The organism is Streptomyces sp. Q2, assembly GCF_056820935.1.
This window is the reverse complement of record NZ_JBXEJE010000022.1, coordinates 114810-172480: the sequence shown is the minus strand read 5'-3', so window position 1 is coordinate 172480 and position 57671 is coordinate 114810. Positions and strand designations below refer to the sequence as shown.

Sequence of the window (57671 nt, the reverse complement as noted above, 5' to 3'; positions counted from 1 at the left end):
CCTGCTGCGCCAGGTCGGGCAGGTCCCCGAGTCGATCCCGCTCTCCGAGAAGGCCCTCGAAGTGTCCCGCCGGATCGAGGTCGAGCCGGAGGAGCTGATCGACTCCCTGTGCGAGATGGCCGACGCCCGCCGCTACCAGGGCCGCTTCCAGGAAGCGCGGGACCTCGGCGAGGAGGCCACCGAACTGGCCCGGTCCCTGTTCGGCTCCGACGACCCCGCCACCCTGCGGGCCACCCACAGCTGGGGCGTCGACCTGCGGCTGTGCGGACAGTTCAAGGAGGCGCTGCCGCTGGACCAGGAGAACGCGCGCCTGCGCGACCTGCTCTTCGGCCCGGCCAGCTTCTTCACCCTCAACACCCTCAACGGCCTGGCCATCGACATGCGGGAGGGCGGCGACTACCCCGGCGCCCGCGACTTCCAGGAGGACGTCCACCGGCGGGCGCGCACCGCGCTCGGCGAGGAACACCCGCTCACCCTGCGCATCGCCCGCAACCTCGCGGTGTGCCGGCGCCGCGACGGGGCGCTCGCCGAGGCCGCCAAGCTCGCCGAGGAGACCCTGCGGCGCTTCGTCGCCCGCTACGGCCCCGACCACTTCGACTCGCTGTCCACGGCGATCAACCTGGCCGTCGACCAGCGCCTGTCCGGTGACCTCGAAAGCTCCCGCCAACTGGCCGACGTCACCCTGCGCCGCTACGAGCAGCGCCTCGGCGAGAACCACGCGTACACCCTGCTGGCCCGCGCCAACCTGGCCGCCACGCTGCGCACGCTCGGGTCCCTTGACGCCGCGCAGGAGCACGAGGACGCCGCGGCGGACCGACTGGCCGAGACGGTGGGCGAGCGCCACGTCATGACCCTGACCGTCGCCATCGGCCAGGCCAACACGGCGTACGCACGCCTCGACTTCGAGCGGGCGCACGAGATCGACCAGGCCAATCTGCCGCTGCTCGCCGAGGCGGCGGGCGAGGAGCACCCGCTCACCCTCTCCTGCACGGCCAACCTCGCGCTGGATCTGCGAGGGCTGGGCCGCGGACCGGAAGCGGACGAACTCCAGCGCAAGGCCGTGGAGGGCTTCACCCGGATCCTGCGTGCCGACCACCCGTGGCTGCTGGCGGCCCGGCAGCGGCGGCGGATCGAGTGCGACATGGCGCCGATGCCGCTTTAACCTCCGGCGGGTGGGCGGTGTATTTGGGTGGGCGTGGGGTTGTGGCGGCAGTGCGGGTCCGGTGGGGGCTGGTCGCGCAGTTCCTCGCGCCCCTGGGGCATGGAGCCTCCCGGCGATGGGGGGAAGCCCAAGTAACACGCCGGGAGGCGGGAGGGTCGGGGGGGGCGTGGGGTGGTGGCGGCAGGGCGGGTCCGGTGGGGGCTGGTCGCGCAGTTCCTCGCGCCCCTGGGGCATGGAGCCTCCCGGCGATGGGGGGCAGCCCATGTCACACGCCGGGAGGCGGGATTGTCGGGGTGGGCGTGGGGTTGTGGCGGCAGTGCGGGTCCGGTGGGGGCTGGTCGCGCAGTTCCTCGCGCCCCTGGGGCATGGAGCCTCCCGGCGATGGGGGGCAGCCCATGTCACACGCCGGGAGGCGGGATTGTCGGGGTGGGCGTGGGGTTGTGGCGGCAGTGCGGGTCCGGTGGGGGCTGGTCGCGCAGTTCCTCGCGCCCCTGGGGCATGGAGCCTCCCGGCGATGGGGGGTCAGCCCATGTCTGCCGCGGGGACGGGGTCCGAATGGACCGTGTGGGGGCGTTCGGCCAGGCGGCGGACCAAGAGGAGCAGGGGCTGGGTGAGGAGGGTCGTGGCCAGGGCCATGAAGACCAGGACCGTGTAGAGCGGCTCGCTCAGCAGGCCCGCCTGCAGGCCCGCGTTCAGGGCGATCAGCTCGGTGAGGCCGCGGGCGCTCAGCAGGACCCCGACGGTCCGTGCGTCGTCGCGGTCCAGCCCGCCCAGCCGTGCGGCCACCGTCCCGCTGCCGATCTTCGTGGTGATCGCCAGGACGGTCACCACCAGCAGGGCCACCCACCCCGTGGCGTCCATGGCGTTCAGTGCGACGGACTGCCCGGAAACGACGAAGAAGAAGGGCAGGAGCAGCGAACTGACGTCGTGCAACGGCCGCACCAGTTCCGGATCGAGCGTTCCGCCCTTCTCCCGTGGCACCACGACCCCCGCGAGCAGCGCGCCGAAGATGACATGCAGTCCGAGGGAGTGCGTGACCCAGGCCGACCCGAGGGCGAAACCGATCAGCAACGCCAGCCGCAGCGAGGGCTCCATCCGCGTCCGCGGCCCCCACAGCAGCAGTCGCAGCAGCGGCCGGGCCGCCACCAGCATCAGTGCGGTGAAGCCGAACGCGATCAGCGCCCGCCACGGCCACCCGAGCGCGTGTTCGCCACTGTCGCCGTCCATCATCGTCCCGGCCAGCACGGTCCACCCGATCACGTCGAGCAGTCCGGCGGCGGACACGGCCACCACGCCGGGCACCGTGCGGGCCAGGCCGTTCTCCCGCACTATGGCCGTCAGCACCGGCACCGCCGTTATCGACAGGGCGACCCCGGCGAACACCACCATGGCGGGGGAGAGGTCCCGCGGCATGCCCAGGTCCCGCAGCTGCTCCTGGAACAGCAGGGCACAGCCGCTGCCCACGGCCATCGGCACCACGAACGCCGCCACCGCCACCGTGCACGCCGTGCGCGCCCGTGCGCCCAGGACCACCAGATCGAGTTCGTAGCCCACCGCGAACAGGAACACCACCAGGGCGAACTGCGCGAACCCGGTCAGGGCCGGACCGATGCCGTCGGGGAACAGCTGGTCGTACGTGTCCGGTGCGAGGCTTCCGAGCAGTGAGGGGCCGAGCGCTATGCCCGCGGTCAACTGGCCGACGATGTAGGGCTGTTTCAGCTTCCGTGCCAGCCAGCCGGCGGCGTGTGCGGCCACCAGGATCAGGGCCGAGGCCCCCACGAAATGCATGACCATCGTGTCAGGGCTCACGGTGTCTCCCTGGTGTCCAGTTGTCGGGGCCGTTGTCCGGCCGCGGAAGGGTCATCGCACGTGTGCTCGACCCCAACCTCCTTATGATACTGGTAAGTTGACGACGTAACGGAAGTCGTACACAACGCTGCACCGGTGTCACGGGGGGCACATGACGGCGGTCGTCTTCATTCACGGCACAGGGGTGCGCGAACCCGGCTTCTCGAAGCTCGCGGGGCGCGTGGCGGCCGGGCTGACCGCCCTGCGCGGCGGACTTCGCATCGTGCCGTACTACTGGGGAGGCGCGCACGGCGCCACGCTCGCCGCGGACGGGGCGAGTCTTCCGGCGCAGGCGGGGAGCACGGCCCGAGGTCTGGGTCTCGCCGAATCCCCGGTCGCCGCCGACGACGACACCACGGCCGCCTGGGCCGCCCTCTACGCCGACCCGTACGCCGAGCTCGCCCTCGCCGCGGCCGGCGCCGGCATGGCCGTGGAGCGTCCGCCCGGTTCCGTACCGCCGGAACAAGGGCTCCAGGCCCGGCTGGCCGCACTCGCCGCCCAAGGGGACTCGCCCGCCGCCGAGTTGGGCCCCGGACTGGCCCGAGCGGCCACCGACCTCGCCGCCCATCCGCTGCTCGGCCCCGCCGCCGGTGCCCTCGACGCCGACGACCTCGCCCCTCTCGCCGCCCGCAGCCTGACCGCCCGGGTCATCGCCGACGCCCTGGACGCCGACACGCCGCTCGTCCCGGTCGGCGACACCCGGGACGCCGTGGTCGACCGGCTCGCCGAAGCCCTCGGCGCACCGTCCCGGGGCACGGAACGCGGCCTGCGCTCCCTGCTGCTGCGGGCCGCCGGATCCGCCGCGTCCCATGCCGTCGTACGCCGTCGGCGCGCCCTCACCGAGGCCGCGCACCCCGCCGCCGCGGACATCCTGCGCTACCTCAGCCGCGGCGAGGCGGTCCGCGCGGACCTGCGCACACTCGTCGCGGGACTGGAGCCACCCGTGGCGCTGGTCTGCCACAGCCTCGGCGGGATCATCGCCCTGGACACGCTGATCGCCGCCCCGCTGCCCCAGGTGCGCCTCCTGGTGACCGCCGGCTCCCAGGGGCCCTTCCTGTACGAGTCCGGCGCCCTGCCCACGCTCGACCACCCCGCCCCGCTGCCGCCGCACGTCCCGGACTGGCTGAACCTGTACGACCCCCGCGACCTGCTCTCCTACCTCGGCGCCGCACTGTTCCCGGGCCGCGTCACCGACATCGCCGTCGACAGTCGCCAGCCGTTCCCCGCCGCCCACAGCGCCTACTGGACCAACCCCGCCGTGTACCGGCACATCGTGGACCGCCTGCCATGACGGGTCGCGAGCCGGTCATGGATCCCACCCGGGTGCACGCCCTGATCGTCGGCGTCGAGAGGTACGACGCCGGGTCCGGCTGGGACCTGCCCGGGCCCGCCCGGGACGCGGTCGCCTTCCACCGGCTGCTGCGCGACGCCGGGGTGCCGGAGGACCGGCTCCGGCTCCACCTCGCCCCCTTGCCGCCGTACGTCCCCGGCCTCCCGTACCGGCCGGCCGACCACGCGACCCTGCGCCGCGCCCTCGTCCGGGAACTGCCCCTGGCCCAGGGGGACGTCCTGTGGGTGTGGTGGGGCGGGCACGGAGTCCTCGACCGGGCCGGTCACCTGCGGCTGTTCTGCGCGGACGCGACCACCGCCGACAAGCTGGGCATCGACCTGGACTCCGCGCTCGCCCGGTACGCCGGTGACGCCGTGCCCGCCTTCGCCGAGCAGCTGTGGATCGTGGACGCCTGCGAGACCTTCGAGGAGACCCTCGGCTTCCGGGAGGCCCTGCCGCCGGACGCGCTGCCCGTGGGGCGGCGCAACCTCGCCCACCGGCAGACCCTGCTGCGGGCCGCCGGGCGCGGCCGGGCCGCCGCCAATGACCCCGAGCGCGCCACGGGACTCTTCTCCGAGGTCCTGCTGGGTCTGCTGGCCGACCGCGCGGCCGCGCTGCCCGCCCCGCCCGATCCGGAGGAACTGTTTCCGGCCGTACGAACGCGTATCGCGGCCCTCAGGGAAGCGGGCCGTACTCTGCAGTATCCCGAGATTCGGCTGCAGAGCCCCGAACGCACCGAGATCGTTCCCGTGGCAGGCCAGGGCCCCGGCCCGCACCCGGTCTCGCCGCTGCTGCGGGCCGTGGAGGCGCTGCTCGCCTACCCGTTGATGCGGGACCCCACCGAACGGCAGACGGTGGTCGGCGCGTTGAACCCGCGTGTCACGGCGACACTGCCCCGTCACACGAAGGCCCGCACGGATGCCACCGGCATACTCAACGGGCTCGCCCGGCACCACCCGGAAGCCCTGCGGGAGCTGCTCGACGCCGTGCTCTCGCTCGACGACGACCCCGAGCGCGGCGCCGAACTCGACGCGGCACTGCGCGAATTCGGAGCCTCGGTGAGACGTCGAAGCGATCGAAAATGATCGAGTGGCGTGATCGTACGGTTTTCGACCCGGGCATGTATGGCCATGATGGAAAAGGACACGGGTACGGGGCATCGCGTGCCACCGTGCGAGAAGGGGGAGCATCTTGGACCAGCCGCCCGCACTGCACCACCCCGCAGCCACCGCTCGCGCGTCGGCCGCCGCTCGGCAGGCCGACGTCTGGGAGTCGGATCTGGCGGACCTCGCGGCGCTGCCCTTGACCGCCGTGGACGGTCTCGCTCCGCTCCTCCCGAACGCCCGCCTTCTCCAGGAGGTTCTGCGTGCCCGCAGCAGCATGCGGGCCGGAGGGGAGGGGGGAAGCGGGGGCGCCCGGGCCGAATAGGCGGCCCGCCCCGACGGCCGAGCCCTGACGGAGGCCCCGTGCGCCCGTCGGGGTCCCCGCATGTCCGCACCCGCGACCGGAGGTCCCCCGCCCATGAGCAGTGAGCAGCGCCCCGACCCGTTCCGCATGCCCGAGCGGCTGTTCGCGGAACTGGCCGCGGGCGGCGGCTCCGCGGCGGCCGTCACCTTCCTCGAACGAGGCGAACGGGCCCGCCGGTTATTGCTCCTGCGCACCCTGCTGGACCGCCTCGACACCCTCCCCACACCGCTGACCCCGGCCGCCGAGGCCTGGCACGTCCTGAAGAACGCGGCCGCGCGGGCCCCCGAGCCGGTCGACCGACTGCTGCTCGCCCCCGCGACCGGCGGCTGGATCGCCCACGTCCTGCGCCGGGCCCACGGCACCGCGTCGGGACCGCCCCTGTGGGCGGAGGCCGGCCACCTGTGCGCCCTCGCGGTCACGGCTTCCCTGCACGCCGGCACGGAGGCGGACCTCCGGGTGGCTCTGGTCGACGGGGCGCTGACCCTGCCCGGGCTGGGGCTGGCCCGACTCCCCGACGCGGAAGGGGGGTTGGTCATCGGCCACGCCCGCACCAGCGGGGGAGAGCTGACGCTTGCGGGTCCGGGGCGCGACGGGGAGACGACGTCCGTGACGGTCCGGCCGGTGGCGGTGCGGTTGAGGAGCGGGAGAGAGCGGACCGGAGAGGCCGGCGCCTCGGACTCGGTTCCGTCCCGGGGGACACGTGCGGCGGACTCGGCGGCACCGCAGACGCAGCACGCCGGAGCGGCTGACGCCCACCGGGCGGGGTCGGTGCCTCGTGGTGGAGGAGCGCGGGACGACATGAAACCGCAGGACGCCCAGGAAGCCCTCACCGGAGCCGGAACCTCCTCCTGGCTCCCCCTGCGCACCCTCACCCACCCGACGCCCACCGGTACCGTCGCCATCCCCCTCGACGACCTCGACCCCTACCGCGACCTGGACGACCCCCTGCCGCCCGCCCGGCTCGACGCCGCGGAGGCGGAGGCGTGGCAGGGGATGTTCGAGGAGGCCGTCGCCGTGCTCGCGGTGCCGGGCGGGGTCGGGCCCGGGCGGCTCGACCCGGCGTGGATCCGGACGGTCGTGCCCTGGGGTCGTACGAGCGCGCTGCCTCCCGCCCCGCCGACCGTGCAGGTCTCGGCCTCCAGCGGAGACTCCTTCGGCGCGATGGTGATCGCCCGCCCGTCGTCCGCGCTCGCCCTCGCCGAGACGCTCGTCCACGAATTCCAGCACAGCAAGCTGGCCGCCCTCCTCCACCTCTTCCCCCTCCTCGACGACGACCGGGAGGAGCGCTACTACGCCCCTTGGCGCCCCGATCCCCGCCACCTGACCGGCCTGCTCCACGGCGCGTACGCCTTCACCGGTGTCGCGGGCTTCTGGCGGGACCGCATGGCCGCAGCGCGGGACGGCCGGGCGGTCCTGGCCCGCCGGGCGGCCGGCGAGGAGGAGGCCGGGTACCACTTCGCGTTGCGGCGCCTGCAGAGTCGGCTCGTCGTGCGCACCCTGTTGGCCGAGGGGCGTCTCACCGTCCAGGGCCGCGCCCTGGTGTCGGGCCTGGCGCGCACGCTGGACGGCTGGCTGCGCGAGCCCGTCCCCGCCCCCGCCCTCGCCCGGGCCCGTACGGCCGCCTCCCTGCACCGCACCGAGTGGCGGCTGCGCAACGTGGCTCCGCCGGACGACGCGGCGCACCCGACGGACGCCCCCCGCTTCCGCCCCGACCGCACCTCCTGGCCGGACCTGCGCACCCACGCCTTCGCGCTCCGCCCCGCCACCCCGCACACCGCCGACGAGTACCTCGCCGCCGGCGACCCGGGCGCGGCGCTCGTCCGGTACGACGACGAACTGGCCGCCGACCCCGCCGCACCGCACACCCTCGCCGGCTGGATCGTGGCCCGCGCCACCCTCCACCCCGGCCGCACGGCCCGCCGCATGCTGGCCCGCCCCGAGCTGTTCCAGCCCCAGCCCAGCAGCTGACCGGTCCCCCCCCGGTCCGGCGCCCTCCCTCACCCGACCAGCCGCAACCGCTCCCCGCACACGCCGACCCGCACCGACTGCCCCCAGGTGAGTTCCACCGCGTCGGTCTCCATCCCGTCCCCGAAGGCGATGAGCCGCTCCGACTCGACGGTGATGCGCAGACCGGCCGACCCGGTGAGTTCGCCGGCCACCGACGACGTGCCGGTGGCCGGGGACGGCCAGGCCTCACGGACGAACCACAGCAGGCGCGGCTCCGTGGGCGAGGGCAGGGGCCAGTGGCCGCCGCGCTCCTGCCACACCGACCGGATCCACCCGGTCGCGCCGGTGCCCGTGCCCACGAGCACCCCGGAAGAGGCCTGGGCCTCGACGACACCCCCGTCGCCCTCCAGGCCCAGGCGGTATCTGGCCGTCTGATGTCCGACGGCTGCCAGGCAGATCTCGTTGAGCGCGACGACCCGCTGCGTGTCGTCGGCGACGGCCTCCACCATCGTGCGTTCCTCGACGCCGACGGAGCGGGTGAGGACGGCCGGCAGCAGTGCCGCCGCCTCCCGGGGGCGGTGCCGGACCAGTACCCCGGGGTTGCGTCCGGGGTCGGTGTCGATGCCCACCACCGGCTGTCCCGTCAGGTACTTGGCGACGTTCGCCACCAGCCCGTCCTGCCCGACCACGACCACGACGTCCTCGGGGGCGAACAGGAAACGGTCCAGGTCGGCCCGCTCCACCCGCGCCTGACGCCACGTCAGTGGAACCGCCGAGCCGACCTCCGCCAGCGCCCGCCGCGTCCTGCGGTGCCGTTCGGCGAGCTCCGCGATGTCCCGGCCCCGCGAGGACAGGAAGAATGCGGCCTGCCCGTGCGTGCCGTGCCGGGCCACCAACTCCTCGTACTCCGTGGTGCGATGGACGAGGACGACCCGGGGTGCGAGGCTCACGCCTGCTCCTCCCGCGCACCCAGCCTGGCCAGCAGCCCCGTCAGCACGTCCGGCGACACCGTCACGCTGTCGATGCGCGGCAGGTTCTCCGCGATCCGGGTCCCGGTGAGCGCGTGCAGCGTCGCCACGTCCACCTCCGCGTGCACCCGCAGCCAGGCGGCCTGCGCCTGGGCGCGCGCCTCGCCGACCTCGCGCGCCCCTTCCGCCTCCGCACGGGACAGCCGTACGGCACGAGCCGCCTCGGCCTCCGCGAGCCGCACCGTCCGTGCCGCCTCCGCCTGCGCGCGGACCGCGTCCGCCGCCGCGTGCTCCTCGGCCTCGCGCCGGGCGTTGGTGCCGCGCTGGTCGACCAACTGCTCCTCGCGACGCGCCAGTTCGATCTTGCTGGCCAACTCGTTCTCCGCGATGGCCCGTTCCCGTTCCACCGCGAGGGCCCGCCGTCCGTACGTCGCCCGGTCGGCCTCCTGCTGGATCTGCTCGCGGGCCGGGGTGCGCAGCGCGCGCTCCACCTCGGGCTCCGGTCGCAGCGCCACCACGCGGACGGCCACCACCTCGATGCCGGTCGCGGGCAGCCGCGGCTCGGCTTCCAGACCGGCCGTTATCCGCTCGCGGACCGAGGTCACGCCGTCGACCAGCGCGGCCGCCAGCGGCGTACGCGCCAGGACGTCCAGCGCGTGCTGCTGGGCCGTCTCGGTGAGCAGTGTGCCGAGCTGCTCCAGCGGAGCGCCCCGCCACACGCCGGTGTCCGGGTCGATGGAGAAGTCGAGGCGGGCGGCGGCGACGCCCGGGTCGACGATCCGGTAGGTGACCGTCGCCTGCACCGCCACGTCCTGGAAGTCGGAGGTACGGGCGTGAAAGGTCATCGCCAGTTCCCGGTCGTCGACCGGTACCTCGGACAGCGCGGCGGTCAGCGACCTGAACCAGAAGCTCAGCCCGGGCCCGTCGTGCAGCAGGCGGCCTCCGCGGTGGTGCCGGATGTGCGCCGTCGGTGCGCCGCGCAGGTGGCGCAGGCCGAGGCGCCGGGTGATGTCAGCCATGGGACCCCCTCGCTTTTCGTCTGGTCGACGATAACCGGGAGAGGTGATTATCGTCAAGGGGACGAAAACAAGTGGTCGTGGAAACACGTGAGCGACGGGTCAACCCGCCCTCCAATGGTCAGGATGGAGGCATGGGATTCCATGTCGACTCCGAGGCCGGGCGCCTGCGCCGCGTCATCCTGCACCGGCCGGATCTCGAGCTCAAAAGGCTCACCCCCAGCAACAAGGACGCGCTCCTCTTCGACGACGTGCTCTGGGTACGCCGGGCGCGTGCCGAGCACGACGGGTTCGCCGACGTGCTGCGCGACCGCGGTGTCGCCGTGCACCTCTTCGGCGACCTGCTCACCGAGGCCCTGGACGTCCCGGCCGCCCGGATGCTCGTCCTGGACCGGGTCTTCGACGAGAAGGAGTACGGGGTGCTGGCCACCGACCACCTCCGGGCGGCCTTCGAGACCCTGCCCGCCCGGGACCTGGCCGAGGTGCTGGTCGGCGGCATGACCAAGCGGGAGTTCCTGGAGGTGCACGAGGAGCCGACCTCCGTGCGCTTCCATGTCATGGAACTCGACGACTTCCTGCTCGGTCCGCTGCCCAACCACCTCTTCACCCGCGACACCTCCGCCTGGATCTACGACGGCGTCTCCATCAACGCGATGCGCTGGCCCGCCCGGCAGCGCGAGACCGTGCACTTCGAGGCGATCTACCGGCACCACCCGCTGTTCCGTGACGAAACGTTCCGGGTCTGGTCGGAGGGGCAGGTCGACTATCCGTCGACCATCGAGGGCGGGGACGTCCTCGTGATCGGCAACGGCGCCGTGCTCATCGGCATGAGTGAGCGGACCACCCCCCAGGCCGTGGAGATGCTCGCGCACAAGCTGTTCGACGCCGGCTCCGCCGAGTCGATCGTGGCCCTCGACATGCCCAAGGGGCGTGCCTTCATGCACCTCGACACCGTGATGACGATGGTCGACGGCGACACCTTCACCCAGTACGCCGGGCTCGGCATGCTCCGCTCCTACACCATCGAGCCAGGTGTCGGCGACAAGGAACTCAAGGTCACCGACCATCCGCCGGAGCACATGCACCGCGCGATCGCCGCCGCGCTCGGACTGAACGAGATCCGCGTCCTGACCGCCACCCAGGACGTGCACGCGGCCGAGCGTGAGCAGTGGGACGACGGCTGCAACGTCCTGGCCGTCGAACCGGGGGTCGTCGTCGCCTACGAACGCAACGCCACGACCAACACGCATCTGCGCAAGCAGGGCATCGAGGTGATCGAGATCCCGGGGAGTGAACTGGGGCGGGGGCGGGGTGGCCCGCGATGCATGAGCTGCCCGGTCGAACGGGAGAGCGTGTAGGCCGGAGAGGTCGAACGCGGGGGCGTATAGAAATGCCGAAGGTCGTATAGACTTCCATGGTCATTGTTCTCGTATCCCTGGAGCGCCCGCCATGGCGACAGTCCCGACCGCCCTCGGCGGCCGCCACTTCCTCAAGGAACTCGACCTCACCGGGCAGGAGTTCCTCGGCCTGATCGAACTGGCCGCCGAGCTGAAGGCCGCCAAGAAGGCCGGGACCGAGACGCGGTACCTGCGCGGCAAGAACATCGCGCTGATCTTCGAGAAGACCTCGACGCGCACCCGCTGCGCGTTCGAGGTCGCCGCCGCCGACCAGGGCGCCTCGACGACCTACCTCGACCCCTCGGGGTCGCAGATCGGCCACAAGGAGTCCGTGAAGGACACCGCGCGCGTACTGGGCCGGATGTATGACGCGATCGAGTACCGCGGGGACAGCCAGGTCAAGGTCGAGGAGCTCGCCGCGTACGCCGGCGTGCCCGTCTACAACGGCCTGACCGACGAGTGGCACCCCACCCAGATGCTCGCCGACGTGCTGACGATGACCGAGCACAGCGGCAAGCCGCTCCGGGACATCTCCTTCGCCTACCTCGGTGACGCCCGCTTCAACATGGGCAACTCCTACCTGGTCACCGGCGCCCTGCTGGGCATGGACGTGCGGATCGTCGCCCCGAAGTCCTACTGGCCCGCCCAGGACGTCGTCGACCGGGCCCATGAGCTCGCCGAGACCAGCGGGGCCCGCATCACCCTCACCGAGTCCCTGGCGGAGGGCGTCCGCGGCGCCGACTTCGTCGCCACCGACGTCTGGGTCTCCATGGGTGAACCCAAGGAGGTCTGGGACGAGCGGATCGCCGCCCTCGTCCCGTACGCCGTGACCATGGACGTCCTGCGTGCCACCGGCAACCCGGACGTCAAGTTCCTGCACTGCCTGCCGGCCTTCCACGACCTCGGCACCAAGGTCGGCCGCGAGATCTTCGAGGCCCACGGCCTGGAGTCGCTGGAAGTCACGGACGAGGTCTTCGAGTCGGCCCACTCGGTCGTCTTCGACGAGGCGGAGAACCGTATGCACACCATCAAGGCGGTCATGGTGGCCACCCTGGCCTGAACGCCGGTCATGCGGTCACACGGGTCGCGCGATGCCACCGGTCACACCGGTCACACCGGACGACGCTGAGCCGGCACCGTCGGCAGTCGGAACCAGACCGCCTTGCCCGACCCGGCGGGGCGGTGACCGCAGGACGAGCTGAGGGCGCGGATCAGCAGCAGTCCGCGTCCGTGCTCCTGCCAGGGGTCGGGCTCGGTGTCCACCGGGCGCGTGAGGTTGCCGGGCGGTGCCGGGTCCGGGTCGTGCACCTCGACCTGGCAGCCGCCCGGCAGCAGCTCCACCACCAGTTCGATCGGCGCGTCCCCGGCGGTGTGCTCCACGGCGTTCGCCACCAGCTCGGCCGTCAGCAGTTCCGCGGTGTCGCTGTCGGCCCCGTGCTCCAGCTCGGCCAGCGCCGTGCGCACCAGGGCGCGGGCCACAGGCACGGCCGCGGCGGAGTGCGGCAGTGCGATACGCCAGGAGGCGGAGGCTGCGGGGCGTTCGTACAAGGCGGTTCCGTTCATGAGCAGGCTGTCCTGCTTTCAACCTGATGAATGGTACGGCGCGCCCGGCGGAGGCATCCGACGGGCACCGTGCGGGACCTTCGGTCCCGCTGCGGGCGGCTTACCCGGATGAACGGCGGGCCTCGCGCGGCTGCTCCCGTCGTTACGGGGGTGTCGACGAGCCGTGACGGATGTGACGGTGCCGGGTCGGATCCGCGGTGATGTCCCGATCGTCCGGCGTCACCGTCCATCCGTATCGCGCACTCATGACGACAGTCACGGATGAGTGATAACTTCGAAGGACAGAGCTCCATGAGGCAGTGCCCGCCACCGAACGAGGAGGCCGCACCCCGTGAGTCCCTTCACCGGCTCCGCCGCCCGCACCCCCCACTGGGAACACCTGAGCGTCGACCTCACCGACGGCGTCGCCACCGTCACCCTCGCCCGCCCCGACAAGCTCAACGCGCTCACCTTCGGCGCCTACGCCGACCTGCGCGACCTGCTCGCCGAACTGTCCCGGGAACGGTCCGTGCGGGCCCTGGTCCTGGCGGGACAGGGGCGCGGCTTCTGCTCCGGCGGTGACGTCGACGAGATCATCGGCGCCACCCTGGCCATGGACACCGCCCAGCTCCTCGACTTCAACCGGATGACCGGACAGGTGGTGCGGGCCGTACGGGAGTGCCCCTTCCCCGTGATCGCGGCGGTGCACGGGGTGGCGGCGGGCGCGGGCGCGGTGCTGGCCCTCGCGGCGGACTTCCGGGTGGCGGATCCGAGCGCCCGCTTCGCCTTCCTCTTCACCCGCGTCGGCCTGTCCGGCGGCGACATGGGCGCCGCCTACCTGCTGCCCCGGGTCGTCGGCCTCGGCCACGCCACCCGGCTGCTCATGCTCGGCGAGCCGGTCCGCGCCCCCGAGGCCGAGCGGATCGGCCTGATCAGCGAACTGACCGAAGAGGGCCGCGCCGACGAGGCCGCCCAGTCGCTGGCCCACCGCCTGGCCGAGGGCCCGGCGCTGGCGTACGCCCAGACGAAAGCGCTCCTGACGGCAGAGCTGGACATGCCGCTGGCGGCAGCGGTGGAACTGGACGCCGCCACCCAGGCCCTCCTGATGAACGGCGAGGACTACGCCGAGTTCCACGCGGCCTTCAAGGAAAAGCGACCTCCCAAGTGGAGCGGACGGTGAGCGCGCCCACCCCTGGTGCGCGGGGCCGTGCCGATGTGCGGCTCCGCCGCGGGGTGCGCCCAGACCCCACCGACACGCACTCGCGCGCCCAGACCAGCCGCCCACGACGCATCGCAGTCATCGGCGGTGGCCCCGGCGGCCTCTACGCCGCCGCCCTGCTGAAACGTCTCCGCCCCGACCGCGAAGTCACCGTCTGGGAACGCAACGCCCCCGACGACACCTTCGGCTTCGGAGTCGTCCTCTCCGACGAAACCCTCGGCGGTATAGAACACGCCGACCCGACCATCTACGAGGCCCTCCAGCAGGACTTCGTCCGCTGGGACACCATCGACATCGTCCACCGAGGCACCCGCCACACCTCCGGCGGACACGGATTCGCCGCCCTGGGCAGGAAACGCCTCCTGGAGATCCTGCACGACCGCTGCCGCGCCCTCGCAGTGGAGCTCCGCTTCCACTCCGAGGCGCCCGACCCCGCCCGGCTCGCGGAGGCGTACGACCTCGTCATCGCCGCCGACGGTGTGCACAGCACCACCCGTGAGGCGTACGCCCATGTGTTCCGGCCCCATGTGGCCACGCACCACTGCCGTTACATCTGGCTCGCCGCCGACTTCGCCCTGGACGCCTTCCGCTTCGAGATCGCCGAGACCGAGCACGGCGTGATGCAACTGCACGGCTACCCGTACGCGGCCGACGCCTCCACCGTGATCGTCGAGATGCGGGAGGAGGTCTGGCGGGCGGCGGGTTTCGCGGAGCTGGACGAACAGGAGTCCGTCGAGCGCTGCGCCAAGATCTTCGCGGACGCGCTGGGAGGCCGGGCGCTCACGTCCAACAAGTCCGCCTGGACCACCTTCCGCACGGTGGTCAACGAGCGTTGGTCGCACGGCAACGTGGTCCTGCTGGGCGACGCCGCCCACACCGCCCACTTCTCCATCGGCTCCGGCACCAAACTCGCCGTCGAGGACGCCCTCGCCCTTGCCGCCTGCCTGGAGGAACAGGACTGTCTGGAAAAGGCGTTGACGGCGTACGAGGCCGAGCGGCGGCCCGTCGTCGCCTCCACCCAGCGGGCCGCCCGCGCCAGCCTGGAGTGGTTCGAGAACCTGGGACTGTACCTCGACCAGCCGCCCCGCCGGTTCGCCTTCAACCTGCTCACGCGCAGCCGCCGCGTCACCCATGACAACCTGCGGCTGCGCGACGCCCGCTTCACCGAGGCCGTGGAGCGCGAGTTCGGCTGCCCGCCCGGCACACCCCCGATGTTCACGCCGTTCCGGCTGCGCGGCCTGACCCTGCGCAACCGGGTCGTCGTCTCACCCATGGACATGTACTCCGCCACCGACGGTGTCCCCGGCGACTTCCACCTCGTCCACCTCGGCGCACGGGCTCTCGGCGGCGCCGGCCTGGTGATGACGGAGATGGTGTGCGTGTCGTCCGAGGGCCGGATCACCCCCGGCTGCACCGGCCTCTACACCGGCAAGCAGGCCGAGGCCTGGAAGCGGATCACCGGCTTCGTCCACGCACGGGCGCCGGGTACCGCGATCGGCGTGCAGCTGGGCCACAGCGGGCGCAAGGGCTCGACGAAGCTGATGTGGGAGGGCATGGACGAGCCCCTGGAGGACGGCAACTGGCCGCTGGTGGCCGCGTCCCCGATCCCGTACAAGCCCGGCAGCCAGACCCCGCGCGAGCTGTCCCGCGCCCAACTCACCGACATTCGCGAGCAGTTCGCGTCCGCCGCCGGTCGCGCGGCCCGTGCCGGGTTCGACCTTCTCGAACTGCACGGCGCCCACGGCTACCTGCTCTCCGGCTTCCTCTCCCCGCTGACCAACCGCCGCACCGACGCCTACGGCGGCTCGTTCGCGAGGCGGCTGCGCTTCCCGCTGGAGGTCTTCGACGCCGTACGCGGGGTGTGGCCGGAGGAGAAGCCCCTGACCGTCCGCATCTCCGCCACCGACTGGGCCGAGGGCGGGAACACGGCCGAGGACGCCGTCGAGATCGCCCGCGCCTTCGCCGCGCGCGGCGCCGACGCGATCGACGTGTCGACCGGGCAGGTCGTCGCCGACGAACGGCCGGAGTTCGGGCGGTCGTACCAGACACCGTTCGCCGACCGGATCCGTCACGAGGCGGGAATCCCGGTGATCACGGTCGGCGCGATCTCCTCCTGGGACGACGTCAACTCCCTGCTCCTCGCCGGGCGTACGGACCTGTGCGCGCTGGCCCGCCCCCATCTCTACGACCCGCACTGGACCCTGCACGCGGCGGCCGAACAGGGCTACGACGGGCCGGGCGTCGAGTGGCCCGCGCCGTACCGGGCAGGCAGCCGACGCCCGCAGACGGGACGCACGGACGCCCCCAAGCCCCGCCTGACCCTGGGGACTTGAGGGCGCCTTACCTGATTTCCTTCTTCGGACTGTCGGAGTGCTTACGCCGGCCCCACCATGCCGGCGGTCGGCGTGGCCCCGTCCGCCGGGCCGATCAGGATGAAGGCGCCGAAATGCGCCGGGAGACCGCGACGTCGTCCAGAGCCGGCGGCTCGGCCGTGCGCCAGGTGATCCGGCCCAGGCCGTACGCCGTCAACCGGGCCACCCCCGCCCGGTCCTCGGCGATCGCCTTGACGGTCCGGGTCGTGTGCCTGACCCAGGACGCGGTCGCCGGCCCTCAGCGAGCCCGACGCCAACTGGCCCGCTCAGTACCTGACTTCGCCGTCGCGGATCACGTACTGGAGCGGGAAGCGGGCCGGGGCGCCGGCGGTCTCGGTGCCGACGGGCACGTTCTCCGGGAACTCCAGCAGGGCCGGACCCCGGTACCAGTCCATGTGCGCCGAGTGCTCCACGACGTTGTCGCGCGGGTCAGACGCCCGCGAAGGCGGCCCCCGCGTCCCGCAGCCGCTCGTGCAGTCCGCGGAACACGGCGGCCGAACGCACGCCCGGCCAGTCCGACGGGAGCAGACCCGCGGGCAGCCCCGGATCGGCGTAGGGCAGGTGGCGCCAGGTGTCCAGGGCGAGGAGGTAGTCGCGGTAGGCCTGCTCGGCCGGGGTGTCCGTGCGCCGTTCCCAGTCGTGCAGCACGCGCGCGTGGCGGTCGAGGAACGCCTCGTGCTCCTTGGCGATCGCCGCCAGGTCCCACCAGCGGGCGACCGCCTCCACCGTCGGTGCGAAGCCGAGGTGCTCGCCCCGGAAGAAGTCGACGTAGGGGTCGAGCCGCAGCCGCTGCAGCGTGTGCCGGCTCTCCTCGTACAGCCGCGCCGGAGCGATCCACACACCGGGCGCGGCGGTTCCGAAGCCGAGCCCGGCCAGCCGGGAGCGCAGCACGTGCCGCTTCTGCCGCTCGGACTCCGGCACGGAGAACACCGCGAGCACCCAGCCCTCGTCGTCCGGCGGTGTCGTCGCGTAGATGCGCCGGTCGCCGTCGTCGAGCAACTGGCGGGCGTCAGAAGACAGTTCGTACCCCGCCGCGCCCTGTGCCGTACGGGCCGGCAGGAGCAGCCCGCGGCGTTTGAGCCGGGACACGGACGAGCGTACGGACGGGGCGTCGACGCCGACCGCGGCCAGCAGCCGGATCAGCTCGGCGACGGGCAGCGGGCCGGGCGTGAAGCGTCCGTACGCGCCGTAGAGCGTGACGATGAGAGACCGTGGTGCATGCTGGTCGGACACGTTGATCATCTTAGGTCGTCGACATCACTGCTGGTCACCATCGGTGTCACCTCCCTTGACGGCCGCGGCGCGCAGTCTGAAGCGTTGCAGCTTGCCGGTCGCGGTGCGCGGCAGGGCGTCCAGCAGGACGATCTCGCGCGGGCATTTGTAGGGTGCCAGTTCGGACAGGACGAAGGCGCGCAGGGCCCCGGTGTCCCGTAGGGCGCCCTCCTTCAGGACGGCGAAGGCCACCACGACCTGCCCGCGCGCCTCGTCGGGCCGCCCCACCACCGCCGCCTCCAGCACGTCCGGGTGGCGCAGCAGCGCGTCCTCGACCTCCGGCCCGGCGATGTTGTACCCGGCCGAGATGATCATGTCGTCCGCGCGGGCGACGTACCGGAAGTAGCCGTCGGGTTCGCGGACGTAGGTGTCGCCGGTGACGTTCCAGCCGTCGCGCACGTACTCCCGCTGCCGTGGATCGGCGAGATACCGGCAGCCGACCGGCCCGCGCACGGCCAGCAGACCGGGCTCGCCGTCGGGCACCGGCGCGCCGTCCTCGTCCTGCACACGTGCGTGCCACCCCGGTACCGGCAGCCCCGTCGTCCCCGGCCTGATGTGCTCGTCGGCCGCCGAGATGAAGATGTGCAGCAGCTCGGTGGCGCCGATGCCGTTGATGACGCGCAGCCCGGTCCGCTCGTGCCAGGCCCGCCAGGTGGCGGCCGGCAGGTTCTCACCGGCGGAGACACAGCGGCGCAGCGAGGACACGTCGTGCGCGTCGAGTTCGTCGAGCATCGCGCGGTAGGCGGTCGGCGCGGTGAACAGGACCGACACCCGGTGCTGGGCGATCGCGGGCAACAGCTGCCTGGGGCCGGCCTGTTCGAGCAGCAGGGCGCTGGCACCGGCGCGCATCGGGAAGACCACCAGCCCGCCGAGACCGAAGGTGAAGCCCAGTGGGGGACTGCCGGTGAAGACGTCGTCGGGGCGTGGCCTGAGCACATGGCGGGCGAAGGTGTCGGCGATCGCCAGCACGTCCCGGTGGAAGTGCATGCAGCCCTTCGGGCGGCCGGTGGTCCCGGACGTGAACGCGATCAGCGCCACGTCGTCGGACGCGGTGTCCACGGCGGTGTACGGCTCCTCGGGCGTCGCGCGGTTCAGCAGGTCACCGGGGGCGTCGCCGCCGTACGTCGTGATCCTGAGCCCCGCTATCTCGGCCTTGGCGAGGTCGTCGACGGCCCGGATGTCGCACAGGGCGTGCTCCACGCGGGCGATCTCGCACATCGTGGCCAGTTCGTGCGGGCGCTGCTGGGCCAGCACGGTGACGGCGATCGCGCCCGCCTTCAGCACCGCCAGCCAGCAGGCCGCCAGCCAGGGGGTGGTGGGGCCGCGCAGCAGGACCCGGTTGCCGGGCACGACGCCGAGGTCACGGGTGAGGGCGTGCGCGATGCGGTCGACGCGGGTGCGGAGATCGCCGTACGTCCATGTCCCGCCCGTCGGCGTGTGAAAAACCGGTCGGTCCGCGGCCGGCCCGGCGAGCAGTTCGGCGGCGCAGTTCAGCCGATCGGGGTAACGCAGCTCCGGCAGGTCGAAGCGGAGCTCGGGCCACTGGTCGGGTGGCGGCAGATGGTCGCGGGCGAAGGTGTCGACGTGGGCCGAGGGGTTCATGGCGGTTCGCCCCCTTGCCTTGTGGGCGTAGGTGGTGGGCGTCGGGTCGGCATCCCCGGGTGGGTTCGCGCATCGAGCGTATCGTGTTGGTGACGGCAGTCAACGGTGCGCGATACCGTCGGGGGAGTGGCCGCAGGGCTGCGGGGAGAGAGGACCGGCAATGCCCGCATTCTCGCTCGAACCATCACGGATCGCCTGGGCAGCGGAACTGCGGGCCCTGGCCGCGGACCGGCTGCGCCCCCTCGCGGAGAAGGGCGAACCGGGCCACGTCAACCGCCCGCTCGTCGCGGAACTAGGCCGGCTGGGCCTGCTGTCCCGCCTGTTCACCTCCGGTGCCCTCGACCTCTGCCTGATGCGGGAGTCCCTCGCCTACGCCTGCACCGAGGCCGAGACCGCCCTCGCCCTCCAGGGCCTGGGCGCCCACCCGGTCCACGCCCACGGCACCCCCGCCCAGCGGGAACGCTGGCTGCCCCGGGTGGCCGAGGGCACCGCGGTGCCGGCCTTCGCCCTGAGCGAGCCGGGAGCGGGTTCGGACGCGGCGGCACTGACACTGCGGGCGGAACGGGAGGCCTCGGGAGGGGCGGGGGCGTCGGGTGCGGAGTCGGGCGCCCCCCTCGCCGCAGCGTCCGACGGCCCCGACCGCTGGCGGCTCACGGGGGAGAAGTGCTGGATCTCCAACGCCCCCGAGGCCGACTTCTACACCGTCTTCGCGCGCACCACCCCCGGCACCGGCGCCCGGGGCGTCACCGCCTTCCTCGTGCCCGCCGACCGCCCCGGCCTGACCGGCGCGGCCCTCGACATGCTCTCGCCGCACCCCATCGGCAGCCTCCGCTTCGACGCCGTGCCGGTGACCGCCGACGACGTGCTGGGCGAGATCGACCGCGGCTTCCGGGTCGCCATGGACACCCTCAACCTCTTCCGACCCAGCGTCGGCGCCTTCGCGGTCGGCATGGCCCGTGCGGCGCTCGACGCGACCCTCGCCCACACCGCCCGACGGGACGCGTTCGGCGGCAAGCTGAGGGACCTGCAGACGGTCGCCCACCAGGTCGCCGAGATGGCCCTGCGCACCGAGGCGGCCCGCCTCATGGTGTACGCGGCGGCGACGGCGTACGACGAAGGCGCCCCGGACGTGCCGGGGCGCGCGGCGATGGCGAAGCTGCTCGCCACCGAGACCGCGCAGTACGTCGTCGACGCGGCCGTCCAGCTCCACGGCGCCCGCGCCCTGCGCCGCGGCCACCTCCTGGAACACCTCTACCGCGAGGTACGCGCCCCGCGCATCTACGAGGGCGCGAGCGAGGTCCAACGCGGCATCATCGCCAAGGAGTTGTACGCGAACCTGGATGCCACGGATGCCACGGATGCCACGGATGCCACGGACGCCGTGCAGGCCGTGGGTCGCGGGAATGCGCTGGAGGCCGACGCATGACCGCCGAGCGGGTGAACCCGCCCGGACTCTCCCCGCCCACCGGCTTCTCCCACGCCGTCGTCGCCACCGGCACCCGGATCGTCTTCCTCGCCGGCCAGACCGCTCTGGACGCCGACGGCAAGGTCGTCGGCGACACCCTCCCCGAGCAGTTCGAGCGGGCCCTCACCAACCTCCTGGCGGCCCTGACCGCCACTGGCGGTACCCCCGCCGACCTCGCCCGCGTCACCGTCTACGCCACGAACATCGCCGCGTACCGCACCTATGCCCCCGAACTCGGCCGTATCTGGGGGGAGTTGGCGGGCCGCGACTACCCGGCCATGGCGGTCGTGGAGGTCGTACGCCTGTGGGACGACCAGGCGATGGTGGAGCTCGACGGCTTCGCGGTGCTGCCCTAGGAGTTCTCCCCGCGTCGCGGAAACGTGATCAGACGGCGATCGTCAGCCGCCCCGCGGCCACCCGGTGGGGGGCGACGACCCGGCCGTCCGGCAGCAGCTCGCCGGTGTCGTCGAACACGATCGCGCCGGTGCACAGCAGGGTCCAGCCCTGCTCGGGGTGGGCGGCGAGGACGTGCGGGGCGTGGTTGTCGGTTGCGGGGCACGAGGGCTGGTGGGAACACATGGCGCACCTCCACGGGCGTAGGACCTTCGGATCGGGTCCCTATGACAGACCATCCTCCGGCGCCGAACTCATCGGAACGGTTAGCCGCGAAGCGTGACAACACGCGGACATCACGCGGACAACACCCGGACCGTTCCACGACCGACGGTGCGGACTCGCCACCGAAGGGGTGACGATCACCGCCGAGGACGCTCGCGCCCGGTACCAGTGGAGCCCTCACTTCAGGAGGTCTCCCCAGGTCCTTTCGTCCCGCCCTCGCCGCGACGGTGACCGCCGCCGCCGCGCTGCTCCCCCTGGCCGCCCCGCCACCTCCGCCGCCCCCGCCACCTCCGCCGCCCCCGCCACCGCCGAGCCGTACGAGACGGTGACGGTCGACCCGACGGGCCGTATCGCGCCCGACGGCACGGTCACCCTCTCCGGCACCTACCGCTGCACGGGCGCCACGGGCCCGGTATTCGTCAGTTCGTCCGTCGGCCAGCGCTCCCTGTCCGTCCGCCACGGCATCGGCGGCACCCGCGCGGTGTGCGACGGGCTGGTGCACCCCTGGGCGAACGTCGGCAGTCCGTCGCCGCGTTCCCTCCAGGCCGCGCCGCGTATGTCGAGGCCACCCTCATGGAGCTGCGTCCGCAGGGCGGCCCGCCGCTGCCCCGCTTCCACGCGGACCAGCGGCAGGACATCACCCTGATCGCGGGCTGATCGCGGCGTCAGTTCATCAGTCCCGCGGCGACCGTGGCACCCAGTTCCCAGCAGGCCTCGACGTCCGCCTTGCCGGGCTCGCCCGTCACGGTCACGGCCTCGGCGGCCCGTCGCCAGCCGAGGCCCGTCGTGATCGCCTCGATGCCGCGGACCGCTCCGGTCACGTCGTTGCCGCCGTGTACGTAGTAGCCGTAGGGGCGGCCCTGCGTCGCGTCGAGGCAGGGGTAGTAGACCTGGTCGAAGAAGTGCTTGAGGGCGCCGGACATGTAGCCGAGGTTCGCGGGCGTACCCAGCACGAACCCGTCGGCGGCGAGCACGTCCGACGCCGTGGCGGCCAGCGCGGCCCGGCGCACGACGCGCACCCCCTCGATCTCCGGGTCCGTCGCACCGGCGACGACGGCCTCGAACAGCGCCTGGCAGTTCGGCGAGGGCGTGTGATGCACGATCAGCAAGGTAGTCACGCCCGCAGCCTGCCGTGCGGGCGTCACGAGCCGCAAATGAGGGCGGCTCAGTCGGCCCCCTCCGCTGTGCAGAATCAACAGGGAATTCACCAATCCAATTCCGGGATTCAATGGGATGCAAAAGGTTCCGTCGTTAAATCGGTCTTGGACCGGCCCTTAAAGCAATAGGGAGAGGTACGGTGGCCGCTCAGACCTGCGCGCGAGTCTCGCGCGTCCGGTACTCGCTCGGGCTGACGCCGTGTTCCCGCTTGAACGCGGCGCTCAGGGCGAAGGCGTTGGCGAAGCCGACGCGGTCGGCCACCGTGGCGAGTGTGGCGTCGGCGTCACGCAGCAGTTCGGCGGCCAGGGCGAGGCGCCGTTCCCGTAGGTAGGTCATCGGCGGCTGCCCGACCAGGGCGGTGAAGCGCCGGGCCAGGTTCGCTCGGGACACGCCCGTCCTCCAGGGCGCCGCAGCGGCGCGTGAGACCCGCGCACAGGAACCGCTCCGCGCCCGCGAGCGCCGGCATCGCGCCTTCCTCCTCACCCTTGGCGTGATCGTCGTCGCCTGGCTCGTCGGTCAGTGGGCCTACGACCTTCACCAGGAGAAGGAACGAAAGGCCGCCGCGGCCAGGAAACACGTACACGGTGAAATGGTCTGGGACGCCGGCTCGCTCGAGTACGGCCATGTCGAGAAAGACGTCGACTACCCCATGACCCCGCCCGTCGGCGGCAACCACGACAAGGCGTGGATGACCTGTGACGGCACCGTCTACACGAAGACGATCCGCGACGAGAACGCCGTGCACTCCCTGGAGCACGGCGCCGTCTGGATCACGTACAACGGCACGGCGACCGCCACGGACATCAGGAAACTCGCCGGAAGGGTGTCCCGCGCTCCCTACACCCTGATGAGCCCGGTCACCCGCCGGTCCGGGAAGATCACGCTGTCCGCATGGGGGCATCAGCTCACTGTCGGCACGGCCTCCGACCCGCGCGTCGAGCAGTTCCTCACCGCCCACGTCCAGGGCCCGCAGACCCCCGAACCGGGCGCCCCCTGCACCGGCGGCCTCACGGGCTCCTGACGAGGCCCCCGCCTTCCGTTTCTCCTCCGCCGACACCCCGCCGGCACGATCTGCCCGTGATCCGAAAAGGGATCCGCATTTGACAAACCGGCCCCATTTGTGAGCACAGGCGGACCCTTTTTCCTTTTCCGGTGTAACCATGCCGAGCGGAAAGTCAACACCGAAAACAATCACACGCGAGAATGACCGCCGAGGGTCGTTACCCGTGTCTGCCGGGTGTTAGGGTCCGTCCTTGTATTGCGGCCAGACGGCCCTGCGATCTCTCCATCAGGGCGTTCCCGAGTCGAATTTGACATTCCAGGCCTCTTTCCTGTCCGGGTAAAGCTCCTTTCCGTTCCCCTCGTCTTCCTTTGGAGTGCTCTCTTGTCTGCCGACAGCACAACCACGACTACCGGGCAGCCGGGTGCCGAGGCGTCCGGGGTCTCCCCGGGCGGGCGGCACCTCGGCCTGGCACTCTTCGTCATCGCCGCGGCCCAGCTGATGGTGATCCTCGACGCCACGATCACCAACATCGCCCTGCCCGCCATCCAGACCGACCTCGGCGTCTCCGACGCCAACCTGGCCTGGATCGTCAACTCCTACGCGCTGGCCTTCGGCGGACTGATGCCGCTCGGCGGCAAGGCAGGCGACCTCTTCGGGCGGCGGCGCGTCTTCCAGGCAGGCATCACCGTCTTCACCCTCGCCTCGCTCCTGGGCGGACTCGCCCCGAACGAGGGCCTGCTCATCGGCGCCCGCATCCTGCAGGGCGTCGGCGCCGCCCTCGCCGCGCCCAACGCGCTGGCCCTGATCACCACCACCTTCCCGGCCGGCAAGTCCCGCAACACGGCGATGGGCGTCTACGCGGCCATGGGCGGCGTCGGCGCCACGGTCGGCCTCCTCCTCGGCGGCACCTTGACCGACGCGCTCGACTGGCGCTGGGTGTTCTTCATCAACATCCCCATAGGCCTGGCCGTCCTCGCCGGCACCCGCACACTCGTCGAAGCCGAACGCCACCCCGGCCGCCTGGACATCCCCGGCGCCGTCACCGGCACCGGCGGACTCATCGCCCTCGTCTACGGCATCACGCGCGGCGGCGAGCACGGCTGGACGGGCGGCCTGACCCTGGCCTCCTTCGCCACGGCCGCCGTACTCCTGGCGGTGTTCCTGCTCGTCCAGGCGCGCGCCGCCGACCCGATGATGCCCCTGCGCCTGTTCAAGGACCGCAACCGCTCCGGCAGTTACGGCACGATGCTGTTCGTCGGGTCGGGCATGTTCGCCATGTTCTACTTCCTGACGCTCTACATGCAGCTGATCCTCGGCTACAGCGCGGTCAGGACCGGCTTCGCCTTCCTGCCCTTCAGCGTGGGCATGGCTGCCGCTGCGGGTATCAGATCACGCACCTGGCACCCAGGCTGATCGCCGGCCCGGGCCTGCTGGTCGCGGCCGTCGGCATGGTCTGGTTCGCCACCCTGGAGACCGGCTCCTCGTACGCCGGGCACCTGATGCCGGCGATGTTCGTCACCGCACTCGGGCTCGGCATGGGCTTCGTCCCGATGACGCTGGGCGCGGTCAGCGGCGTCGACCACCAGGACACGGGCATGGCCTCCGCCCTGCTGAACACCGCCCAGCAGATCGGCGGCGCGCTCGGACTCGCGGTCCTGTCGACGATCTCCACCTCGGCCGCGAACGACAGGCTGCCCGAGGCGGCCTCGTCCTTCTACCGGGGCCTGGCCACCCAGGACTTCCCCCTGCTCGCGAGGGCGGGCGAGGCACTGACGCACGGCTACACGATGGCCTTCGTGGCCGCGGCCGCCATGTTCCTGGGCGGCGTGGCGGTCATGTTCCTGGCGGTCAACGCCGGCAAGCAGCGGCACACCGAGGGCGCACCGCCCGTCCACATGGGCTGACCACGCGGAGCGCGCTACCCGGCCACGACGACGTACGGCGAGGTGTCACACGCGGCGCCTCGCCGTACGGGAGCGGACATCCCGATGACCACCCCACACCGCGGGCAGCCGGTGCACCGGCCTTCCGAACCCCCGCCGGCACCCGAGCCGATCCAGGCCCTCGACGATGCCTTCACCCTGCTGGGCAGGGCCCGGGCCGGTCCGGTCATCGCGGCGCTCGCCAGGGGCCCGGCCGACTTCGGCCACGTGCGCGGGCGAGTCCCCGGCGTCAGCGACGGCACGCTCGCCGACCGCCTCCAGGAGTTGGCCGACGTGGACCTGATCACCCTGACCGTCGTGCCGGGCCCTTTGCCCCGCACCCGCTACGCCCTCACCGCCCACGGCAACGCCTTCCTCATTCCGCCGGCCGCCCTGACCGTGTGGGCGCAGGACCGCCTGCCGCCGAGCGGCGTGCCGACCTGGGGCAGGCCACCCGCGCCCGCTCACTGAACCCACCGGAACCGTGCCGGCCGCCTGCCTGCCCGGATGCTCTCCTACCTGGGCGACAGACCGGGCCATGCCGCCGACCGCCGGGAGGTGCTGGAGGCGCTTTTGGCATGCGACGACGGGTCGACCGGCGCCTACCTCCGCCAGGCCGTCCACCAGCTGAACGTGGCACTGCCGCCGCGAGCGCAGGCTGCTCGCACAGCTCCAGCGGTGACCGGCTCAGATGTTCCGGAACGTCTCGATCTGCGCCCCGACCGAGTTGAGCCGCTCGGCCAGGTCCTCGTACCCACGGTTGATGACGTACACGTTCCGCAGTACGGACGTGCCCTCCGCCGCCATCATCGCCAGCAGGACGACCACGGCGGGTCGCAGGGCGGGCGGGCACATCATCTCGGCGGCGCGCCAGCGCGTCGGGCCCTCGACCAGTACCCGGTGGGGGTCCAGCAACTGCAGCCGTCCGCCGAGGCGGTTGAGGTCCGTCAGGTAGATCGCCCGGTTGTCGTAAACCCAGTCGTGGATCAGCGTCTTGCCCTGCGCGGCGGCCGCGATGGCCGCGAAGAAGGGGACGTTGTCGATGTTCAGGCCGGGGAACGGCATCGGGTGGATCTTGTCGATCGGTGCCTCCAGCTTGGAGGGCCGGACGGTGAGGTCCACCAGGCGGGTGCGGCCGTTGTCGGCCGGGTACTCCGGGGTGCGGTCGTGGTCGAGGCCCATCTCCTCCAGCACCGCGAGTTCGATCTCCAGGAACTCGATGGGGACGCGGCGCACCGTCAGTTCCGACTGGGTGACGACCGCGGCGGCCAGCAGGCTCATCGCCTCGACCGGGTCCTCGGAGGGCGAGTAGTCGACGTCCACGTCGATGTTCGGCACGCCGTGCACGGTGAGCGTGGTGGTGCCGATGCCCTCCACCCGTACGCCCAGGGCCTCCAGGAAGAAGCACAGGTCCTGGACCATGTAGTTCGAGGAGGCGTTGCGGATGACGGTGACACCGTCGTGCCGGGCGGCGGCGAGCAGCGCGTTCTCGGTGACCGTGTCTCCGCGCTCGGTCAGCACGATCGGCCGGTCGGGCCGTAGGGACCGGTCGACCGTCGCGTGGTACTGGCCCTCGGTCGCCGCGATGTCCAGCCCGAACCGGCGCAGCGCGATCATGTGCGGCTCGATGGTCCGTGTGCCGAGGTCGCAGCCGCCGGCGTACGGCAGCATGAAGCGGTCCATGCGGTGCAGCAGCGGGCCGAGGAACATGATGATGGACCGCGTCCGTACGGCCGCCGCCGCGTCGATCGCCGCCATGTTCAGCTCGGCCGGCGGCACCAGTTCCAGGTCGACGCCGTCGTTGATCCAGCGGGTGCGTACGCCGATGGAGTTGAGGACCTCCAGGAGGCGGTACACCTCCTCGATGCGGGCGACCCGGCGCAGCACCGTGCGCCCCTGGTTGAGCAGCGAGGCGCACAGCAGTGCCACACAGGCGTTCTTGCTCGTCTTCACGTCGATGGCGCCGGACAGCTGACGACCGCCGACCACGCGCAGGTGCATCGGGCCCGCGTAGCCCAGAGAGACGATTTCGCTGTCCAGCGCTTCACCGATGCGAGCGATCATCTCAAGGCTGATGTTCTGGTTTCCGCGCTCGATGCGGTTGACGGCACTCTGACTGGTGCCGAGTGCCTCGGCGAGCTGTGACTGTGTCCAGCCCCGGTGCTGACGGGCGTCACGGATGAGCTTGCCGATGCGTACGAGGTAGTCGTCTGCCATGAGGTCGAGGCTATCTCAGATATGAGATGGCACCTCTTGAGGGGGGCTGTTCGGGTGAGCGGCGGGAGGGGCCTGAGGAATCGTCAACGGCGCTTGGTGGTACGGGTGCGACGCCATCCGAAAGGTCCGGGCAAATCCACCGATGTCGTACGGCGTCCTGTGCTGCTGCTCGTGTGCCTCGGTCCGTGGCTGCCGCCGCCGGTGGTGATGGACCAGGAACGCCGGTTGATGTTCAGGCGCACGCCGGGCAGGATCCGGAAGCTCTTGCGGAACGTAAGGGGCATGTGGGCCTCCCTTCAGGGTCGGTCAGTCGCTCCCAACTCCTGTCGGATACCCCCACTTGGCGAACTGATGGCAGTACTCCACGGCCTCGTCGAAGGTGACCGACGTCACCGCTCCGGTGCCGTACGGCGGTACGACGGGGGCGATGTCGTACCGGTGCCGTGTGACCCGCCTCTCCTCGTCCCGCAGTTCGAGAACACCCGGCTCCGGGCAGCTCCACGTCAGGAGCGTGACGTACTCCCCGCCGAGGTTGGCCAGACTGCTCCATCCCCGCCCGTCGGCGCGGAGCTCCAGGGCGGACGACTCCATCGCGCCATGGTCGAAGGGGCCGCTGTCCCAGTGGCCGATCAGCGACTCGTCCAGGCCCGCCCGCGCATTCCGGGCGTCCCGCTCGGCGATCCAGAGCAGAAAGGCGGTGTCGGCCCCGCCGACGTCGACGACACGCGTGCCGTGCAGGAGAACGCCCAGGCCGTGCTCCTCGTCCCAGGGGCAGGTGAACTCGATGCCCACGTACGGGATGCCGTCCCGGGAGGCCGGGTGGACGTAGAGCGTGCTGAGGCGCAGGAGGTCGGTCAGGCCACAGGCGGTGGCCAGGTCGTCCGGCTTCAGGGTGTGCACGGCGTGGGCGTTCAGGGCGGGCCGCGCCCCGGCGAGCAGGACGGGCAGCCGCTCGGCCGTCCATGCGGCCTTCGCGATCTCGGTGTCGTCCAGCGGGTGGCCCTCGCGGCCCTCGGGGGCGTAGTACAGGGGTACGGGAGTCCCTGTCGCGGCCGCCCAGGTGTCCGGCGGCAGTGGCACCCGTGTCATCCAGGCGAAGTCGTCCCAGGAGAAATCGGCTCGGTCCATGGTCGCAGGAGGACATCACAGGGAGGCCGGGCATGACCAACCGGGCCCCATGTACTAGAGTTATCTCGACATCGAGATATCTGCCGAGGCGCGCCGCGGTCGCACGTCGTCATCAGTCCGACAGTAAGGCGAGCCTAACTTAGCCTTACCTTAGCGGATCGGCCAAGAGGGCGTGGCGGCAGGATGCGGTGGTAAGCGCACAAAAATGAAGGAGACTGTCGTGTCGGCGAACAGCTTCGACGCCCGCAGCACGCTGCAGGTGGGCGACGAGTCGTACGAGATCTTCCGGCTGGACAAGGTGGAGGGCTCGGCCCGACTGCCGTACAGCCTCAAGGTCCTGCTCGAGAACCTGCTCCGCACGGAGGACGGCGCGAACATCACCGCCGACCACATCCGCGCCATCGGCGGCTGGGACTCGCAGGGCCGGCCCTCTCAGGAGATCCAGTTCACGCCGGCCCGCGTGATCATGCAGGACTTCACCGGTGTGCCGTGTGTCGTGGACCTCGCCACCATGCGTGAGGCCGTCAAGGAGCTCGGCGGCGACGCGGCGAAGGTCAACCCGCTCTCCCCGGCCGAGCTGGTCATCGACCACTCCGTCATCGCCGACAAGTTCGGCACCAACGAGGCCTTCGCGCAGAACGTCGAGCTGGAGTACGGCCGCAACCGCGAGCGCTACCAGTTCCTGCGCTGGGGCCAGACCGCGTTCGACGACTTCAAGGTCGTACCCCCCGGCACCGGCATCGTCCACCAGGTGAACATCGAGCACCTGGCCCGCACCGTCATGGTCCGTAACGGCCAGGCGTACCCCGACACCCTGGTCGGCACCGACTCGCACACCACCATGGTCAACGGCCTCGGTGTGCTGGGCTGGGGCGTCGGCGGCATCGAGGCCGAGGCCGCGATGCTCGGCCAGCCGGTCTCCATGCTCATCCCGCGCGTCGTCGGCTTCAAGCTGACCGGTGAACTCACCCCCGGCACCACCGCCACCGACCTGGTGCTCACGATCACCGAGATGCTCCGCAAGCACGGCGTGGTCGGCAAGTTCGTCGAGTTCTACGGCGAGGGCGTGTCCGCCACCTCCCTCGCCAACCGCGCCACCATCGGCAACATGTCGCCGGAGTTCGGCTCCACCGCCGCGATCTTCCCGATCGACGACGAGACCATCAAGTACCTGAAGCTGACCGGCCGCTCCGAGCAGCAGCTGGCGCTCGTCGAGGCCTACGCCAAGGCGCAGGGCCTGTGGCTGGACCCGAAGGCGGAGCCGGACTTCTCCGAGAAGCTGGAGCTGGACCTGTCGACGGTCGTCCCGTCGATCGCCGGCCCGAAGCGCCCGCAGGACCGCATCGTCCTCGCGAACGCCGCCGAGCAGTTCAAGACGGACGTCCGCAACTACGTCGACGACGTGGACGAGGCGGGCAAGGAGTCCTTCCCGGCCTCCGACGCCCCGGCCGTCCACCCGAACGGCGCCCCGTCCAACCCGGTCACCGTGACCGCCCCCGACGGCTCGACGTACGAGATCGACCACGGTGCGGTGACGGTCGCGGCCATCACCTCCTGCACCAACACCTCGAACCCGTACGTCATGGTCGCCGCCGCGCTCGTCGCGAAGAAGGCCGTGGAGAAGGGCCTGACCCGCAAGCCGTGGGTCAAGACCACCCTCGCCCCGGGCTCGAAGGTCGTCACCGACTACTTCGACAAGGCAGGGCTCACCCCCTACCTCGACAAGGTCGGCTTCAACCTCGTCGGCTACGGCTGCACCACCTGCATCGGCAACTCCGGCCCGCTGCCGGACGAGGTCTCCAAGGCCGTCAACGACCACGACCTCGCGGTCACCTCGGTCCTCTCCGGCAACCGGAACTTCGAGGGCCGGATCAACCCCGACGTCAAGATGAACTACCTGGCGTCCCCGCCGCTGGTCGTCGCGTACGCCCTCGCCGGCTCCATGAAGGTGGACATCACCAAGGACGCCCTGGGCATCGACCAGGACGGCAACCCGGTCTACCTGAAGGACATCTGGCCCTCCGAGGCCGAGGTCAACGACGTCGTGGCGAACGCCATCGGCGAGGACATGTTCAACAAGTCCTACCAGGACGTCTTCGCGGGCGACGCCCAGTGGCAGGCGCTGCCGATCCCGACCGGCAACACCTTCGAGTGGGACCCGCAGTCCACGTACGTCCGCAAGCCCCCCTACTTCGAGGGCATGACGATGGAGACCACCCCGGTCTCCGACATCACGGGCGCCCGCGTCCTCGCCAAGCTGGGCGACTCGGTCACCACCGACCACATCTCCCCGGCCGGCGCCATCAAGGCCGACACCCCGGCGGGCCAGTACCTCACCGAGCACGGTGTGGAGCGTCGTGACTTCAACAGCTACGGCTCGCGCCGCGGCAACCACGAGGTCATGATCCGCGGCACATTCGCCAACATCCGCCTGCGCAACCAGATCGCGCCGGGCACCGAGGGCGGCTACACCCGCGACTTCACGCAGGACGGCGGACCGGTGTCGTTCATCTACGACGCCTCCCGCAACTACATCGAGCAGGGCATCCCGCTGGCCATCCTGGCCGGCAAGGAGTACGGCTCCGGCTCGTCCCGCGACTGGGCCGCCAAGGGCACCGCGCTCCTCGGCGTCAAGGCCGTCATCGCCGAGTCGTACGAGCGCATCCACCGCTCGAACCTCATCGGCATGGGCGTCCTCCCGCTCCAGTTCCCGGAGGGTGCCTCGGCCGCCTCCCTCGGCCTGACCGGCGAGGAGACCTTCTCCTTCACCGGCGTCGAGGAGCTCAACAACGGCACCACGCCGCGCACGGTCAAGGTCACCACCGACACCGGCGTCGAGTTCGACGCGGTCGTCCGCATCGACACCCCCGGCGAGGCGGACTACTACCGCAACGGCGGCATCATGCAGTACGTGCTGCGCAGCCTGATCCGCAAGTAAGCGGTCCGGTACGGCAGTCGGGCCGCACTCCCTGTCCGGGAGTGCGGCCCTTCGCGCTTCAGAGCCAGCCTCGCTGCGCCGCCCGCACCCCCAGCTGGAACCTGCTCGCCGCCCCCAGCCGCTCCTGCAGCTCACTCACCCGCCGCCGCAGGGTCCGCAGGCTCACCCCCAGATGGCGGGCCACCGCCTCGTCCTTCATCCCGGCCGCCAGCAGCCTGATCAACGCTCTTTCGCCCTCGGAGAGTTCGTCGTCGCCGGCTGGCTGGCCAAGCGGTGTCGCCTGCTGCCAGGCCATCTCGAATAGCTTCTGCAGGGCTTCGGTCACCGCCGAGTGCCACACCACGACGGCGCAGTAGCCGCCCGCCGCGGAGGAGGTCAGAGGGAGCATCGCCCGACACCCGTCGACCACCAGCAGCTTGACCGGCACGGACGGCAACACCCGGGCCTGCTCGCCGAGTTCGACCATGTTCCAGGTGCGGGACAGGACCTTCGGGTCTTCGAGGGCGGGCGCCGCGTAGATCCCGCGAGAGACGATCCCGCGGCGGAGCAGATCGGCCTGGAGACCCAGCTGCCGGACGGGCGGTGCGAGATACGGAGGCGTGTCGAAGAGGCACACCTCGTGCTCGGCGCGCGCGTACATCTCCTCCAGGCGGGCGGCGATGGCACCCTCGCCGGAAGCGACCTCGATCAGCCGGGACGGCTCCTCACGCAGCAGCCCGGCCTCGTACGCGGTAGCCATCTCCTCGGCGGTGGCGGCGAGCAGTTCGGACACCGTCTCGCGCCGTCTGATCAGTCCGCGGACCGCCACTCTCGGGTCGATCGCGCGTAATCCCCCCATGGAATCCGGCGGCTGGAGCAACCCGATCGCGAGCAGACGGTCGCAGGATTCGCGCACCCGGGCCGGGGAGGCGCCGGTCAGGAGCGCCCAGCCGGCCGTGCCCGCATCGGGCTGGTGCAGGATCGCCTGGTGGACCAATTCGTCGAAGGCGGAGACCCCCACCGCGGCCCAGGGGCTCGTGGCAGGGGTCTGGTCTGCCGTGTCGTATGCCGTGTTCGCCATGGCCCGGCACGGTAGGCGATCTTTGTTAAGGCCGTTTGTCCCGGCCTGGGACGCCGTTCAATTCAGGCCGTCTCCTTCAGGCCCTCCACGTCGGTCCGTCTACTTCAGGCCGAACGCCCGCAGCACGGTCTGGTCGACCGCGTTGCCGCTCCGGTCGGCGGCCCGCACGCGCAGCGACACGGACGTGGCGCCCTTCGGGTGCTTGAGTTCCAGCTCGCCGCGTTTCACCTTCACCTCCTTCCAGGACGTGCCGTCGTCGTAGGAGACCCAGGCCCTCAGGTCACCGGCCGTAACGCCGCCCGACTGGTTCCGGACGGAGAGTCCGAGCTTCGACGTGTGCCGCGCTTCGGCACGGCCCAGGAGGTCGAGCCCGTCCACGTCATAGTCGACCGAGAGCAGCGGCAGCGCCGTCTGCCGGTCCGTGTGAGCCGAGGCGAAGGACCACTCGGTGTGGGTGCCGGTGGAGTACGCGGCCCAGTCGGCCCTGCGCCGGGCGTCGAGAACGAGGCGGTACGAGGCCTTCGCCGCCGGGGCGTCGAAGGTGCCGAGCCCGCCGAGCGCGGTGTCGCCGACCAGCTGCCCGTCCGCGTACAGCGTGCCCTTCGCGGTGTCCTGGACGTTGTCCACCGACCCGAAGTGACCCGGCGTGGAGTCGCTCAACTCCGGTATCGCGAAGGTGAGTTCGTCACCGGTGCGCTGGGAGAGGCCGTACTGCCCGCTGGTCGCCGGGCGGACGACCGGGCGCAGCCAGTCCTCGGTGGGCAGCTCGCCCGCCTTGTCGAAGGTCCGCAGGGAATTCCACTGAGGCTTGGGCGCGTTCACGTCGGGATAGACGGCGTGCCAGATCCGGCTGTCGGAGACGTTGTAGTACTCGGTGCGTTCCGTGCCGAGCTGCACGTTGTTGGTGGTCGCGATGTCGATGGACGACCAGGGACGGTACCGGTACACGGCGTCCTTGCCGACCTGGCCGGCCCGGCCCGCGTGGTAGCGAACCGTCTGCTGCACCGTGTTGGAGCTGTTCAGGTGGTACGTCTGGTTGGCCGAGACGGCGTCCGTCTGCGGGAACATCACGCTGTACACGTACGGACTGACCGCAGTGCCCTTCAGCTTCAGCTTGACCTTCTTCCCGCTCTTGAGCAGGGCCCCCAGCTTCGCGCCGGACTCGCCGGTGGCGGTCATCAGCGGGATGGTCGCGCTCTTCACCCAGGAGATCCAGTATCCGGGCGTGTCGTGATAGGCGAGGACGTAACCGGCCCCGGCCGCCGTCGCGTTGGCGAGCGCCTCGTCCGCCGTCGCACCGGCGGCCACCCGGACGACCGCCACTTTGCCCTTGACGTCGAGCCCGTCGAAGTCGGCCACGGTGCCGCTGCCCGCGTCCACCGCCCGGACCGTGCGGTCACCGCTGATCTTCACCGGGAACCCGCTGGATGTCTGCGCGTAGTCGAGGGGCAGCGCGTACTTCTCGGGGCTGGTGACGCTCGCCGTCAGCTCCTTGGCGTACAGACGGAACTTCGAGGAGAACTCGAAGGTACCCTCGGTGACCTTCTCGGTGGGCGCCACGTAGACGTGGTCGGTCCACCAGCCCTGGCTGTAGGTCAGGCCCCAGGAGCTGCCCGGGCCCTCCCGGTGCCAGCTGGTGCTGAAGCCCTGGAACTCGGAGTCCTCCTTGGTCTTGGGCTTGATCTCGACCGCCTTGCGGGCGTCGAGGACGACTTCGGTGTTCCTGTCGACCTTGACCTCCGGATCGCCGACGACCGAGGTGCTGACCTCCAGTCCGGCCGCGTCCCGCTGCGAGATCCAGGACGCCATGTTGTACCTGCCGGCCGGCACCTTGAAGGTGTAGCCGCTGCCGAGGAACCCGTGCGTGTCGGGGTACGCGCCGTTCAGTTCCTGGAGCATGAATATCGACGCCCCGGTGGACGGCTTGCCGTCCCGGCCCACCAGCGACACCTTCAGGTCGTAGGTCTTCGCCAGCTTCTCGAAGCCGAGGGCGGTGGTGACCTGGAAGGCGTCGGCGCTCGCGGTGATATGGCCGGTGTACCGGCCCGTCGCCTCCTCGGCCGGGTCGACGGTGACGCCGACGGTGGCGGTGCCCTTCGCCGGGACGGTCACGGTGTCCGCGTTCAGGGCGGCGTCGGGGAGCGACGAGGAGATCTTCAACTCGACCGCTTTGTCGGTGGTGTTGGTGTAGGTGATGTCCTTGCTGTCGGTCTCGGTGTCGCTTTCCTCGAACGTGCCGAAGCTCAGCGTCGGCGTAGCGAAGACGCCCTGATTGACGGCCCGTACGGCGTCGACCCGGCCGTCGCCCTGCTCGAACACGGAGTTGACGGTGTTCGTCTTCGCGGTGGTCGCCAGCGCCTGCTTGATCTGCTGTCCCGTCCAGTCCGGATGGGCCTGCGCGACCAGCGCTGCGGCACCCGCGACATGCGGAGTGGCCATCGACGTACCGCTCGACGTCGTGTAGTAGTCGTCGACCGGTGTGCCCATGGTGGTGCCGGCCGCGCGGGCCGCGGTGATGGCCGCGCCGGGTGCGGTGATCTCCGGCTTGACCGCGTAGTCGCCGATGCGCGGGCCCCGGCTCGAGAACGATGCCAGCTTGTCGGACTTGTCCACGGCGCCCACCGTCAGCGCCGAGTCGGCGATGCCCGGGGTGCCGACGGTCTGCTCGGACGGGCCGGAGTTGCCCGCCGCGATCACGAAGAGGGTGCCGGTGGACGCGGACAGCTCGTCGACCGTCTCACTCAGCACGTCCGAGGGGCCCGACGCGTCACCGCCCAACGACATCGACACGATCTTCGCGCCGGAATGCGCCGCCCACTCCATGCCCGCGATGATCCAGGAGTCCTGGCCCTTGCCCGCGTTGTTCAGCACCTTGCCGACCAGCAGTTCCGCGCCCGGCGCCACGCCCTTGCGTCTGCCGTCGGAGGCCGCGCCCGAGCCGACGATCGTGGATGCCACATGGGTGCCGTGGCCGTGGCCGTCCTGCACCGCCTGGTCCGGGACGAAGCTTCGCGTCTCCCCGATCTTCCCCGCGAGATCCGGGTGGCCGGCGTCCACGCCCGTGTCCAGGACGGCGACCTTGACGCCCTTGCCGTCGTACCCCGCCTGCCACACCTCGGGCGCGCCGATCTGCGGCACGCTCACGTCGAGGGACGCCGTGACCTTGCCGTCGAGCCAGATCTTGTCGATGCCCTCGCCGAGCTGCCGCGCGGCCTTGGTGGTGGGTTCGGTGCCGAGCGCCGGGGCGATGTCCGCCCAGAAGGCGGTCGACTTCCGCGCGCTGAGCGCGGCGCCGTCGATCGTGGGCAGCGTGAGCGTCCGGCGCGCGCCGTCGGGGATCGCGCTGCCCTTCGTGTACGTCGCGATCACCGGGGTGGCACCGGTCTTCGCGTCCGCGTACCCCTGCTTCACCAGCTGGGTGACGTTGAACAGGGCCGGGTCGAGGCGGCCCGCCTCCAGCAGCGGGATCGCGTCCGCCGGCAGGACACTGACCTCGCCGTCCTTCTCGCTCGACACGAAGGTGGCGGCATCACGGCCCTTGCCGCGCTGGACGTCGACGGCGTACTTGCCGTCCGGACCGACGCTGAGCGACACGGTGTCGCCGGTGATGAGAGTGACGGTCTGCGTGCGCGTGGCACCGGCCGTGGCGCCGCTCTGCACGGGCGCGGCGTCCGGCGCGGTGACCGGTGATCCGGAACCGGCCGCCACGGGCGTGATCGCGCCCGTGAGCAGTCCGGCCGCTCCTGCCACGCCCCAGAGGGCCTGGAGTCTTCGCATGGGTGGCGTCCTCCCCTGAACGCTGACGACGCTTCCGGTCTGGTGAGCGGAAGCCAGTGATCAGAGTGAGCGCTGCGTGGAGAGCGGCTCAAGGGAATCCTGTGGCCAGGGAGTGCCAATGCCCCCTTCGGCCACGGGAATTGGCGGTTCCGTAGGTGTCTTGTGCTGTGGTGTCGGTGGCTGCCGAGCAGCAGGTGACGGTCGTCGCGGTCGACCCCGCGCTGCACCAGCCGCTGGGGTGCCCAGCACTGGCGGAAACCACTGACCACGAAAACCCGCAGGACGACCCGGCACGATGCGGCGAGCATCGCGACTATGCGGCGAGCATCGCTGTTCGGCCGCTCCGTCACCGGCCGCTCCGTCATCCCCGGCCCGTCACCGGTCGGCCCGTCACCGGGCGACGTGCGCTCCGGCACCCGAGCCGGCTGGGGGTACCTCCCAGACCCTTGAGGCACTGGGGGAGGACGACACCGCCGCACGACGACCAGAGTGATCGTCGTTGGCATCGGACCGTCCAGGCCCGACCGGACACCCATGGGCGCGACGAAACCCGCCGCCACGTTCGCACGGCTGCGGCTCAGTCGGAGCACAGGGTTCCCTCAGCCTGCGGGGACAGGATCGAGACATGTCTGGCACTCCCCTGACCCGCAACGGCCGCGTCCATGTCCTGACCGCCGATGACGAGCCCGAACTCGCCGAGCCGCATGTCGTCTTCCTCACCGTGTGCGGAACGGGCCACGCCATCAGGCCGCGGGGGAACGAGAGATGAGCGCGCGCCTGCGTGGGCGGTCCCTGCGCACCCGATTCCTCGCCTTCGTCGGCGTCGTACTCTCCGGGGTCTGCCTGACCATGGCGCTCACCACGGTCCTGGCCCAACGCGCCTACCTGCTCGGCTGGCTCGACCAGCGGGTCGCCAACGCCGCGGAGCGCAATCAGGGCGCTGACCGGACCGGGCCGGGCGGCGACACGGACCTCGGGTTCCTCGCCGAACAGGGCCAGGCGGTCGGTACGCTCGCCGCCCGGCTCGACGACGGTGACGTCATCGCCGCCGAGGTCGTGACCCGGGACGGTGGGTCGCAGGCGCTCACCGCGCGCCAGCGCGCCCCCCTCGCGGGCATCGAGGTCGACGGCTCTCTGCACAACCGGACGATTCCGGGCCTGGGCACCTACCGGGTCTCCGCCCTCGACGCCGACGGCAGCCTCGTTCTCACCGGCCTGCCGATGGGCGAGGTGCGGGACATGCTCCGCAACCTGACCGCGGTCGAGGCCGGGGTGGGCGTCGCCGGACTCGTCGTGGCGGGCGGTTTCTGCGCCGTCGTCGTCTGGCGCCAGCTGCGCCCCCTCGGCCGGGTGGCGGCCACAACCGCCGAGGTCTCGCGATCCCCGCTGGGCCACGGCGAGGCCACCGCCCTCACCCGCGTGCCCGAACGCGACACCGCACCCGGCAGTGGGACCGGCCAGGTCGGCGCCGCGCTCAACCGCATGATTGACCACGTCGAGTCCTGGAGCGCCGAGCGCCTCAGCAGCGAGGAACGGATGCGCCGCAGCGAGGAACGCATGCGCCGCAGCGAGGAACGGATGCGCCGGTTCCTCGCCGACGCCAGCCACGAACTACGGACGCCGCTCGCGTCCATCGCCGGATACGCGGAGCTGATGAACCGCGGTACCGACCCGATCGAGCCGGCGCTGGCCTGGCGCCGGGTCTTGGCGGATTCGGTGAGGATGACGGGCCTGGTGGAAGATCTGCTCCTGTTGGTCCGACTCGACGAGGGCCGGCCCCTGCAGTCCGCCGAGGTCGACCTCGCGGCGCTGGTCGCCGAGGCGGTGTGGGACGCGCAGGCCGCGGACGGCGGTGGCCACGACTGGCGGCTGGAACTGTCCCTAGACACCTCAGCGTTGGTCCTCGGCGACGAGACGCGGCTGAGTCAGGTGGTGGCCAAGCTGTTGGCCAACGCGCGTACGCACACGCCTGTGGGCACGAGGGTGGTGGCCTCCGTCGAGGTCACGGACGCCCGGTGCGTCATCCGCGTCCGCGACGACGGCCCCGGAATCCCGCACACCCTCCTGCCCACCGTCTTCGAGCGCTTCACCCGCGCCGACAGCTCCCGCTCCCGCACGGACGGCAGGGCGGGCGGCTCCGGCCTCGGCCTGGCCGTCGCGGCGGCGATCACGGCGGCTCACGGGGGCCGTATCGACGTGGACAGCGTCCCGGGACGCACGGAGTTCACGGTCGAACTGCCGGCCGTGGTCGAGACGCCGGGGGTGCGGGCGGCTCGCGCTAGGCCGGCGTCGGTGTAGGCGAAGCGATCGGGCCGGCCGCTTCCGGGAAGATCGGCCCGGAACTCCGCTCGCCACACCACCACAGAATCACGATCACCATGAACGGCCCTTGTGCCAGGCGTTTACAAGTGGGCCACTCGGCGCTAGCTTCCCCCACAGGTGGGGTGGGAGCGCTCCCATGTGGTGGACCGGAACCCGCTCCGTGGTCGCCCCCCCACCCCCCCGCTTCCGCACCAAGCATCCGCACACACGCATCCACACGGCCCGGACCTCAAGGAACGGACTGATATGTCATGATCCTGACAAGAATGACGGTGGAATTCGCCGACTCCCCCCGCCGATTAACGCTCCCCACCCGCGCCAGAGCCCTCTTCCTCGTCCTCGTCGCCCTGTTCGCGACGATCCCGGCGCTCAGCCTGGTCGTCACGGCCGGCGGCGAGGCGGAGGCCCACGGCACTCCGATGAAGCCCGGCAGCCGTACCTTCCTGTGCTGGCAGGACGGCCTCACGGACACCGGCGAGATCAAGCCGGTCAACCCGGCCTGCAAGAACGCCCAACAGGTCAGCGGCACCACGCCGTTCTACAACTGGTTCTCGGTGCTGCGTTCGGACGGTGCCGGCCGCACCCGCGGCTTCGTGCCGGACGGCGAGCTGTGCAGCGGCGGCAACACCAACTTCACGGGCTTCAACGCGGCCCGCGACGACTGGCCGCTCACCCACCTCACCTCGGGTGCGACCGTCGACTTCTCGTACAACGCGTGGGCCGCGCACCCGGGTTGGTTCTACGTCTACGTCACCAAGGACGGCTTCGACCCGAAGCGGACCCTCACCTGGAACGACATGGAGGCCCAGCCCTTCCTCTCCGTCGACCACCCGCCGCTCAACGGCAGCCCGGGCAACGTCGAGGCCAACTACTCCTGGAACGGCAAGCTCCCCGACGGCAAGTCGGGACGGCACATCATCTACATGGTCTGGCAGCGCTCGGACAGCGCCGAGACCTTCTACTCCTGCTCCGACGTCGTCTTCGACGGCGGCAACGGCGAGGTCACCGGCATCCACGAGCCGGGCAACCCGACCGAACCGGTCCCGGGCACCTGCACGGCCACCCGCAAAACCACGGGCAGTTGGAACGGCGGCTACCAGTCCGAGGTGACCGTCACCAACTCCGGCGACGTCCCCATGCTGGGCTGGATGGTCGACTGGACGCTGCCGAGCGGCCAGAAGGTCGAGAGCCTGTGGAGCGGAAACGCGACGTACAACGGCCAGGCGGTGATGGTCCACAACGCCAACTGGAACGGCTCGCTGGATCCGGGGAAGAGTACGACGTTCGGCTACGTCGTCTCCGGTTCCGGCGGTGACCCGGCGACGACACTTCCCTGCCGAGTGGGCTGAACTGCGGCCCGGTCCGCGCTCACCTGAATCGCTGTACTGAACCTTCTGAACCGCTGAAACCCTCGCCCGGAGCGGGCCCGGTGGCGCTGTGCCGCCGGGCCCGTGAGTCGCCCGGGCGGGGGCACCCGCGCCGACTGCGGCACCGGCACGGTCGGACTCACCCTCCGTGCCGGCCTGCTCCGCAGTTCCGTACGGGCACTGAACAGCCCGCCTGATGCCGGCGCCCGGCGCCCAGCACAGACGCACGGGACGCCGTCGCCCCATCTCGCCCCGTCGCCCGGAAGTCCGCTGCGGTTCCTGCCGTCGTAGACCCGGCGCGACAGGACCGTCGCGGGCGTGAATCGCGGCCGAACCAGGCGGACCTGCACGTGTTCACTCCGGCCCGTGACCGAACGTGCCTGCCAGCCAGACGAGTTGGCGCCTCACATGCACGGCGTCGCCGCCTTCGTGGCCGTTGTAGGGATAGGCGTGGATCTCCTTGCCGGGCGTCGTGCCGGTCGCCTCCCCGTAGCGGTTGAAGGCGGCGTACGCCCCGCTCGCCGGGCACACCGTGTCGCGCAGGCCCACCCCGAAGTGCGCCGGGGCGTGCGCGCGCCGCGCGAAGGAGATGCCCTCCAGGTAGGCCAGGGTGCGGTACGCGGCCTGTTCGGCGCCCCGGTGCACGGACAGGTACGCGGTGATCTCGCCGTAGGGGGCCGCGTCGGTGAGGTCGAGGGCGCGCCGGATGCCGCACAGGAAGGGGGCGGTGACCAGGGCCGCCGCCAGATCCGGCACCAGCCCCGCGACGGCCAGGGCGAGGCCGCCGCCCTGGCTGTTGCCGACGGCCGCGACGCGCCCCCCGTCGACCCCGGGCAGCTCCCGCACCGCGGCGACCGCGCGCACCGCGTCCGTGAGCAGACGGCGGTAGTAGTGGTCCCGCGGGGTGAGCAGGCCGCGTACCACGGGCCCGGGGCCGCCGGGCGCGCCCGCGTGCGGGTCGAGGGTGTCGCCGCCGCAGCCGTACTGGTCGCCCTGCCCCCGGTTGTCCATGAGCAGGTGCGCGTATCCGGCGTTCACCCAGGTCAGCCGCTCGTGCGGGAGGCCGCGCCCACGGCCGTACCCGGCGTACTCGACGACCGCCGGCAGTAGCTCGCGCACCCCGGCGGGCCGGCTGTACCAGGCGCGGACCGGGTCACCGGCGAAGCCGCGGAAGGTCACGTCCCAGGTCTGCGTCAGCCGCAGGCCGTTGTCCACCGGCCGGGCCGACACCACCGGGTCCGTCTGCCCGGCCTCCTTGAGGGTGCCGAGCCAGAACTCGTCGAAGTCGGCGGGCTCTTCGGGATCCGGTCGGTACTGCTCGAGTTCTCTCAAGGGCAGGTCGAACGCCGTCACGACGGCACCTCACAGACGTCAACAACGCGGCTCGGTCCGATCGTTGCGGTCGGACGGCAGAAAGTTCCGACGCGACCGCCTCGATCCCTTCATCTCTTCCACCGTCACCGCGAGGTGAATCCAGGGCGGCATGGTCGCCTCCTGTCTCAACATCCCCGTGTGCAGCCCCCATTGACAGCGCTTTCTGCTGCCCCTAAGTTGCCGCGAAGTTACCGGTAAGAGCTCGAAAGTTTCGGTTCCCCGTCCCATGCCCCGGGAGGCCCGAGCATGAGCACGTCCACCACGTCGGCCCCACCGCCGGGCACCCAGGACCCGCCTCCGGCCAGGGCCGCACCCCGTCGTCGTCCGCGGAAACCCGCGCGCCCCGGATGGCGGCGGTCCCTGCGCCGGGACTGGCAGCTGTACTCGCTGGCCGTCCTGCCGCTGCTGTTCTTCCTGGTCTTCCGCTATCTGCCGATGATCGGCAACGTCATCGCCTTCCGGCGCTTCGAGCCGGGCGGTTCCCTCTTCGGCGAGCAGTGGGTGGGGCTGCGCTATGTGCGGATGTTCCTCACCGACCCCACCTTCTGGCAGGTGTTCCGCAACACCCTCTGGCTCGGCGGGCTCACGCTGGTCTTCTGCTTCCCGATCCCGATCGTGCTCGCCCTGCTGCTCAACGAGGTGCGCAGACGGTCGCTGAAACGGTTCGTGCAGTCGGTGTCCTACCTTCCGCACTTCCTGTCGATCGTGATCGTCGCGGGCATCACGATGCAGATGCTCGCCACGGACGGCCCGGTCAACCACGCCCTCGGCTGGTTCGGCCATGATCCGATCCGGTTCATCCAGGAACCGGACTGGTTCCGCACGATCTACGTCGGCTCGGAGATCTGGCAGACCGCGGGCTGGGGCACGATCCTCTACCTCGCCGCGCTCACCACGATTGACGAGGAACTGTACGAGGCCGCCCGCATCGACGGCGCCAACCGCTGGCAGCAGATCTGGCACGTCACCCTGCCCGGCATCCGGCCCACGATGATCACGCTGCTGATCCTCAACATCGGCACGTTCATGGCGGTCGGCTTCGAGAAGGTCCTGCTGCTCTACAACCCGCTGACGTATCCGAAGGCCGACGTGATCTCCACGTACCTCTACCGGACCGGTGTCGAGTCCAACAGCTTCAGCTACGCCGCCGCCATCGGCCTGTTCGAGGCGATCATCGGCCTGGTGCTGATCACCTCCGCCAACCAGCTCTCGCGCCGCACGGTGGGGACGAGCCTGTGGTGAGCGTCCACCGACCCACGCGTGGCTACCGCGTCTTCCAGGGCGTCAACGGAGTGATCCTCACCCTGGTCGTGGTCGTGACCCTGTACCCGTTCGTCAACATCGTCGCGCGGTCCTTCAGCGGGGAACGCCAGATCCGGGCCGGTGAGGTGACGTTGTGGCCCAAGGGCTTCAACCTCACCACCTACAAGATCGTGTTCCAGGACTCGATGTTCTGGCGGAACTACGGCAACACCGTGCTCTACACGGTCGTGTCCACCGTCGTCGCCATGGTCCTGACGACCTGTTACGCCTACGTCCTGTCCAAGAAGCACCTGCGCGGGCGGGGCCTGCTCGTCGGCATCGCCGTCTTCACCATGTTCTTCACCGGCGGACTGATCCCCAACTACGTGCTGATCAGCAGCCTCGGCATGAAGAACACCATCTGGGCGCTGGCGCTCCCGAACGCGATCAGCGTCTTCAACCTCCTGGTGATGAAGGCCTTCTTCGAGAGTCTGCCGACCGACCTGGAGGAGGCCGCGCAGATCGACGGGCTGAGCACGTACGGCATCCTGCTCCGCATCGTGCTGCCGCTGTCCAAGGCGGTCGTCGCGACGATGATCCTCTTCTACTCGGTGGCCTTCTGGAACTCCTGGTTCGCGGCGTTCCTGTACATGGACAGCACCGAGCTGATGCCGGCCACCGTCTACCTGCGCAACCTCATCTCGGGCGCCACCGGCGGCGGCAACGCGGGCGCCGCCACCGAGCAGCTCAGCCAGGTCGGGGCGAACATCCAGTCGGTCACCATCGTGCTCACCGCGCTGCCGATCCTGTGCGTGTACCCGTTCGTCCAGCGCTACTTCGTCTCTGGCGTGATGCTCGGCGCGGTCAAGGGCTGACGGCGGCACCTGACGTCCCTGGCACCTGACGTCCCCTCAATTCGCCTACGGAACAAGGGAGTATCCGTGAAGAACGCAGGACGGAAGAACGCAGGAGAGCTGTCCCGGCGTCAGATCCTCGCCGCCGCAGGCTTCACAGGCCTCGCCATCCTCACCGGCTGCGGCGGCGGTGACGACGGAGGGGACTCGAAGGACCTCTCCAAGAAGCAGAACGGCGCGATGAAGGAGTACCGCGCCGGACAGCAGTTCAAGGCAGCCAAGCCGCTGTCCTTCTCGGTCCTGCACAACAACAACCCGGTCTACCCGATGAAGGACAGCTGGCTGTTCTGGAAGGAGGTCACCAAGCGCACCGGCATCACCCTGAAGCCCGTCGACGTCCCCCTGGCCGACTACGAGAAGAAGCGCAGCGTCCTCATCGGCGCGGGCGACGCCCCGTTCCTCATTCCCAAGACGTACCACCCGGCGGAGGTCGCCTTCGTGTCCTCCGGCGCGGTCCTGCCGGTCAGCGACTACGTGCACCTGATGCCCAACTTCCAGGCCAAGGTGAAGAAGTGGGGCCTGGAGCCCGAGCTCGACTCCATCCGCCAGTCCGACGGAAAGTACTACCTGCTGCCCGGCCTGCACGAGAAGGCCAAGTCCGGCTACTCGCTGTCCTTCCGCACGGACGTCCTCGACCGGCTCGGCCTGAGCGTGCCCACCACCTGGGACGAGGTGTACGACGTCTTCAAGGCGCTCAAGGCGGAGTACCCCGACCGCTACCCCTTCACGGACCGCTGGAGCACCAACACCCCCTACCCTGTCGCGGCCCTGCTCAGCTACCTCGGCCAGGCGTACGGCGTCCGGGCCGGCTGGACGTACGACAACATCAGCTTCGACGCCGAGGCGAAGGAGTTCGTCTTCACCGGCGCGCAGGACGGCTACCGCCGAATGATCGAGTTCCTGAGAAAACTGGTCGCCGAGAAACTGATGGACCCGGAGAGCTTCACGCAGACCGACGACGCCGCCGTGCAGAAACTCCTCGGCGAGAAGTCGTTCGCGATCAGCGCCAACCCGCAGGAGCTGGTGCAGAACTACCGCTACAACCTGGAGAAGCAGGTCACAGGCGCGAAGATCGAGATGGTGCCGGTGCCGCTCGGCCCGGCGGGGCCGGTACTGATCGGCGGAAGCCGCCTCGAGAACGGCGTCATGATCTCCAGCGAGGCGCTCAAGAGCGACAGCTTCGTCGCGATGATGCAGTTCGTGGACTGGCTGTGGTACTCGGACGAGGGCCAGAAGTTCTGCAAGTGGGGTGTCCAGGGCGTCACGTACACCGGGTCCGGCGGCAGTCCGAAGCTGAAGTCGGGCATCAGCCTCATGGGCTCCGACCCGGACGCCCCGAAGGACCTCCAGAAGGACTACGGCTTCTTCAACGGTGTCTTCACCTACGGCGGCAGCTGGGCCCTGGTCTCCTCCTCGTTCAGCCCCGACGAGAAGAAGTTCCAGGACGCCATGTCCCAGCGCACGGAACTGCCCATCGCCCCGGCCCACCCGCTGCAGTCCGTCGAGCAGGAGCAGGCGACGCTCTGGGACACCCCGCTGCGCGACCACGTCACGCAGAACACGCTCAAGTTCGCCCTCGGCAAGCGCCCGCTGTCCGAATGGGACGACTACGTCACCGAGTTGAAAGCCAAGAACATGGACCAGCTGGTCGACGTGCACAACAAGGCGTACGACCGCTTCAAGAAGGAGAACGGGTGATCCGTGAGCCCGCCGAGCCGACCGGCCCGGCTCTCCGACGCCCGGCGGTTCCGCGTCGGCACCGGCCGTCTCGACCGCTGGTCGAGGTGACCCCCGTCGAGGATGAGGCACCGCCGTGGCCAGGCGAGCGGCGGCCGCTCAAAAGGGAGCCGCAGTGAGCACGAGCACGTCCGTCACCTTCGGGGAGGGCTCACTCTCCCGCGCCGCCGCCCTGATCCACACCCTCGTCACCGTCGAGGCTCTGCTGCTCCTCGCCGCGGCGCCCGGCTGGGCCGGACTGCTGCTGGTGGGCCCCGACGCCGCCAACCTCCCGCTGGCCGCCGTATGCCTCCTGCCGCTGGGACCGGCCCTGTCCGCCGCCGTGTACGCCCTCCACCACCGCGACCGTGGCCTCACCGACCTCCATCCGGCCCGCACCTACTGGCGGGGCTGGCGGCTCAACGCCCTTCCGGCCCTGAAGCTGTGGACGCCGCTGCTCGTCTGGCTGACCATCGTCGCCTTCACCCTCACCCACTTCTCCGCCACCGGCCTGCCCGGCTGGTGGGCGGTCCTGCTCGCCGTCGTCGGCGCCGGTTCCCTCCTGTGGGGCGCGCACGCACTGGTGCTCACCTCCCTCTTCACCTTCCGGGCCCGCGACACGGCCCGGCTCGCCGCGTACTTCCTGTTCCGGCACGGCCGGGCCACCCTCGGCGCCGCCTCGCTGCTCGTCCTGGCCGCCGGACTGACCGCCCTGCTGACCGAGGCCCTGCCCGCCCTGCTCGCCGCCCCGCTGCTGCTGTCCCTGCTGTACAGCGGCCGCCCGGTGATCGCCGAGACCCAGGAGGACTTCACCGCATGACCGCGCCCGGCACTCCCAAGATCCCGTACGGCGGCGACTACAACCCCGAGCAGTGGCCGGGGCCGGTCTGGGACGAGGACCACCGGCTCTTCACCCGGGCCCGCATCGACACGCTCACCGTCGGCGTCTTCTCCTGGTCGCTCACCCAACCCGCCGAGGACACCTGTGACTTCACGGTTCTCGACCGCATCCTCGACCGGGCCGCCGCCGAGGGCCGCCAGGTCTGTCTCGCCACCGGCACCGCGGCCCTCCCGCCCTGGCTCGCGAAGAAGTACCCCGAGGTCAACCGCACGGACTTCGAGGGCCGCCGGCACCGCTACGGCCAGCGCCACAACTTCTGCCCCAGCTCACCGGCGTACCGCCGGCTGTCCACGGCGATGGCGGCCCGGCTCGCCGAACGGTACGCCGGGCACCCCGCGTTGCTCGCCTGGCACGTCAACAACGAGTACGGCGGCGTCTGTTACTGCGAGCTGTGCGCCGAGGCCTTCCGGGACCGGCTCCGCGAGAAGTACGCCACCCTGGACGCCCTCAACGATGCCTGGTGCACCACCTTCTGGTCCCACCGCTACACCGACTGGGCCGAGATCGAACCGCCGAACGCCCTCACCGAGCACTGGCGCGGCCCCGACCACACCGCGTTCCAGGGCACCACCCTCGACTACTTCCGCTTCACCACCGACGCCCTCCTCGGCTGCTTCCGCGCCGAGAAGGAGGCGATCCGGCAGTACGACCCGGACACGCCCGTCACCACCAACTTCATGGGCATGTTCCGCCCCCTTGACTACCACCGCTGGGCGCCCCACCTCGACTTCGCCTCCTGGGACAGCTACCCGCCCCTCGACGCCCCGCCCACCTGGCCCGCCCTCGCCCACGACCTGATGCGCGGCCTCAAGGACGGCGCCCCCTTCTGGCTGATGGAACAGACCCCGTCCACCACCGCCTGCCGCGACGTCAACCCCTTGCGGCGGCCCGGCGAACTCCGCCTCGCCACCTTCCAGGCCGTCGCCCACGGAGCCGACGCGGCCCTGTACTTCCAGATGCGCGCCGCGCGCGGCGCCTGCGAGAAGTACCACGGCGCGGTGATCGGCCACGCGGGCCGCGACGACACCCGGGTCTTCGGCGAAGTGACCGAATTGGGGCGGGAGTTGGAGCTGCTCGGGGAGGAGAGCCTGGGCGCTCGCACCCCCGCCCGCACGGCCCTGCTCTTCGACTGGGACAGCTGGTGGGCCCTGGAGATCTCCGACGGCCCGTCCCGTCTGGTCCGCTACCAGGACACGGTCCACGCCTACTACCGGGCCGCCCGCGAGGCCGGCGCCGACGTGGACGTGGTCCCGCAGACCGCCGACCTCACCCCGTACGACGTGGTCCTCGCCCCGGTCCTGCACATGATCAAGGGCGACCTGGCGGACCGTCTGGAAGGGGTCGCGGCCCGCGGCGGCACGGTCCTGTCCACGTTTCTCTCCGGCCGCGTCGACGAACACGACCGCGCCTTCCTCACCGACGTCCCCGGCCCGCTCGCCCCCCTCATGGGCATCCGCGTCGACGAATGGGACTCCCGCGCACCCGACTTCGTACAGCCGGTGGAACTGGGGGAGTCGACGAGCCAGGCGCGCCTCGTCTTCGAGATCGTCCTGCCGCGCGGTGCCGAGCCGGTCGCCACCTACGGTGCCGACTTCTACGCGGGCACCCCGGCCGTGACCCGGAACCGGTTCGGCGAGAACGGGGGCGAGGCCTGGTACGTCGCCACCGCCCTCGACCAGCCGGGCGTCAACGAGGTCGTACGCCGTGTCCTCACCCGCCACGACCTGATCGGCCCGTACGCCGACCACGCGGGAGTGGAGACCGCGACCCGCGTCGCCCCGGACGGAACCCGTCTCGTCTTCCTCCTCAACCACGCCCCCGAACCGGCCGACCTGACCGCCCACGCCACGGCCACCGACCTGCTGACCGGCAAGCGGGTCGAGCAGGGCGACCCGCTGACCCTCGACCCGCTCGGCACAGCGATCCTGCGGCTTCAGTAGATGCGACGCCCATGGGCGTCCGGCACACCCGACTTCCGGAAGAAGTAGCTGTTGACCTGATCGCGCCACTCGCGGGCACTGCGGAGCTGTTCCTCGTACCGGTCCGTGACCCGCGCATGGCGTGCCGGGTCGACGAGGTCCGCGAGTGAGGCCCACACCTCACGGGCCTGCTCGACCTCCGTCACGCCCTCGAAGTGGGTGTCGTAGATGTGCTGGATCACCGTCTTCCCGCTGTGCAGTACGTGGCCGTACGACACGTGGTGGAAGAACAGCAGCAGCTCATCGGGGCAGGTCTTCGGCGACTCGTACACCTCGGACCAGGGCTTGGAATACTGCGCGACGTACCCCGTGCCGGTCGCCGCGCTCCGGTCGACGCCGATGCCGTCCCGGTCGGCGAAGTGGTAGGTGCCCCAGGGGCTGTACTCGTAGCCGTCCACGCTCGGACCGTAGTGGTGTCCCGGCTGCACCATGAAGCCGACGCCGAGCGGGGCGGTGTACTTCTCGTACGTCCGCCAGGAGCCGTCGAGCACGGCGTGCAGCCCGGCCCGCAGCCGTACGCGGTCCGAGGTCTCCTCCGGTCCGAAGGCGAGCCGGATCCACTCGTCGAGGACGCTTTCCGGGTCCGCGTCCGGCTGCCAGGCCAGCCGGCCGAAGGTGTACAGGTTGGCCTGTGCCAGCGGATGCCCCGTCCAGAACGGGTCGTCGCCGACGTTGGACACCGCCACCAGCCCGCCGCGCGCCGACTCCCCGACACAGGCGCCCGCTTCACCCTCCGGCCGGAACCGCAGCACCTCGCTCCACATCGGTCCGAGCCAGCACACATGCCGCTGCTGACCCGTGTACTCCTGCGTGGCCTGAACCTCCACCGCGAGCCTGGTCCCCGGCATCGCGCCGATCAGCGGTGAGACCGGCTCCCGCGCCTGGAAGTCCAGCGGCCCGTGCTTCACCTGGAGCACCGCGTTCGCGGCGAACTCCCCGTCCAGCGGGGCGAAGTGGTCGCAGGCGGCACGCGCCCGGTCCGTCGTCCGGTCCCGCCAGTCCTGGCGGTGGTCGTAGACGAACGCCCGCCAGTGCACGGTGCCGCCGTGCGGGGCGAGTGCGGCGGCCAGCATGTTGGCGCCGTCCGCGTGACTGCGGCCGTAGGCGAAGGGCCCCGGCTGACCCTCCGAGTCGGCCTTCACCACGAAGCCGCCGAAGTCCTCGATCGCCTCGTACACCCGCGCCGTCGCCTCGGCCCACCAGGCGCGCACCGAGGCGTCCAGCGGATCGGCCGTGGGCAGTTCGCCGAGCACCATCGGCGCGGCGAAGGTGACCGACAGATGGGTACGGATGCCGTACGGCCGCAACGCGCCCGCGATCTCGGCGACCTCGCCGATCCGGTCGGTCAGCAGATGCGCCTCGGTCTCGTGCACGTTGACGTTGTTCACCGCCACGGCGTTGATCCCGCACGCGGCCAGCAGCCTGCCGTACGCCCGCACCCGCTCCGTCTCGCCCCGCGCCCGCCCGTCCGCCCAGAACAGCGACCCGCCGGCGTAACCGCGCTCCACCTGGCCCATGACCGGGTGCACGGCCACGTTGTCCCAGTGGTCCACCATCCGCAGTGCCACCGCCGGCCGATGTGTCTCCCGCGCCCGCTCGCCGCCAAAGGCGTTCTCTCCGAGCCGTACGACGTGGAAGAGGCCGTAGAGCAACCCGGCCTGTCCCGACGCGGTGACGGTCGTCCGGCCGCCTTCGCGCTCGTACGTGAATGCCTCGGAGCGGTCGGAGTCCTCGGGGCCGGTCAGCTCCAGCACCAGGTCGTCCCCGGTGCCACCCGGCCCGACGTCGCGTACGACACGGCCGCCGAACCGCGCACAGGCCTCGGCCACTTCCCCGTGCACCGTCTCCACGAGGGGGCCGGAACCGCGGATCAGCGTGCGCCGGGTGCCGAGCGCCCGGAAGGCGCCGGGCGGCAGCCAGGCGGGGTCGACGTCAGGCAACGGCCGCGCCCGTTCCGCGGGCCGCGCCGATCAGGTCGGTGCGGCCCGACTCGTCGTAGACCGAGATGTCGACGAAGGCGCCGTCCGGAATGTCGAAGTCCTTCACCGTGAGGTCCACGACCTCGGACGTGCCCGGCGCGGAGAAGGTGCCGAGATCGTGGTAGCTGCCGCCGGACGAGTAGCCGACGGCGACGAAGAAGCCGTCCCCGTCGTTGCGGGTGTCGTAGACCCAGAGCTTCTCGTCGTGGGGATGGAACTCCACCTTGCCGACGAACCAGCCGTCGTCGTTCAGTTCCATCTTGACGGCCAGGCCGCCGGCGTCGTTCGCGAAGTAGGTGCCGTCGAACGGGTCCGTGAGATTGCCGCCGCTGCACGGGCAGTTGTCGGTGTCGTAGTAGTACTTGGCGAGACCGGGATTGGGGCTGTAGGCCTGGGCCGGTGCGGCCGTCGCGCACAGCGCCCCCACCACCAGACCGGTCCCCGCGAGCAGTCCCAAGAGCCGTCTCCTGATGCTCATCCGCGCTTCCTCCCTGTCCGGACGCCGTACCGCGCGGTCCTCACCGGCGGCCCGGCCATTCTGGTGCACGGGACGCTCTGGAGGTACCTGTCGGCTGCTGGGATGTGGTGGTTTCCGGCCAGCAACTCCGCCTGGAACAGAGCGGGTTGAGTGTGGGGGCAGCCGATCGTGCCGAAACGTCCCCGGGTCTGGGGTGCCGTCGGGGTAGGCCGGGTCGACGAGCCGTTCGTCACGTCGTGGTCCCGGTCGCCGTCCGCCGGTCGGCGCAGCGCAGTGCATGCTTTCCGGTGAATCCCGCGCCTGCCCCTCTTCGCGGCGGGCGAGTCGCCCGGTCCGGGTTCGACCAGCGAGAGCCCGCGCCGGGGGACAGGGCCGTCGCTCACCGGACCGCGTGGTGAGCGTCTCCGAGTCCTTGCCGTCGACGGAGCCCTGGAGCCTCCGGTCCCTCGGGTCGCGCTCGGCGGAGTCGTTCGCGGAAGTGAGCGCGGAGGTCACCACCTCCCCGGCTTGTCCAGGTCGGCCTCGGCCCACCCGGTCGGCGGGAAAGTCGGCCCCTGGGCGCCGGGCTCGCCGTCCGCGAGGCTCGCCCGAACCCTGTGCTGCTGCATACACCGGCGCGCTCCCAGCGCCCCGGACAACGGTGTCAGCCTCACCGCGCCAACACCGGTCAGAGCTCGCGGGAACAGTGGTGTCAAGGGTGTCGACGGTGTCATTCGATCCCTATGCCAGGGATTTTTCCGACAAGGGGCCCACAGGCCGCTCATATTTCCGGGAGGTCTCAACTCGGGAAAGACCCGCAGCCAACCTTGCATTCGATCTTGCTCCAGTGACCTGAAGTGGACTATACCTGTCGACGATTCACACGATCCGCACGTCACGATCCGCACGTCACGATCCGCACTTCATGATCCGCACGAACCTGCTTGACCTGACCGCGGTGCCCGGGAGGATCCGGTACACCGCCTGAGTCCTGGAGAAGGCGAGGACTTGAGCATGGGATCCACTTCCGCCGAGAACAACGGCAACGGTGGCGTCGGCCGCCGCGATCTGATCAAGCGGTCTGCGGCGCTGGGCCTGATCTCCGTCCCCACGATGAGCTTCCTGTCCGCGTGCGCCAGCAGCGGCGGCGACGACAGCGGAGACAAGGCCAAGGCCGGCAAGAAGACCGCGAAGAACCCGCTGGGTGTGAACGAGACCGCGGGGTTGGAATTCGTCCTGTTCGACGGTGGATTCGGCAAGGAGTACGCCGAGGACGCCGTGAAGATCTACGAGAAGAACTTCCCTGGTGCCAAGGTCAAGTTCTCCGCCACCCAGAAGATCCAGTCCACCCTCCAGCCCCGCTTCAACCAGGGCACCCCGCCGGACCTCATCGACAACTCCGGCGCCGAGCAGATGGACATGGGCGTCCTGGCCGGCAAGAACCAGCTCGCCGACCTCACCGCGCTCCTCGACGCGCCGTCCTACGACGACCCGGACAAGAAGGTCCGCGACACGCTGCGCCCCGGCATCGTGGAGATGGGCCAGCTGGACGGCGACCCGGTCTGGATCATGTACTACGCGTACACGGTGTACGGCGTGTGGTACTCGCAGAAGGCCCTGGACTCCCTCGACGCCACCTATCCCGAGACCTGGGACGAGATGCTCGCGGTCTGCGAGAAGGCCAAGAAGCAGGGCATCGCGGGCTGGACGTACGCGGGCAAATACCCGTACTACCTCCCCTTCTCGCTGTACCCGATGATCGGCAAGGTCGGCGGTGTCGAGGTGCTCGACGCGATCGACAACCTGGAGCCGAACGCCTGGAAGCACCCCGCGGTCAAGGCGTGTTTCGAGGCCTACTACGAGCTCTACAAGAAGGGCTACATCCTCAAGGGCACTCCCGGTCTGGACCACATCCAGTCGCAGACCGCGTGGGCCAAGGGCAAGGCGCTGTTCATCCCGAACGGATCCTGGGTGGAGAACGAGTCGGCCAACGTCATCCCGGCCGACTTCAATCTCGCCGTATCGGCGCCCACCGGCATCGACTCCTCCGACAAGATGCCCTTCGGCACCATCTGGGCCTCCGGCGGTGAACCCTTCATCGTCCCGGCCAAGGCGAAGAACGGCACGGGCGGCATGGAGCAGCTGCGCATCATGCTCAGCGAGGCGTCCTCGAAGAACTTCACCAGCAAGGTCAAGTCGCTGACCGCGTACAACGGCGGCACCGACGGCATCACCCTCACCCCCGGTCTCAAGTCCGGTGTCGCGGCGCTGGAGAAGGCCGGCGACAACGTGGTGAACCCGCGTCTGCAGGACTGGTACGTGCAGTTGCAGAAGGAGAAGATCGGGGTGTCCGGACTCGGCGAGATGATGGCCGGCCGGCTCACTCCGGCCGAGGCGATCAAGAAGATCCAGGCCTACGCGGACGAGACGGCCAAGGACAGTTCGATCAAGCACTACAAGCACCAGTAAACGGACCGGAGAAGCGATGCAGCACGGCAAGTACCGGTTCATCGTGGGGTTTTTGGCAGTGCCCCTCGGTCTGTACGCGCTATTCGTGATCTGGCCGTTCATCCAGTCCATCTACTACTCGTTCACGGACTGGACCGGCCTGAGCCCCGAATTCAAGATGGTCGGCCTGGACAATTACCGGAGGATGCTGGACGACGAGATCTTCTGGAAGTCCTTGCAGCACAGCTTGTTGTTCGCGGTCGTGCTGCCGCTGGTGACGATCAGTCTGGCGTTGTTCTTCGCCTTCATGATCAATGTCGGCGGACGGAGGAGGAAGGGCGGCCCGGTGATTTCCGGAGTCCGGGGCTCTTCCTTCTACAAGATCGTCTACTTCTTCCCGCAGGTGCTCTCGATCGCCATCGTGGCCCTGCTGTTCGCCTTCGCGTACAACCCGGACAGCGGCGCCATCAACTCGCTGCTGCGCGGGATCGGGCTCGACAGCGTCCAGCCCCTGTGGCTGGGCGACCCGAGCCTGGCCCTGTGGTGCGTGATGGCGGTGCTCGTGTGGTCCACGGTCGGCTTCTTCGTGGTCCTCTTCTCCGCCGGCATGGCCTCCATCCCGGCGGACCTGTACGAGGCGGCGCTGCTCGACGGGGCGGGCCGCGCCACCACGTTCTTCCGGATCACCCTGCCCCTGCTGTGGGATACCGTGCAGTCCGGCTGGGTCTACATGGGCATCCTCGCCCTGGGCGCCGAGTCGTTCGCGGTCGTGCAGATCATGACGACCGGGCCGGGCGGTCCCGACTACTCGACCACCGTGATGGTCCTGTACGTGTACCAGAAGGCGTTCCGCGACGGGCAGGCCGCCTATGCCACCACCATCGGCGTCGCCCTTCTCGTCGTCACGCTGGCCTTCGCCGCCCTCGTGATGCGGCTGGGCCGGCGCGAGCGGCTGGAGTACTGAGCTGATGAAGACGACCGAGACCCCCGCCCCCGTACCGGCAGAGCCCGCCATGCCCGTCACCAAGGCCGATGTCCCGGCCGGCCCGCCCCGCAAGGAGAAGAAGCAGGGCACCGCCCTCAACGTCTTCTCGCACGGGATCCTGGTCATCTGGGCGATCATGGTCGTACTGCCGCTGCTGTGGGCGGTGATGACGTCCTTCAAGGACGACAGCGCCATCTTCGGCTCGCCCTGGTCGCTGCCGGACCGGCTGCACTTCGACAACTGGTCGCGGGCCTGGACCGAGGCCAACATGAGCGACTACTTCCTCAACACCATTCTGGTGGTGGGGGGTTCGCTCATCGGGACCCTGGTGCTCGGCTCGATGGCGGCCTATGTGCTGGCCCGCTTCGACTTCCCGGGCAACCGGTTCATCTACTTCCTGTTCATCGGCGGCATGAGTTTCCCGATCATGCTGGCGCTGGTCCCGCTGTTCTACGTCGTGAACAACATGGGCCTGCTCAACACGATCCACGGGCTGATCCTGGTCTACATCGCCTACTCGCTCCCGTTCACGGTGTTCTTCCTCACCGCGTTCTTCCGCACCCTGCCGACCTCGGTGGCGGAGGCGGCCTTCGTGGACGGGGCCTCGCACTCCCGGACGTTCTTCCAGATCATGCTGCCGATGGCCAAGCCGGGTCTGATCAGCGTGGGGATCTTCAACTTCCTCGGGCAGTGGAACCAGTACATGCTGCCCACGGTGCTGAACACCGACCCGGACAAGCGCGTCCTCACCCAGGGCCTGGTGCAGCTGGCGGTCAGCCAGGGGTACAAGGGCGACTGGTCGGGACTGTTCGCGGGCCTGGTGATGGCGATGCTGCCGGTGCTCGCGGCGTACATCATCTTCCAGCGTCAGGTGGTGCAGGGACTGACCGCGGGGGCGCTGAAGTAGCGGCCCCCTCACCCGTACGGCGACCGCTTCCGGATCTTCCGGAAGCGGCGGTCGTGTTTGTGTACATGAACGCGGATGCGGTTCAACCTCTTGACGGGAGGCAACCCGAACAGCTCAGCTTAGAGTTCACTAGTTGGACATAGACGGGGCCTCATAGAAGCGGTCCCGCGCGCAGGAGGTCGTCGTGGAGACTCCAGGGTCGCAGTCGTCACTGCACCGAGCCAACCTGGAGCGGGTCGTACGGGCCGTACGGTTGGCCGGGTCGCTCACGCAAGCCGAGATCGCGCGGACCACGGGCCTGTCCGCGGCGACGGTCTCCAACATCGTGCGCGAGCTCAAGGACGGCGGAACGGTCGAGGTCACGCCCACGTCGGCCGGTGGCCGCCGGGCCCGCAGCGTCTCCCTGAGCGGGGACGCCGGAATCGTCATCGGTGTCGACTTCGGGCACACACATCTGCGCGTCGCGGTCGGAAACCTCGCCCACCAGGTGCTGGCCGAGGAGTCCGAGCCGCTCGACGTGGACGCCTCCTCGACGCAGGGCTTCGACCGGGCGGAACACCTGGTCAATCGCCTGATTGCGGCAACGGGTGTCGACCGGACGAAAATCGCCGGTGTGGGCCTCGGCGTACCAGGCCCCATCGACCTGGAGTCCGGCACGCTCGGCTCCTCCGCCATCCTGCCGGGCTGGATCGGTACCAAGCCCGCCGAGGAGCTGCGCGGGCGCCTTGGCGTGCCCGTACACGTGGACAACGACGCCAACCTCGGTGCCCTGGGCGAGCTGGTGTGGGGCAGCGGGCGGGGGGTGCGCGACCTGGCGTACATCAAGGTCGCCAGCGGTGTCGGAGCCGGCCTGGTGATCAACGGGACGATCTACCGCGGTCCTGGTGGCACTGCGGGAGAAATCGGACATATTACACTTGACGAGTCCGGCCCCGTCTGCCGCTGTGGAAACCGGGGCTGCCTGGAGACCTTCGCGGCCGCGCGCTATGTGCTGCCGCTGCTCCAGTCCAGCCACGGGACCGACCTGACGATGGAAGGCGTCGTACGGCTGGCGCGGGACGGAGATCCAGGCTGCCGTCGGGTGATCGCCGACGTCGGCCGACACATCGGCAGTGGAGTCGCCAATCTCTGCAATCTGTTGAACCCGAGCCGGGTGGTCCTGGGCGGTGATCTCGCCGAGGCCGGTGAGCTGGTGCTCGGGCCCATCAGGGAGTCCGTCGGCCGCTATGCGATCCCCAGCGCGGCGCGCCAACTGTCCGTGCTTCCAGGGGCACTTGGAGGCCGTGCCGAGGTGCTCGGAGCACTCGCCCTCGCACTGAGCGAGATGGGTGATTCGACCCTTTTGGACAGCACGCTGCACGCAGCGACGCCTGCCTTCACTTAGAGAACACAGGACGCCGTTGCCATCTCGTTAAGTATTTACTTCTTGACGTCGCACGCGTGGCCGAGTTGACTTCCAGCCACCTCGGCCGCAACGACGCGGCCTCGTCAGGGAGGTTACAAAGTGAACACGCGAATGCGTCGTACCGCCGTTGCCGTAGCGATCGGGGCGCTCGCCGTCTCGGTGGCGGCTTGTGGCAAGGCCGGCGACGACGACTCGGACAGCGGCAGCAGCGGCTCGGGCGGCAAGTCGATCGGCCTGCTTCTTCCCGACAACGTCACCGCTCGTTACGAGAAGTTCGACAAGCCGTACTTCGAGGACAAGGTCGCCGAGCTCTGCTCCGACTGCAAGGTCGAGTACGCGAACGCCGCGGCCGACTCGGCCAAGCAGGCGCAGCAGGTCAGCAGCATGATCACCAAGGGTGTCAAGGTCATCGTGATCAGCGCCCAGGACTCCGCCGCGATCAAGTCCTCGATCCAGAGCGCGGTCAACAAGGGCGTCAAGGTCATCGCGTACGACCGTCTGGCCCAGGGCCCGGTCTCCGCGTACGTCTCCTTCGACAACGTCAAGGTCGGCGAGCTCCAGGGGCAGGCCCTGGTCGACGCCCTCGGCTCCAAGGCCACCCCCAAGTCCAAGGTCGTCATGATCAACGGTGACGACGCCGACCCGAACGCCGGGCAGTTCAAGGAAGGCGCCCACAAGGCCCTCGACGGCAAGGTGGACATCGCCTACGAGCAGTCGGGTCTGTGGAAGGACACGGTCGCCGCCCAGAAGATGTCGGCCGCCATCACGCAGCTCGGCGCCAAGAACATCGCGGGCGTCTACTCCGCCAACGACGGCATGGCCGGTGGTATCGCGACCGCCCTCAAGGGCGCCGGCATCAGCGGCATCCCCCTGACCGGTCAGGACGCGGAGCTCGCCGGTATCCAGCGCATCGTCGCCGGCACCCAGTCCAGCACCGTCTACAAGGCCTTCAAGCCGGAGGCCGACGCGGCCGCCCAGCTCGCGGTCAACCTGCTCAACGGCAAGAGCATCAGCGACCTGGCGACCGAGACGCTGACCAGCGGCTCCGGCGACAAGGTGCCCTCGCAGCTGCTGACCCCGGTCTCGGTCACCGTCGACAACATCAAGGACACGGTGGTCAAGGACAAGCTCTACACCGTCGCCGACATCTGCACCGCGGACTACGCCGCCAAGTGCAAGGAAGCCGGTCTCGAGTAACAGCCGCCCAGCGGCATGCAGAGCCTGTCCGGCGCTCGCCCCACCTTCAC

General features: G+C 70.5%; 45 protein-coding genes and 5 pseudogenes (1 of these 50 only partly in view). 31 read left to right on the top strand and 19 right to left on the bottom strand.

Annotation, left to right across the window (positions count from 1 at the left end):
* Window positions 1-1162 carry part of the coding region annotated (gene fxsT, locus ACWBNA_RS25295; RefSeq protein ID WP_482706795.1) for an FxSxx-COOH system tetratricopeptide repeat protein on the top strand (this coding region is incomplete at its 5' end). 2239 nt of the annotated region lie to the left of the window's left edge, so 1162 of the 3401 annotated nt are shown.
* A 522-nt stretch (window positions 1163-1684) separates the two neighbouring features.
* Here the strand turns inward: fxsT and ACWBNA_RS25290 are convergent.
* The gene (locus ACWBNA_RS25290; protein WP_482706794.1) at window positions 1685-2971 is read right to left on the bottom strand and encodes a cation:proton antiporter; all 1287 of its coding nucleotides are present in this window, start codon (window positions 2969-2971) and stop codon (window positions 1685-1687) included.
* Between the two features lie 151 nt (window positions 2972-3122).
* On the opposite strand from ACWBNA_RS25290, the gene ACWBNA_RS25285 reads away from it, so the two are divergent.
* From ACWBNA_RS25285 to ACWBNA_RS25270, 4 genes are all read left to right on the top strand, one after another.
* Window positions 3123-4301 (top strand): hypothetical protein, encoded by a 1179-nt coding sequence (locus ACWBNA_RS25285; RefSeq protein ID WP_482706793.1) that lies wholly within the window; start codon window positions 3123-3125, stop codon window positions 4299-4301.
* Window positions 4298-5425 carry an effector-associated domain 2-containing protein gene (locus ACWBNA_RS25280; protein WP_482706792.1) on the top strand — a complete coding sequence of 376 codons (1128 nt, stop codon included), beginning with the start codon at window positions 4298-4300 and terminating at the stop codon, window positions 5423-5425. The genes ACWBNA_RS25285 and ACWBNA_RS25280 overlap by 4 nt, the downstream gene beginning before the upstream one ends.
* Window positions 5426-5531: 106 nt before the next feature.
* Window positions 5532-5768: a hypothetical protein gene (locus tag ACWBNA_RS25275; RefSeq protein ID WP_482706791.1), complete on the top strand. Its 237-nt coding sequence runs from the start codon at window positions 5532-5534 to the stop codon at window positions 5766-5768.
* Between the two features lie 93 nt (window positions 5769-5861).
* A complete protein-coding gene (locus ACWBNA_RS25270; RefSeq protein ID WP_482706790.1) occupies window positions 5862-7775 on the top strand; it encodes an aKG-HExxH-type peptide beta-hydroxylase in 1914 nt (637 codons plus the stop codon).
* Window positions 7776-7804: 29 nt separating this feature from the next.
* On the opposite strand, the gene ACWBNA_RS25265 is transcribed toward ACWBNA_RS25270, so the two are convergent.
* Complete coding sequence (locus tag ACWBNA_RS25265) at window positions 7805-8704, bottom strand: NAD(+)/NADH kinase (RefSeq protein WP_482706789.1); 900 nt, start codon at window positions 8702-8704, stop codon at window positions 7805-7807.
* Window positions 8701-9741 (bottom strand): SPFH domain-containing protein, encoded by a 1041-nt coding sequence (locus ACWBNA_RS25260; protein ID WP_482706788.1) that lies wholly within the window; start codon window positions 9739-9741, stop codon window positions 8701-8703. The genes ACWBNA_RS25265 and ACWBNA_RS25260 overlap by 4 nt, the downstream gene beginning before the upstream one ends.
* 131 nt (window positions 9742-9872) lie before the next feature.
* On the opposite strand from ACWBNA_RS25260, the gene ACWBNA_RS25255 reads away from it, so the two are divergent.
* Together ACWBNA_RS25255 and argF are read left to right on the top strand one after the other, a co-directional pair.
* Entirely contained in the window at window positions 9873-11096 is a 1224-nt protein-coding gene (locus ACWBNA_RS25255) for an arginine deiminase (protein WP_482706787.1), read from the top strand.
* A gap of 91 nt (window positions 11097-11187) precedes the next feature.
* Window positions 11188-12195 carry an ornithine carbamoyltransferase gene (argF, locus tag ACWBNA_RS25250; RefSeq protein WP_482706786.1) on the top strand — a complete coding sequence of 336 codons (1008 nt, stop codon included), beginning with the start codon at window positions 11188-11190 and terminating at the stop codon, window positions 12193-12195.
* Between the two features lie 50 nt (window positions 12196-12245).
* On the opposite strand, the gene ACWBNA_RS25245 is transcribed toward argF, so the two are convergent.
* A complete protein-coding gene (locus ACWBNA_RS25245; protein ID WP_482706785.1) occupies window positions 12246-12698 on the bottom strand; it encodes an ATP-binding protein in 453 nt (150 codons plus the stop codon).
* Between the two features lie 331 nt (window positions 12699-13029).
* Here ACWBNA_RS25245 and ACWBNA_RS25240 point away from each other — a divergent pair, with 331 nt between their 5' ends.
* Together ACWBNA_RS25240 and ACWBNA_RS25235 are read left to right on the top strand one after the other, a co-directional pair.
* Window positions 13030-13857 (top strand): enoyl-CoA hydratase family protein, encoded by an 828-nt coding sequence (locus tag ACWBNA_RS25240; protein ID WP_482706784.1) that lies wholly within the window; start codon window positions 13030-13032, stop codon window positions 13855-13857.
* 53 nt (window positions 13858-13910) lie between these two features.
* Window positions 13911-16229: a bifunctional salicylyl-CoA 5-hydroxylase/oxidoreductase gene (locus ACWBNA_RS25235; RefSeq protein WP_482706800.1), complete on the top strand. Its 2319-nt coding sequence runs from the start codon at window positions 13911-13913 to the stop codon at window positions 16227-16229.
* A 41-nt stretch (window positions 16230-16270) separates the two neighbouring features.
* On the opposite strand, the pseudogene ACWBNA_RS25230 reads toward ACWBNA_RS25235, so the two are convergent.
* From ACWBNA_RS25230 to ACWBNA_RS25220, 3 genes and pseudogenes are all read right to left on the bottom strand, one after another.
* Window positions 16271-16690 (bottom strand): annotated as a pseudogene (locus tag ACWBNA_RS25230) (hypothetical protein); the annotation flags it as partial.
* 7 nt (window positions 16691-16697) lie between these two features.
* The gene (locus ACWBNA_RS25225; RefSeq protein WP_482706783.1) at window positions 16698-17510 is read right to left on the bottom strand and encodes a PaaX family transcriptional regulator; all 813 of its coding nucleotides are present in this window, start codon (window positions 17508-17510) and stop codon (window positions 16698-16700) included.
* A gap of 15 nt (window positions 17511-17525) precedes the next feature.
* Complete coding sequence (locus ACWBNA_RS25220) at window positions 17526-19241, bottom strand: AMP-binding protein (protein WP_482706799.1); 1716 nt, start codon at window positions 19239-19241, stop codon at window positions 17526-17528.
* 61 nt (window positions 19242-19302) lie between these two features.
* On the opposite strand from ACWBNA_RS25220, the gene ACWBNA_RS25215 reads away from it, so the two are divergent.
* Both ACWBNA_RS25215 and ACWBNA_RS25210 read left to right on the top strand, forming a co-directional pair.
* Window positions 19303-20568 carry an acyl-CoA dehydrogenase family protein gene (locus ACWBNA_RS25215; RefSeq protein ID WP_482706782.1) on the top strand — a complete coding sequence of 422 codons (1266 nt, stop codon included), beginning with the start codon at window positions 19303-19305 and terminating at the stop codon, window positions 20566-20568.
* Window positions 20565-20963 carry a RidA family protein gene (locus ACWBNA_RS25210; protein ID WP_482706781.1) on the top strand — a complete coding sequence of 133 codons (399 nt, stop codon included), beginning with the start codon at window positions 20565-20567 and terminating at the stop codon, window positions 20961-20963. The genes ACWBNA_RS25215 and ACWBNA_RS25210 overlap by 4 nt, the downstream gene beginning before the upstream one ends.
* A 28-nt stretch (window positions 20964-20991) precedes the next feature.
* Here the strand turns inward: ACWBNA_RS25210 and ACWBNA_RS25205 are convergent, their stop codons facing one another.
* Window positions 20992-21186, bottom strand: a complete 195-nt coding sequence (locus ACWBNA_RS25205; protein WP_482706780.1) for a DUF5999 family protein — start codon at window positions 21184-21186, stop codon at window positions 20992-20994.
* A gap of 169 nt (window positions 21187-21355) precedes the next feature.
* Here ACWBNA_RS25205 and ACWBNA_RS25200 point away from each other — a divergent pair.
* Window positions 21356-21882: pseudogene (locus ACWBNA_RS25200) on the top strand (DUF6299 family protein).
* An 8-nt stretch (window positions 21883-21890) separates the two neighbouring features.
* Here ACWBNA_RS25200 and ACWBNA_RS25195 read toward each other — a convergent pair.
* Together ACWBNA_RS25195 and ACWBNA_RS25190 are read right to left on the bottom strand one after the other, a co-directional pair.
* Window positions 21891-22343, bottom strand: a complete 453-nt coding sequence (locus tag ACWBNA_RS25195) for a flavodoxin family protein (RefSeq protein WP_482706779.1) — start codon at window positions 22341-22343, stop codon at window positions 21891-21893.
* A 187-nt stretch (window positions 22344-22530) separates the two neighbouring features.
* Window positions 22531-22794, bottom strand: a pseudogene (locus ACWBNA_RS25190) (helix-turn-helix transcriptional regulator); the annotation flags it as partial.
* Between ACWBNA_RS25190 and ACWBNA_RS25185 the strand changes: the two are divergent.
* From ACWBNA_RS25185 to ACWBNA_RS25170, 4 genes are all read left to right on the top strand, one after another.
* Window positions 22742-23404, top strand: a complete 663-nt coding sequence (locus ACWBNA_RS25185) for a DUF3105 domain-containing protein (protein WP_482706778.1) — start codon at window positions 22742-22744, stop codon at window positions 23402-23404. The pseudogene ACWBNA_RS25190 and the gene ACWBNA_RS25185 overlap by 53 nt on opposite strands.
* 363 nt (window positions 23405-23767) lie before the next feature.
* Window positions 23768-24799 (top strand): MFS transporter, encoded by a 1032-nt coding sequence (locus ACWBNA_RS25180; protein ID WP_482706777.1) that lies wholly within the window; start codon window positions 23768-23770, stop codon window positions 24797-24799.
* Window positions 24800-24834: 35 nt separating this feature from the next.
* Window positions 24835-25290 carry a hypothetical protein gene (locus tag ACWBNA_RS25175; protein WP_482706776.1) on the top strand — a complete coding sequence of 152 codons (456 nt, stop codon included), beginning with the start codon at window positions 24835-24837 and terminating at the stop codon, window positions 25288-25290.
* 84 nt (window positions 25291-25374) lie between these two features.
* Window positions 25375-25779, top strand: coding sequence for a winged helix-turn-helix transcriptional regulator (locus ACWBNA_RS25170; RefSeq protein ID WP_482706775.1), 405 nt, complete (start codon window positions 25375-25377; stop codon window positions 25777-25779).
* Window positions 25780-25995: 216 nt separating this feature from the next.
* Here the strand turns inward: ACWBNA_RS25170 and ACWBNA_RS25165 are convergent, their stop codons facing one another.
* From ACWBNA_RS25165 to ACWBNA_RS25155, 3 genes are all read right to left on the bottom strand, one after another.
* A complete protein-coding gene (locus ACWBNA_RS25165) occupies window positions 25996-27525 on the bottom strand; it encodes a helix-turn-helix domain-containing protein (protein WP_482706774.1) in 1530 nt (509 codons plus the stop codon).
* Between the two features lie 83 nt (window positions 27526-27608).
* On the bottom strand, window positions 27609-27809 hold the full coding sequence (locus ACWBNA_RS25160) for a DUF4236 domain-containing protein (RefSeq protein WP_482706773.1): 201 nt from the start codon (window positions 27807-27809) through the stop codon (window positions 27609-27611).
* Between the two features lie 22 nt (window positions 27810-27831).
* Window positions 27832-28653, bottom strand: coding sequence for a DUF6985 domain-containing protein (locus ACWBNA_RS25155; protein WP_482706772.1), 822 nt, complete (start codon window positions 28651-28653; stop codon window positions 27832-27834).
* Window positions 28654-28873: 220 nt separating this feature from the next.
* On the opposite strand from ACWBNA_RS25155, the gene acnA reads away from it, so the two are divergent.
* Window positions 28874-31591 (top strand): aconitate hydratase AcnA, encoded by a 2718-nt coding sequence (acnA, locus tag ACWBNA_RS25150; protein ID WP_482706771.1) that lies wholly within the window; start codon window positions 28874-28876, stop codon window positions 31589-31591.
* A 58-nt stretch (window positions 31592-31649) separates the two neighbouring features.
* On the opposite strand, the gene ACWBNA_RS25145 is transcribed toward acnA, so the two are convergent.
* Together ACWBNA_RS25145 and ACWBNA_RS25140 are read right to left on the bottom strand one after the other, a co-directional pair.
* Entirely contained in the window at window positions 31650-32651 is a 1002-nt protein-coding gene (locus ACWBNA_RS25145) for a helix-turn-helix transcriptional regulator (protein WP_482706770.1), read from the bottom strand.
* A 99-nt stretch (window positions 32652-32750) separates the two neighbouring features.
* The gene (locus ACWBNA_RS25140; protein ID WP_482706769.1) at window positions 32751-36428 is read right to left on the bottom strand and encodes a S8 family serine peptidase; all 3678 of its coding nucleotides are present in this window, start codon (window positions 36426-36428) and stop codon (window positions 32751-32753) included.
* A gap of 167 nt (window positions 36429-36595) precedes the next feature.
* Between ACWBNA_RS25140 and ACWBNA_RS25135 the strand changes: the two are divergent.
* The 4 genes and pseudogenes from ACWBNA_RS25135 to ACWBNA_RS25120 all read left to right on the top strand — a co-directional run.
* A pseudogene (locus ACWBNA_RS25135) lies at window positions 36596-37072 on the top strand (hypothetical protein); the annotation flags it as partial.
* Entirely contained in the window at window positions 37054-37197 is a 144-nt protein-coding gene (locus tag ACWBNA_RS25130; RefSeq protein WP_482706768.1) for a hypothetical protein, read from the top strand. The pseudogene ACWBNA_RS25135 and the gene ACWBNA_RS25130, both read left to right, overlap by 19 nt.
* Window positions 37194-38726 carry a sensor histidine kinase gene (locus tag ACWBNA_RS25125; RefSeq protein ID WP_482706767.1) on the top strand — a complete coding sequence of 511 codons (1533 nt, stop codon included), beginning with the start codon at window positions 37194-37196 and terminating at the stop codon, window positions 38724-38726. The genes ACWBNA_RS25130 and ACWBNA_RS25125 overlap by 4 nt, the downstream gene beginning before the upstream one ends.
* Before the next feature lie 275 nt (window positions 38727-39001).
* Entirely contained in the window at window positions 39002-40099 is a 1098-nt protein-coding gene (locus ACWBNA_RS25120) for a lytic polysaccharide monooxygenase auxiliary activity family 9 protein (RefSeq protein ID WP_482706766.1), read from the top strand.
* Window positions 40100-40471: 372 nt separating this feature from the next.
* Here ACWBNA_RS25120 and ACWBNA_RS25115 read toward each other — a convergent pair whose 3' ends face one another.
* Entirely contained in the window at window positions 40472-41470 is a 999-nt protein-coding gene (locus ACWBNA_RS25115; RefSeq protein WP_482706765.1) for an acetylxylan esterase, read from the bottom strand.
* A gap of 267 nt (window positions 41471-41737) precedes the next feature.
* On the opposite strand from ACWBNA_RS25115, the gene ACWBNA_RS25110 reads away from it, so the two are divergent.
* The 5 genes from ACWBNA_RS25110 to ACWBNA_RS25090 all read left to right on the top strand — a co-directional run bounded on the left by ACWBNA_RS25110 (window position 41738) and on the right by ACWBNA_RS25090 (window position 48204).
* Entirely contained in the window at window positions 41738-42733 is a 996-nt protein-coding gene (locus tag ACWBNA_RS25110; RefSeq protein WP_482706764.1) for an ABC transporter permease, read from the top strand.
* Window positions 42727-43608 carry a carbohydrate ABC transporter permease gene (locus ACWBNA_RS25105; protein ID WP_383857603.1) on the top strand — a complete coding sequence of 294 codons (882 nt, stop codon included), beginning with the start codon at window positions 42727-42729 and terminating at the stop codon, window positions 43606-43608. The genes ACWBNA_RS25110 and ACWBNA_RS25105 overlap by 7 nt, the downstream gene beginning before the upstream one ends.
* Before the next feature lie 66 nt (window positions 43609-43674).
* Window positions 43675-45345 carry an ABC transporter substrate-binding protein gene (locus tag ACWBNA_RS25100; protein ID WP_482706763.1) on the top strand — a complete coding sequence of 557 codons (1671 nt, stop codon included), beginning with the start codon at window positions 43675-43677 and terminating at the stop codon, window positions 45343-45345.
* 154 nt (window positions 45346-45499) lie between these two features.
* Window positions 45500-46183 (top strand): YesL family protein, encoded by a 684-nt coding sequence (locus ACWBNA_RS25095; RefSeq protein WP_482706762.1) that lies wholly within the window; start codon window positions 45500-45502, stop codon window positions 46181-46183.
* The gene (locus tag ACWBNA_RS25090) at window positions 46180-48204 is read left to right on the top strand and encodes a beta-galactosidase (RefSeq protein ID WP_482706761.1); all 2025 of its coding nucleotides are present in this window, start codon (window positions 46180-46182) and stop codon (window positions 48202-48204) included. The genes ACWBNA_RS25095 and ACWBNA_RS25090 overlap by 4 nt, the downstream gene beginning before the upstream one ends.
* Here the strand turns inward: ACWBNA_RS25090 and ACWBNA_RS25085 are convergent.
* From ACWBNA_RS25085 to ACWBNA_RS25075, 3 genes and pseudogenes are all read right to left on the bottom strand, one after another.
* Window positions 48198-50183 (bottom strand): alpha-glucuronidase, encoded by a 1986-nt coding sequence (locus ACWBNA_RS25085; protein WP_482706760.1) that lies wholly within the window; start codon window positions 50181-50183, stop codon window positions 48198-48200. The two genes, ACWBNA_RS25090 and ACWBNA_RS25085, sit on opposite strands and share 7 nt — an antisense overlap.
* Window positions 50176-50700 carry a hypothetical protein gene (locus tag ACWBNA_RS25080; RefSeq protein WP_482706759.1) on the bottom strand — a complete coding sequence of 175 codons (525 nt, stop codon included), beginning with the start codon at window positions 50698-50700 and terminating at the stop codon, window positions 50176-50178. Before ACWBNA_RS25080 ends, ACWBNA_RS25085 begins: the two co-directional genes overlap by 8 nt.
* A gap of 241 nt (window positions 50701-50941) precedes the next feature.
* Window positions 50942-51293: pseudogene (locus ACWBNA_RS25075) on the bottom strand (hypothetical protein); the annotation flags it as partial.
* 400 nt (window positions 51294-51693) lie between these two features.
* Between ACWBNA_RS25075 and ngcE the strand changes: the two are divergent.
* The 5 genes from ngcE (at window position 51694) to ACWBNA_RS25050 (ending at window position 57621) form a co-directional block, all read left to right on the top strand.
* Window positions 51694-53148, top strand: a complete 1455-nt coding sequence (gene ngcE, locus ACWBNA_RS25070) for an N-acetylglucosamine/diacetylchitobiose ABC transporter substrate-binding protein (RefSeq protein WP_482706758.1) — start codon at window positions 51694-51696, stop codon at window positions 53146-53148.
* 16 nt (window positions 53149-53164) lie between these two features.
* Window positions 53165-54091 (top strand): carbohydrate ABC transporter permease, encoded by a 927-nt coding sequence (locus ACWBNA_RS25065; RefSeq protein WP_482706757.1) that lies wholly within the window; start codon window positions 53165-53167, stop codon window positions 54089-54091.
* A 4-nt stretch (window positions 54092-54095) separates the two neighbouring features.
* Window positions 54096-55019 (top strand): carbohydrate ABC transporter permease, encoded by a 924-nt coding sequence (locus tag ACWBNA_RS25060; RefSeq protein ID WP_482706756.1) that lies wholly within the window; start codon window positions 54096-54098, stop codon window positions 55017-55019.
* Between the two features lie 184 nt (window positions 55020-55203).
* Window positions 55204-56403, top strand: coding sequence for an ROK family transcriptional regulator (locus tag ACWBNA_RS25055; RefSeq protein ID WP_482706755.1), 1200 nt, complete (start codon window positions 55204-55206; stop codon window positions 56401-56403).
* 132 nt (window positions 56404-56535) lie between these two features.
* Complete coding sequence (locus tag ACWBNA_RS25050; protein WP_482706798.1) at window positions 56536-57621, top strand: sugar ABC transporter substrate-binding protein; 1086 nt, start codon at window positions 56536-56538, stop codon at window positions 57619-57621.
* Window positions 57622-57671 lie beyond the last annotated feature (50 nt).

Excerpts from the sequence above, each read along its gene's own strand:
- ACWBNA_RS25285 (WP_482706793.1), top strand. The coding sequence starts at position 3,123 with ATGACGGCGGTCGTCTTCATTCACGGCACAGGGGTGCGCGAACCCGGC.
- ACWBNA_RS25280 (WP_482706792.1), top strand. The coding sequence starts at position 4,298 with ATGACGGGTCGCGAGCCGGTCATGGATCCCACCCGGGTGCACGCCCTG.
- ACWBNA_RS25270 (WP_482706790.1), top strand. The coding sequence starts at position 5,862 with ATGAGCAGTGAGCAGCGCCCCGACCCGTTCCGCATGCCCGAGCGGCTG.
- ACWBNA_RS25260 (WP_482706788.1), bottom strand. The coding sequence starts at position 9,741 with ATGGCTGACATCACCCGGCGCCTCGGCCTGCGCCACCTGCGCGGCGCA.
- ACWBNA_RS25255 (WP_482706787.1), top strand. The coding sequence starts at position 9,873 with ATGGGATTCCATGTCGACTCCGAGGCCGGGCGCCTGCGCCGCGTCATC.
- argF (WP_482706786.1), top strand. The coding sequence starts at position 11,188 with ATGGCGACAGTCCCGACCGCCCTCGGCGGCCGCCACTTCCTCAAGGAA.
- ACWBNA_RS25245 (WP_482706785.1), bottom strand. The coding sequence starts at position 12,698 with ATGAACGGAACCGCCTTGTACGAACGCCCCGCAGCCTCCGCCTCCTGG.
- ACWBNA_RS25225 (WP_482706783.1), bottom strand. The coding sequence starts at position 17,510 with ATGATCAACGTGTCCGACCAGCATGCACCACGGTCTCTCATCGTCACG.
- ACWBNA_RS25215 (WP_482706782.1), top strand. The coding sequence starts at position 19,303 with ATGCCCGCATTCTCGCTCGAACCATCACGGATCGCCTGGGCAGCGGAA.
- ACWBNA_RS25210 (WP_482706781.1), top strand. The coding sequence starts at position 20,565 with ATGACCGCCGAGCGGGTGAACCCGCCCGGACTCTCCCCGCCCACCGGC.
- ACWBNA_RS25205 (WP_482706780.1), bottom strand. The coding sequence starts at position 21,186 with ATGTGTTCCCACCAGCCCTCGTGCCCCGCAACCGACAACCACGCCCCG.
- ACWBNA_RS25175 (WP_482706776.1), top strand. The coding sequence starts at position 24,835 with ATGGTCTGGTTCGCCACCCTGGAGACCGGCTCCTCGTACGCCGGGCAC.
- ACWBNA_RS25170 (WP_482706775.1), top strand. The coding sequence starts at position 25,375 with ATGACCACCCCACACCGCGGGCAGCCGGTGCACCGGCCTTCCGAACCC.
- ACWBNA_RS25165 (WP_482706774.1), bottom strand. The coding sequence starts at position 27,525 with ATGGCAGACGACTACCTCGTACGCATCGGCAAGCTCATCCGTGACGCC.
- ACWBNA_RS25160 (WP_482706773.1), bottom strand. The coding sequence starts at position 27,809 with ATGCCCCTTACGTTCCGCAAGAGCTTCCGGATCCTGCCCGGCGTGCGC.
- ACWBNA_RS25155 (WP_482706772.1), bottom strand. The coding sequence starts at position 28,653 with ATGGACCGAGCCGATTTCTCCTGGGACGACTTCGCCTGGATGACACGG.
- ACWBNA_RS25145 (WP_482706770.1), bottom strand. The coding sequence starts at position 32,651 with ATGGCGAACACGGCATACGACACGGCAGACCAGACCCCTGCCACGAGC.
- ACWBNA_RS25140 (WP_482706769.1), bottom strand. The coding sequence starts at position 36,428 with ATGCGAAGACTCCAGGCCCTCTGGGGCGTGGCAGGAGCGGCCGGACTG.
- ACWBNA_RS25130 (WP_482706768.1), top strand. The coding sequence starts at position 37,054 with ATGTCTGGCACTCCCCTGACCCGCAACGGCCGCGTCCATGTCCTGACC.
- ACWBNA_RS25125 (WP_482706767.1), top strand. The coding sequence starts at position 37,194 with ATGAGCGCGCGCCTGCGTGGGCGGTCCCTGCGCACCCGATTCCTCGCC.
- ACWBNA_RS25120 (WP_482706766.1), top strand. The coding sequence starts at position 39,002 with ATGATCCTGACAAGAATGACGGTGGAATTCGCCGACTCCCCCCGCCGA.
- ACWBNA_RS25110 (WP_482706764.1), top strand. The coding sequence starts at position 41,738 with ATGAGCACGTCCACCACGTCGGCCCCACCGCCGGGCACCCAGGACCCG.
- ACWBNA_RS25090 (WP_482706761.1), top strand. The coding sequence starts at position 46,180 with ATGACCGCGCCCGGCACTCCCAAGATCCCGTACGGCGGCGACTACAAC.
- ACWBNA_RS25080 (WP_482706759.1), bottom strand. The coding sequence starts at position 50,700 with ATGAGCATCAGGAGACGGCTCTTGGGACTGCTCGCGGGGACCGGTCTG.
- ngcE (WP_482706758.1), top strand. The coding sequence starts at position 51,694 with ATGGGATCCACTTCCGCCGAGAACAACGGCAACGGTGGCGTCGGCCGC.
- ACWBNA_RS25065 (WP_482706757.1), top strand. The coding sequence starts at position 53,165 with ATGCAGCACGGCAAGTACCGGTTCATCGTGGGGTTTTTGGCAGTGCCC.
- ACWBNA_RS25060 (WP_482706756.1), top strand. The coding sequence starts at position 54,096 with ATGAAGACGACCGAGACCCCCGCCCCCGTACCGGCAGAGCCCGCCATG.
- ACWBNA_RS25050 (WP_482706798.1), top strand. The coding sequence starts at position 56,536 with ATGCGTCGTACCGCCGTTGCCGTAGCGATCGGGGCGCTCGCCGTCTCG.